This window comes from Variovorax sp. F042 (assembly GCF_057814215.1).
The window spans coordinates 223393-268691 of sequence record NZ_JBVASX010000008.1 but is presented as its reverse complement, the minus strand read 5'-3'; the positions used below and the strand labels follow the sequence as shown (position 1 = coordinate 268691).

The window sequence follows — 45299 nt, the reverse complement described above, 5'->3', positions numbered from 1 at the left end:
GCCGCACCCACCAGCGCCACATCGCCCACTGCCAGCTCAGGCTGGGCAGTCAATGCCTCCAGCACCGCCACGTAGTGCCCCGCCATCCGCTCGATCGTCTCCCGATCGAACAGCTCCGCCGCGTAGACCAGCCCCAGCGTCAACCGGCCATCGGGTGTCTCGCGGGCTTCCAGCACGAGTTCGAATTGCGCAGTTCCGTCTGGCAGCGCATGGTGCGCAACCTCCAGCCCCGGCAGCTGCGCCAACGCCCGATAGTCTTCGACAAGATGGTTGAACATCACCTGGAACAGCGGGCTCTGGCTCAGGCTGCGCTGCGGCTGCAGTGCTTCGACCAATTGCTCGAAGGGCAGGTCTTGATGCGTCTGCGCGCCCAGCACCGCTTCTTTCGCCTGCGCCACGACATCCGACAGCCGCATGCGCCCACCGATCCGGTTGCGCAACACCAGCGTATTGACGAAGAAGCCGATGATGTTTTCCGCCTCGACACGGCTGCGGTTTGCCACCGGAGCGCCGACGCGGATGTCTTCCTGCCCGGTGTAGCGGTGCAGCAGCGCCTGGAAGCCGGCCAGCAGCACCATGAACAGCGTGGCGCCCTCGGTAGCCGCGGCCTGACGCAAGCCGACCAGCAGTGCCCCGGGCACTTCGACGCTGTGGCGTGCCGCGCGATAGCCGATCTGCGCCGTGCGCGGACGGTCGATCGGCAGCGCCAGCACAGGATGTTCTTCGCCGAGCTGCGCGCGCCACCAGGCCAGTTGCCGCTCGGCCTCACCCGCGGCGAGCCAGTTGCGCTGCCACGCCGCATGATCGACGTATTGGATACGCGGCGCGGTGCGGCGCGACGGGGCATCGCCCTTCAGCCGCGCGGCATAGCCGGCCGCCAGTTCATCGAGCAGCACCTGCATCGACGCGCCGTCGGAAATGATGTGATGCATCACCACCACCAGCAGGTGCGAGGTGTCCGACAGGCGGATCAACGCCACGCGCAGCAACGGCCCCTGCGTCAGGTCGAAGGGCGCGGCATACAGGCGCTGCGCTTCTTCTGCGGCACGTGCTTCGCGCTCGCTGGCCGCGAGGTGACGCAGATCGATCAGGTTCAGAAGCGGTGCCCACGACGGGCTGATCAGCTGCTCTGCCGTGCCGTCAGCGCCTGCCAGGAATACCGTGCGCAACGACTCGTGGCGCGCGGCGATGTCTTCGAACGCGGCATGCATCGCGGCGGCATCCAGCGTGCCCGACAGGCGCAGCGCGCCGCTCATGTGGTACGCCGTGCTCTGCGGCGCGAGCTTCCACAGGAACCATTGACGCTCCTGTGCGTGCGACAACGGCAAGGGCTGCAGCCGGCGCTCGGCAGACAGCGGCTCGATGGCCGCCGTGCCGGGCACGCGGCCCGGACGGTCCTTGCGGCTGCGCACGATGGCCGCGCAAGCGTTCAGCCGGGGCTGCTCGAAGAGGTCGCGCAGATCGAATTCGATGTTCCAGTGCCGGGCGATACGCGCGCATGCTTGAACCGCGGCCAGTGAATTGCCGCCTGAGGTGAAGAAATGCGCGTCGTGCGCCAACGCACGGTCTTCGGGCCACTTGAGCACTTCCTTCCAGATGGCCGAGACCGCTTCTCCGATTTCGTCGAGCACCGGCGCTTCCGCCGGAATCGAAGACCCGCTGCCGCCGTGCGTGAAGACGCCGTGTTCGTGGATCGCATAGGCATCGAGGCTGCGCGCCGCAAGCCCCGCGCGGCACGCCTGCCGCTGGAGCTTGCCGCTCGATGTCTTGGGCAGCGCGCCCGGGTTGAGCAGCACCACGGCGGACGGCGCCTCACCGAACACCTCGCTGACCGCCGCACCCAGTGCATCGACCAGCAGGTGCGGAGGCACGAGCTTCTGCATGCTGCGCGAAACTTCCGCTGCCACGCCAATGCCTTCACCATCCGGCCCCGACACCGCGAAGGCGGCGACTCGCCCCTTGCGCACGGCCTCGATCTCGGTTTCGACGGTGCGTTCGATGTCCTGCGGGTAGATGTTGTGCCCGCGAACGATGATCAGGTCCTTGATGCGGCCCGTCACGTAGAGCTGCCCGTCGTGCATGAAGCCGAGATCGCCGGTGCGCAGCCAGCGCTGCCCTTCGTGCATGGCGAAGGTCTCGCGGGTCTCGCGCTCCTTGCCCCAGTAGCCGGCGCAGATGCTCGGGCCGCTGGCCCAGATTTCGCCGACCCGGCCAGCGTCTAGCGCGGCCAGCGAATCGGGGTCGGTGATGCGCACGTCGTGGCCGTCCGGCGCGGCGCCGCAGCCGACCAGCATCGTGCCCTGCGCGCTTTCCACGCCCTCGCCCCTGGCCAGTGCATCGGCGGAGAAGGCGCGCGCGACCAGCCCGGCGCCGCGCTGTCCACCGGTGACGAACAGGGTCGCTTCCGCGAGGCCGTAGCAGGCATACACGGCGTCGGGGCCGAAGCCTGCGGGCGCGAATCGCTCGATGAATTCAGTTTCGGTGTCTGCGCGCACGGGCTCGGCGCCGGTGTAGGCGACGCGCCATGTCGAGAGGTCGAGCCCCGCGAGCCGCGCGCCCTTCACGCGGTCGAGGCAGAGGCGATAGGCAAAGTCGGGACCGCCGCTCAGGGTGGCACGATGGCGCGAGATCAGTTCGAGCCAGCGCACCGGGCTTTCGAGAAAGTAGCGCGGCGAGGTCAGCACCAGCGGAATGCCGCTGTAGAGCGGCTGCATGAGGCCGCCAATGAGGCCCATGTCGTGATAGAGCGGCGCCCACGACACGAACTTGTCCTCCGGCCCGATGCCCATGCCGTCACGGATGGCGCGCTCGTTGGCGATGAGGTTGCCGTGGGTCACGATCACGCCCTTGGGGGCGGAGGTCGAGCCCGAGGTGTATTGCAGGAACGCAGCATCGTCCACAGCGGGCGCGAACGGCATCCATGCATCGGCGAGCGCGGGACTCACCTCGTCGACGGCAATCATCTCGGCCTGCGCGAACGCATCGGCCGCGCCGTCCATCGCGGCACGCATCGCCGCCGAGGTCAGCACGCAGCGCGCCTGCGAGTCTTCCGCAATGCCCGTCAGCCGCGCGAGATGCTGCGGCCGCATGGATTCGGGCGGGAACACCGGCACCGCGATCACGCCGGCGTAGAAGCACGCCAGCATGCTCACCGCGTAATGGTCGTCGTTGTCCAGCATGACGAGGGCGCGCTCGCCCTTCGCAAACTGCTGCTGCAGGCAGGATGCCAGCGCGCGCACGCGCGACTCGAAAACGGCGTAGGTGACCGGCTTCTCGAAGTAGGCGCCATCCGCCTCGCCCACCACCGTGAGCCAGACGTCGTCCGGCCGGCTTTGCGCCAATGCCCGCAGGTGTTCCACGAAGTTTGCGGACACCGGGTGATGCCCCAGATTCACCGTCGTTGCTGCCGTGTCTGCCATCTCGCTCACTCCAGAAAATTAGTAGGGGCGCAGCCGGCACCGGGCCGGCTGCGTTCACTCATGCCGCGTCAAGTCGATGCCCATGCAATGAGCCTTGATGCCTGCCGGCCATGGCCTGCCCCAGACGGCGCGTCAGTGCAGCCAGGAAGGCCGCCTCGTGCTGACGGATGAAGAAGTGGCCGCCATCGAACCAGTCGAGCGTGAACGCGCCGCCGGCATGCGCCGACCAGGCCTCGATGCGCGCCGCGTCGATGTCGTCCTGTCGGCCCGCGAAGACATGCAGAGGCATTGGAAGAGGCGCATCGGCCGTGTACTCGAAGCTCTGGCACACGCGGTAGTCCGCGCCCAGCGTGTCGAGGGTGATGCGCATCAGCTCGGCGCTGGCGAAGACTTCTTCAGGGGTGCCGCCCTGCTTGCGCAGATCGGCGATCAACGCAGCGTCGTCGTGCGTGTCGGGGAGGCGGCTCGGGTCGCGCCGCGACGGCGCGGAACTGCCCGACGCGAAAAGCGCCAGCGGCAACGGCCGGCCGAGCGCGCGCAGACGTTGCACGACGCCATAGGCCAGCAATGCGCCCATGCTGTGCCCGAAGATCGCGAAGCTGCCGTGCATCGCGTTCGTCTGCTCGGCGCAGATCCGCGCGACCTGGGCATCGTAGGTTTCGACGAAGCGCTCGCCCATGCGCATGCCCCGGCCCGGCAATTCGACAGGCACGAGTTCGATCCAGCGCGGCAGCTGATGCCGCCAGCGCAAATACATCGTCGCGCTGGCGCCCGCGCAGGGCAGGCACAGCAGCGAAACCCTCGCCGACCCGGCCATCAGCTTGCGGCAGCTTCCGCGGCCATCCAGTCGCGCAGCGACTTGGGGCGCATGTCGGTCCAGTTCTTCTCGACGAAATCGAGCGCGGTCTTCTTGTCGCCCTTCACGCCATCGACAGCCTTCCAGCCGCTGGGCACGGCCTTCCAGTGCGGCCAGATGGAGTATTGGTCTTCCTGGTTGACCAGGACGATGAAGGTTTCGTCTTCGCGATCGAAGCAGCTGGTAGACATGGGCGGTCCTTGTGCGGTTGATGGAGGAAGCAGGCGGGCAAGCGGGCCGGTGGGTGGCCGATTGCTGGGCTTCTGATCAACATGACGATTCGGGACCGAATCTGTTCACCCCGGTGCGGGGTGCGGCCAAGGGGCGCGCTGGCGACGATCAGGCGTCGTCGTCGCTGGGTGCTGCGTCTTCGGGGGATGCCCGGTTCCGGGTTTTCTTCCACGCATCGACGTCGATGGTGGGTGGCACGAGGCCCGCGAGCAGCCAGAGCCGGGCCGCCTTGTCGTAGGCCTTGCGGTGGGCAGGGTCGGCAAGAAGCCATGCCACCATTTCGACACGTGAACCTTCGCCGAAATTCTCGCGGTCGTGCTCGCGCCGCACCCAGTCCCATGCGGTGCGCCAGATGAGGTCGTCTTGCTCTTGTGCCATGCGTGTACGGTTTTACCTTACACGAAGCGGCACGGGAGCTTCTCTGCATCAATCCTTGATCAGGTGGCGCATCGCGCCGATGGCTTCGTCCGCCTCGGCAATCAGGCGGTTCACGAGCCCGAGCGCGCAGCCCATCTGCGCCGCGATGTCGCGCTGCGTGAGGCCTTCGAGACGGTAGAGCTGGAAGGCCACGCGCGTCCTCGGGGACAGCGCCGACAGCGCCTTCTCGATCAGGCCGACAGCCTGCCGGTCGCGCATCACGCGGTCCGGCGACGCTGGTCCCGGGACATCGAGCGTCTCGACGTCCACGTCGAAGGTGCGGTAGGTGGCTTCGAGGGACTGGCGGCGGCAGTGGTCGAGTGCGAGGTTGCGCACCACCTGGCAGCAATAGCCCATGGGCTTGTCGACCTTGCGGTCGCAGGCGCCGTCGGCAATGCGGAGATAGGCGTCCTGCACGACATCGTCGGCAAGGTCCGTGGTGCGGACGATCCTGCGGGCCACGTGCAGAAGCTGGGCCCGGTTGGCGACGAAAACATCTCCCAGAGAAGATTCGGACGTGAGTGACAGCATTTTTTGAGCAACTCCAGATTGGGGCCAGGCGTCGAAATTCGGAACGGCGCGCGTCGGGCGCATTGGCGTGGCTGCGGCTCTCCGGCCACATATTTAAATAAGAATCATTAATATTTACAAAAGGCTGACAGCGCAAATTTGCGACTGTGTCCTTACCTCTATAGACGTTTGGATGCACCAAACAGAGACACCCGGACGACGTCTCGAAAGCCGCCGGCCGGGCGCATCTAAAATTCCGCCCCTTTGCCCCGTTCCGCTTCCCGCCCCTCATGAACATCGTCGTCAACGAAGAACTCAAAGCCTATATCGACCCACTGACGCCGGAGGAACACGAAGCGCTGGAACGCAGCATCCTGGCCGAGGGCTGCCGCGACGCCCTGGTGCTGTGGGGCGACGTGCTGGTGGACGGCCACAACCGCTACGGCATCTGCCAGAAACACGACCTGCCGTTCAAGACGGTGCAGAACACGCGCTTCAAGACCATCGAGGACGTGCATCTCTGGATGATCGACCAGCACCTTGGCCGGCGCAGCATTTCGGATTTCCTGCGCGGCGTGCTGGCGCTGCGGAAGAAGGACATCGTCGACAAGCAGCGCAGCCGCGTCGCTGCTGAGCCAGCCTCGGCGTCCGACGCCCCGTTCGACGTCGATCCCCCCGCCGACGGCTCGCCGGACGACAGTGCGTCAGCCCCCACCCTGCCGCCACCCGCGCCGTTGAGCAGCCGCGAAGCCATCGCCAAGGCTGCACGCCTGAGCAGCAGCCAGGTCGGAATGATCGAAAAGATCCAGAAGCAGGCCGCGCCGGAACTGGTGGCAGCCGTGAAGTCGGGCGTGATCTCGATCAACACCGCAGCTGCCGTGGCCACGCTGCCGGCCGAGGAGCAGGTCTCGGCCGCGAACGCCGGCAAGGACGAACTCAAGCAGGCCGCCAAGCGCGTGCGCGAATCGAAGAAGAAGCCGCGTGAGGAGTCCGCCGAAGCGCATTCGGACGACGCACAACAACAAGCCAGGCCGGATGCGGTACAGGCGCTGGAACAGCGCGTGGCCGAACTCACAGCCGAGAACGAGGCCCTGCGCAAACAAGTGGCCGAGCTGCAGGCCCGGCTCGGCCACTGAGCCCAGCAGCCTGCTACGGCTGGATTTCGCTGATCTTCGCGCCCGACAGCGAGACGCCGGCTTCCAGCCCCACGTTCGTCATCACGAAGCCCACCACGGGCTGGCGCAGCGTGTTGGTGTCGATGCTGCCGTTGGCCCCGATAGTCGCGAGCGCCACAGTGGCGTCAGCGCCCGCTGTCCAGCCCTTGCTGCTGCGGAACTTGTCCAGCGCCGCCTGCGTAGTGAACAGATAGATCACCGCCTTCGATTGCGCACCCGCCTGGAAGCCCACCGACCCGGCGGTGGTGCTGTAGTACGACTGCGTGCGCCCGTTCACGCGCAAGGCGCCCCGGCCGTATTCAGCGCCCACGCCCAAGCTGGCCCCCATCACGGCAGGAAACACCAGCACGCCGCTCGACTTGGCGACCAGCTCGCGTGAGCCTCTCACGGAGTCGTACAGCTTGGACAGCGAGGCATCGACCTGGGCGTCGATGGAAGTGCGCGAAGACGCGCTGCTGGACTGATCCTGCGGTCGCGTGGTGGTGCACCCGACAAAGGCCAGGCTGCACGCCGCCACGGCGGATGAAAGCGCCAGCATGCGGAAGTTCATGGTTTTCATGACGAAATCCTTTGCAAAGAACATGAGTCGGCGAAGAAATCTCTGCCTTCGACAGCAGATCTGCTCATGCTAAGTCTGCAAAACCGGCACAAATCGGGTTGGAGACATCGGCCTACGCAAGGTCACGGCATCGGCGAACGGTGGTGCGCCCGGGGCCGGCCTGGAGGCGGCCCAAACGCAATGTTCGTGCAATGCAGATTCATAGCATCGCAGCGACCCCACTTTGCGCACTCCCATGACATTCGACCTCGCAAGGCCGTCGCGCCACCCAGGCGCCGGTAGCACCCGCCGCCTTGAACTGCTGGACTCGCTACGCGGCTTCGCGCTGTTCGGCATGCCGCTGTTCAATCTGCGCAGTTCTTCACTGCTCGAATTCATCGTGACGTTGATCGCGCTGCTCGCCCTGCTCTTCGGCCTGGGCTTCGCGATGCAGGCGGTGCGGCCTGGGGAGAAGCCCAACTCCATACGCCTGCTCGTTCGGCGCATGCTGCAGGAGTCCGTCGCCCACCGGCGGCTCTGGGTTCGCCTGTTGAAGGTGGCGCTCGTCGTGAGCTTGGCCACGACCGCGCCGCTGATGTTGTGGGACTCCGGCGGCGCGGGTGTCAGGGTGATGCGCCTGCTGCACCAGATCGCGCTCAGCCTGTTCTGCATGGCGGCCTTCGTGCTGCTGTTCCAGCAGACCCGCTGGCGGCACTGGTTGCGCAAGCTCGCGCCCATGGGGTGCATGGCGCTGGCGAACTGGCTCGCGCAGGCACTGCTCGGGCTGGGCCTGTTCTACGCCCTCGGGCCGAGCTTCGGCTTCTTGTTGGGCATCGCCGTGCTGCAGGCGATGCTCAGTTGCTGGTGGCTGGCGCGTTGGTCGTCCCGGCAGGCAGGCCAGCTGAACGCGGCCCGCCCCCTTCGCCAGCAACCGCTCAGGGCAGAACCGTAATGCGGTTCGTCGCCGGTGGCGTCAGCGGGCTGTTCGCCTTGATGTAGGCCTCCAGGGCGTCTACGTCCTGATCGCCGCCGAGCGTGTCCGTGCCCTGGTTGAAGACGGTGAAGTTGTCGCCGCCGGTAGCCAGAAAGCTGTTCATCGTCACGCGGTAGCTCGTGCCGTCGGCCATCGCGGTTCCGTTGAGCGACAAGTTGCTGATGCGCGAGCCAGCGGGCGCCGAAGTGCTGTAGCTGTAGGTGAAGCCTGCGGAGGGCAGCAGCACCTTCGGCGCGGCCACGGTGTTGGAGCCGCTGTTGAACTGCTGCTCCAGCACGGCCTTGATCTGCGCGCCGGTCATGGTCTTCACCACCAGGCTGTTGCCGAAAGGCTGCACGGCGAAGATCTGGCCGTAGGTCACGCTGCCGTCGCCGGCGGGCGCGAGGTCGGCGCGCACGCCGCCCGGGTTCATGAAGGCGATCTGCGCGGCGCCCTTGCCGGCCGGGCTGGTCGCTGTCAGTTGTGCGTCGGCGATCAGGTTGCCCAGCACGCTTTCCTTCGATGTGGTCAGCGTGCGCGTGGCCGTTGCGGTGAGCGAGCCCACCACGCGCTGCACCAGCGGCCCGGCGATGGTGAGGTACTGGTTGATGAGCGCAGCCACTTCCTGGTTCTTGTCGAAGGTCGGGTACTGGTCAGTCAGCGCGACGGTGGTGGTGCCGCTGGTGTAGGCCTCGCCCTGCACGATCACGTTGTCGGCCGCCTTGGCCGTCACCTTGCGCGTGCGGGTGTCGATGGTCAGGTTGATGTCGGTCAGCAGCGTGCCGTACTGGCCGGCGCTGGTCAGCAGGAAGGGCTTGGCCGGGTTGGTCTTGCCGTAGTCGCACACGTACGAGCGGTGCGTGTGACCCGAGATCACGATGTCGACCGAGGTGTCGAGCTTGTTGAGGATCGGCAGGATGTCGCCGCTCAGGCCGGCGCAGCTCTTGTCGTTGTAGCCCACGGTAGTGGTGCCGCCTTCATGGATGACGACGACGATGGCGTCCGCGCCCTGCGCCTTCAGCTGCGGGATCAACGCGTTGGCGGTGTCGGCCTCGTCCTTGAAAGTCAGGCCCGCGACGCCGGCCGGCGTCACGATGTTCGGCGTGCCCTTCAGCGTCATGCCGATGAACGCCACCTTCACTGTGGCGCCGTCCTTCGTGAAGGTCTTCATGCCGGTGGCGGGGAACAGCGTGTTGCCGTCGCCCTTCACGGTGTTGGCCGCGAGAAAGCCGAAGTTGGCGCCCGGAAAGCTCTTGTTGACGCGGCAGGGTTCGAGCGCGGTGTTCTTCGCGCAGCCGCCGTTCTTCATGCGCAGCAGTTCGGTCTGGCCCTTGTCGAACTCGTGGTTGCCGACCGCGTTGAAGTCGATCTTCATCGCATTCACGGCTTCGATGGTCGACTCGTCGAGGAACAGCGCCGAGACCAGCGGCGAGGCGCCGATCATGTCGCCGGCCGATACCACCGCGTTGTTCGGGTTCTTGGCCTTCAGCGAAGCGATGGCCGAGGCCAGGTAGGCCGCGCCACCGGCGGGCACCGGCACCGTGCCGCCGCCCTTGGCAGGCGCATTGATCGACAGCTTCGGCGGCTCGAGGTTGCCGTGCAGGTCGTTGAAGGCGATGAGCTTCACGTCCATGGTGCCAGGCACGGCGGGCGACGCCGGCGGCGGGTTGGTTGCCGCGGGCGGTGGCACGAAAGGAATGAAATTGTTTGAGTTGTCGCTGCCGCCGCAGGCAGTCAGGGTGGCGGCCACCACGCCGGCAACGGCAAGGCGCTTGAACGATGGATGCATGGGAACCTCTCTCCTCTGTTTTGAATGCAGCGGATGCTGGGGACGGCACATGACGGTGCCGTGAAGGCCCCTTGAGCCCGCAAGGAGATCGCCCGCTCAGGGCAGGAGCACGAGACGCATCGCAACGCCAGGGCCGAAGGCGGCCTGCAGCAGCGCCTTTGCCTGCACGCTGCGCTCGTCAGTCAGCGATTGCACGGCGAGCCAGCCCTCGGTCGGCCGCCGCTGCAGGTGCCAGCCTTCCTGCCCAAGGAGGATGAGCCGGGCGAGCGATGCGGCATCGGCCACCGGCAACGCCGCGGGCGTGATGTCGAGCCAGTCGGTCACCTGATCGCTCTCGCCGCCCAGGCGCGCGGCTGCGCCCTCCGCCAGTGCGTGCTGCGTGGCGACGTCCTGCACCGCGCCCTGCAGCACGATGCCGCCGCCGTGCCAGCGGATTTCGAGCGATGGGGCTGCATCCGCCACGCGAGCCTGCGCATCGCTGCCGGCAGTCAGTCGCCACGCGACGGCTGCCGCCAGGATCGCCAGGCAGGCCACCGACACAGCAACAAGAATTCTGAAACGCTTCGTCATTCGAGGCGCGAGCGTGCCACGCCGCGCGTTACGCCGATGTGACGGGCGCCTCCGATGGACGTTCGCCTACACGCATCGCCGCAGCGCGATACCCCACGAGTCGCCATATCCGATACGCTTGAGGCCCGCCCCCGCATTCCCCAACATCCCGAGGAACGAAACCATGGCAGCGAACGCGAAAGTCACAGGAAATGTCGAATACCGGGCCGGCGACGGCCCCCTGATCCTCATTCCCCAAGGGCCGATAGAGGTCCAGTTGGCGCCCGACAGCGCCGTGCTGAGTTGGGGCGATGGCGGCAGCACGCAGACGACGGCGATTCCCATTGCCGAATACCAGCGCTATCTGAGCGAAGGTGTGATCGAACCCGACTGAAGCGGCGCATAAATGCGCCACCAAATAAAAAACGGCCCCTAGGGGCCGTTTTTGTTTCTGCATTCGCAGCTTCTTACTTCTTCTTGGCAGCCACGGCCTTCTTGGCGGGTGCTGCGGCCTTCTTCGCTGCTGCGGGCTTGGCAGCCACTGCCTTGCTGTCGGCCTTGCGCTTTGCAGCCTTCGGGTCCACGGCGGCCTTGAAGGCAGCGCCCGGCACGAACTTCGGCACCTTCTGTGCGGCGATCTTGATCTTGGTGCCGGCGCTGGGGTTGAAGCCCGAGCGTGCGGCGCGCGCCACTTGCTTGAAAGTGCCGAAGCCGACGATCTGGACGGGGTCACCCTTCTTCACTGCGGCGACGATCGAGCCGGTAACGGTCTCGAGAATGCGCGCGGCTTCTGCCTTGCTGACGTTGTGGGCGGTGACGATTTTTTCGACGAGTTCGATGCGGTTCAACTGAGTTCCTATTAGGTTTGATTTCGCCATGTTGCCTATGGCGGCGCAGCACGAATACAAGCTGCAAGCGGGGCGGAGTTTATTCGACTGCGAGAGCCCGGATGTAACGCGGTCGCTTCAGGCCTTCATCGATCAGTCTTCGACCAGGCCTTCAGCCCGCATCGCGGCGCGCACGGCGGGGCGTTTCGCAACCAGTTCCATGTAGTGGCCTATCGCCGGCCATGAGGAACAATCAAGTCCCGCATGACGGCCGAGGCGCAGGATCGGATAGAGGTACGCATCCGCGACAGTGAAGTGTTCGCCGAGGATGTACGGCCCCGGCTGCACCAGCGATGCGATGCGATCGAAGGCGCGTGTGTCCGCGATCAGGCTGTGCTTGTAGCTTGCCGGCACGTCGGGATCGAACATCGGCGCGAAGCCTTTGTGCAGTTCGGTGGCCACGAAGCTCAGGGCTTCGGCCAGGCGATAGCGGGCCATGGTGCCGGCAGCCGGCGCAAGCCGCGAGGCTGGCACGAGATCGGCAAGGTATTGCAGCACGGCGAGGCCTTCGGTAAGCACCGCGCCGTCGTCGAATTCGAGCGCGGGCACCTTGCCCATGGGGTTGATCGGCAGATAGCTCTGTCCGGTGGCGGGCAGCATCTTGGTCTCGAGGTCGACGCGGACCATCTCCGCGGTCAGACCAGCCTCGCGCAGCACGATGTGCGGGGACAATGAAGAAGCACCGGGGCTGTAGAAGAGTTTCATGATCGGCTCCTGTTGGTGGTCAGACGGGGTTGTGTTGACGTGATCGATGTGCACGCCACAAATGGTGGCCGCGAGGGGCTTCATGAAAAAGCGGGTTGAGGGCACAAGATTGATGAGCCGGACTCACGAGTTGCCAATCTCGGAGGCCGATGCGCGCGTGTTCGTGACCGTGGCCGATGCGGGCAGCTTCACCGCCGCAGCGGCACTGCACGCGATGACGCCATCGGCCGTGAGCAAGGCCATTGGCCGGCTCGAAAGCGATCTCGGCGTGCAGTTGTTGGCGCGCACGACGCGGGCCTTGCATCTGACCGAGGAAGGCATGGCGTTTCACGAGCGTTGTGCGCGGGCCTTCGACCTGCTGGCCGAAGCGGCGGAAGAAGCTGGCGCGGGCACGCGCGCGGTGGCCGGCACGGTGCGCGTGGGGTTGCCGCCGCTCTTCGGAACGTTTCTCGTGGCGCCGCTGCTACCAGCACTACTCGCGCGGCATCCGAAGCTGCGCATCGAGATCGTGTCGACCATGCGGCTGTCAGACATCTTCGACCTGGGACTGGATGTCGCGATCGCGGTGGGCGCCCTGCCCGACTCGAGCCTTGTGGCACGGCCGCTTGGATACGGTCAGTTCGTCACCGTTGCGGCACCTGCCTGTTTCAAAGAGATGTCGCGGCCATCACGGCCCGAAGAGCTTCTTGAGCATCGATGCATGGCCTACACGCGGCCAGATGGTCGCGAGGATCCGTGGAATTTCAAGACGTCGGAAGGCCCGCTGCAGATCGAGCCACGAGCCGCAGTGCGGTCGGACGACATGCACCACCTCGCGGCAATGGCGGTGGCCGGGTTGGGCATCGCGCACCTGCCGATGTTCGTTGTGGGCGAGCACCTCGCCAATGGCCGGCTCGAAAGATTGCTGCGAGACTTCGAGCCCGCGCCAAAGCTCGCATCACTGGTCTATCCCGCGAGCCGGGCGATGCCTCGGCGCGTGCGCGCCTTCATCGACTTCCTGCTGTCGAACGAGCAGCAACTCGCAGGCGTGACACGCCCCGAAGCAGCAAGATGAAGTAATTGCGTGGGGAGGCCAGAAAGTGAAAAGCCCTTGCAACTCATTGAGCTGCAAGGGCTTCTGACTGGCGGAGTGGACGACGCAGCGAGCAGATTGCGGCACCGGCCGTTTTCGGTCGCCGCGTCGTAAAGGTGAGCAGCGCAAGATCGCCAACGCACGGCATCGTGCGGCAGTCACCGCCAGTTGGTATGAGTCGCTCCTTGAGTTGCACTCTACCCATGACAAGAAAATCATCCGTTCTGACAAATGCACTCGTGCGCGATGCAATAGCAAAGCATCCGAAAGCCCCCACCCTCTATGGCGACGGAGGTGGCTTGTATCTCCAAGTGACGCCCAGCGGAGTGAAGTCCTGGATTTTCCGTTTCAGCCTCGACAAAAGAACACGTTCGATGGGCCTCGGACCTTTGCGTGCTTGGTCTCTTGAACAGGCTCGAAAGCGGGCGCGCGAACTCCGAGTTTTAGTCGACCGGGAGATCGATCCCATCGAAGCCCGAGACAACGAGCGACAGGCACGGCAGCAAGAAAGATTGGCGCTGCGACCCGCGAAACCGGCCAGGAAACCAACCGACTACGAGCGCAAAACGTTCCGCTGGTGCGCTGATACCTACCTGCAGCAACTCAAAGATGCTCACCGGAACGAGAAACACTCCCTGCAGTGGCGAAGCACACTAGAGCAGTATGCGCACCCAGTTATCGGGGATAAATCGGTCGAAGACATCACCTCCACTCACGTCTTACAGATCATCGAGCCGCTCTTCAAGCGGATTCCCACCACGGCTCAGCGGGTACAGCAGCGAATCGAGAAGATTCTTGCATGGTGCATTGTTCGCGGCCACCGAAAAAATCAAGAGAACCCGGCCAGATGGCGCTCACATCTGAGCGAGGCCATCCCCGCCGCACATCGCAAGGTGGTCCCCAAGCACCATAACGCGTTGCCATATCAACAAATGCCGGCGTTCATGGACCGAATTCAGCGGGACGGCACCGACGGCAGCGTTCTTCTGCAATTCATCATTCTCACCATGTGCCGCACAGGCGAGGCGCGTGGCGCCACTTGGGCCGAAATTTCGCCGGATCTCTCAACCTGGACAATCCCAGCCGGGCGCATGAAGGGCGGCGTCGAGCACCGTGTTCCTCTGTGTGCCGCGGCGCAATACATCCTGCGGCACCAGAGGGAAAGGAACGATCACATGCTCGCGCCCTCTTGTTTCGTCTTTCCTGGCCGCAAGGCTGGGCGCCCCATCTCGGACGCTGCTGCCATCGAATTTCTTAAGCGCATCGAACGCACGGATTGCACCCCTCACGGCATGCGTTCTTGCGCCAGGATGTGGGCGGCCGAGTGCACCGACTTTCCACGCGAGATTTGTGAACAGGCGCTCGCGCACAAATTAAGGGACCGGGTCGAAGCGGCCTACCAGCGTGGAGACTATTTTCACAAGCGACGAGCATTGATGGAGGCTTGGGAGAGGTACTGCCTTTCAACGCCCTCCCACGAAAACCACTCCCCTTCGTCCGATAGTTGACGCCGGCATTCTCATATGGCTAGACTTGCGGCAGAAATTTCCCTAGAGGGCGGAAATTTCTGGTGCTCAGCCAATATGCGCACCATCGTATGCAGAGCACTGCGCCTTAACCCGCTGGCATACGATTCCTCCGCACAGCTCACTATCGAGCACGCGCCGCCTGCCGAAAGGCAGATAAAGGCTCACCGGGCAAACGCGTAATAGCCCGATTGAGCAAACAGCTCCCGCTGGCGGTTTTGCGAGGTCTTTCCACGTTAGCTTTTGCTAACCGGAGAGGATCTTGCGAGCCTAAATACCTTGCAGCCCTACTGGTCCTCTCCCTCATTGGAGATTCCATGAAAAGGCTCATACGCAAGGCGGATGTCCGCGCCAAGCTCAATGTCGGCAACACAAAGCTGCACGACATGATTCGCTCCGGAGATTTTCCGGCGCCGATCAAGTTACCCACGCTATCAGGCAAGCCGGGACGTACCTCGTATTGGTCTGCCGACATCGTCGATGCCTGGATCGATGCGCAGATTCGCGCCGGCTATCAGAACGCCTTGAAGAATCGCGGAAACGATCCCTTCGGCCGCCCTAACAGCGGGGCGAGCAGTTAGTGCCATGGCGCGCTCTTCCCCCTCACAAAGAAACTGAGTAAAGCGAGTGAGGTGAGTTAGCGGCTGTATTTATTCATTTTTTACTTGCTTGAATCAAGCAACAAAAATAGCCACAGCACTCACTTCACTCATACCGCTATCGATCCCTGCCTGTACCAGGCATCACCGATGAAGGATTTTCCATGCTTACATGGGATGACGAAGTGACCTCGCAGATTCGCCGCGTGGTCGAGACCGCACACTACCCCGAGCTTCCGTTCACCATCATGCAGATGGCGCCTGATGAGGAGGGTGAGCTTGAGTGCAAGACCTACTACTGCACCTACTCTGAGCATGTCGCGCGCATGAAGGCCGACGGACTTGAGTTGTATGAGGCGTACTTTGCACTATGCACCAGCAACGACCAGAGCATGCGTGTCGGCAACCACACGGAGTCTTGGGCTGTCGCCGTAGATTTCGACCACGGCCTGCCGGACCTATGCCTCCCAGGTCAACCGCTGGCACCAACCATCGTCATTGCTACGTCGGGTGGACGCTACCACTGCATTTGGCAACTGACTGAGACGATTCCGGCGCATCGGATGGGACGATTGGCCAAGGTCATGGCGAAGCGGCTCGGCGGCGACATGGCCTTTGCCCGCGTGAATCAGATGGTCCGCTTGCCACGGTTCCGCAATCGCAAGTATGGGACGGTTGTACTCCTGCGGGAAGACTTGTGCAGTAGCGCCGAATACTCGCCAGACTTCCTCTGGAAAGCGTGCGACGGCGCGTTGTACGAGGCCGGCATTGCCATCAGCAGCCCGAAGGTCAACCACATACATCCGCATGTGCTGCGCGACAGCCCTGACATCACCCTCAAGCACACACGTGCCGCAGTGGACCATCTGAAGAGCCGCCGCTACGCCGAGAACTACGAGACTTGGTTCAAGGTCCTTGTAAACCTCGCGGCGCTGGGCCACGAGGGTCGCATGATCGCATTGGCGTTCTCAGAGGGCTCGCCGAAGTTCGACGCCGACGCCTTCGAGAAGAAGTGGGCGAGCGTCTGCAAGAGCGGCAACGGTGCGCTATCAACGCTGTTCGCCATGGCCCAAAAGGAAGGCTGGAAAAACCCGGGCTGGTCTGACTTAGATGGCGGGGAGCCAGCGCGTGCGATCACGGACCGCGAGTTTGGAGACCGCGTAGCTGCCGAAATGGCGGGTACCGTAGTCGCGCTGGACGGAGAACTGACTGCGCGCGGTGTGACGACGCAGTTCTACGAATGGGATGGCACCGTCAACCGGCCGCTTACGGCGCGCCAGAAGCGAGCGCGCGTTGCCGCAGCGGCTGCCGCCGTGATCAAACGCGGCCGCCAAACGGGCAATGAGGCCGCGTGGAAGGCGCACGAGAAGAAGCTGGGCAGCAACAAGCTGCTTGAGGAGGTTTGCGAGCACGTTTCGGAGGCACTGGTTCCCATGTCCGAGCCGCGAATCGTGAGCGGGGCACCGTACCTGCCGGTCGCCAACGGAGTCGTGAACCTGCTTACCCGTCAACTGGTGCCGGTCGACTACCGGGCCATTGCCAAAGTGTCCGCGCCAGTCACCTTCGATCCTGCAGCTACGGCCGAACGCTTCGTTCGCTTCCTCAACGAGGTGCTTGAGGAAGATCAAACCATGATCGCGTATGTAGTGCGGGTGCTTGGCTATGCGCTGATGGGCAATCCGGTGGAACAGGTCATGTTCATCTTGTTGGGCCCCAGCGAGAACGGCAAGTCCACACTCATGGAAGTCGTCCTCGGCATTCTTGGTCCGTTTGCCGGGCGGCTTCGCACCGAAACATTGATGCAGAAGTCGCACGTCAACGATGGAGCCAACCCTGCGCTCGCTAAGCTCAAAAGTTCACGCGTCCTCGTGATCGCCGAGCCAAATCGTACTCACAAGCTGGATACGAGTCTCGTGAAGCAGTTGACGGGAGAAAAGAAGATCTATGTCCGCGGTCTGTATTCCGGCGGCGAGGAGATCGCCATCGAGTGCTGCCTGTTCATGACCGCCAACTTCATGCCGTTCGCCGAGGCCCAGGACAAGGGCTTGTGGCGTCGTATCCGCGTCATTCCGTTCGACCGTACCTTTAGCCCGAACCAGATCAACCGGAATCTGACGGAGGAGTTGAAAGCTGAAGGCTCCGGCATCTTGAACTTGCTGCTGGGCGGACTCGCTGATTACGTCGCGCAACGAGGCTTGAATCCACCAGAGAAGGTCGTGCAAGCGGTGGACGCGTTGCAGCAAGAGGCCGACTCGTTCGAGGTGTTCTTGCAGGAGCGCTGCACCATCGACCACATGAAGAGCATCAAGCTGAAAGATCTGTGGGCGGCGTATCTGGACTGGGCGAAGCTGAACAGCAAGTTCCGCGTTCTGACCAAGACGGAAATGACGGCGCGCTTGGAAAATCGTTTTGAGCGCGGGAATGTCGGGAACCTGCCTACGTTCAGTGGCTTGACCCTTGCGACCGACTAATTCATCGCTTCAGCCCCTCCAAAAGGGCGGCTGGCGGCATGCCTGATGCGTCGAACTGATGTCATGGGCATGCCGCTCGTTGCCAATTTCGCACTGTAGCCGCGTGGCTATCAAGGAAGGAACTCGTCATGACTACGTTAGGCACATGGGGCAACGCGTTGGCCTGCCGCATCAACAGCGACATCGTCCGTTTGGCAGGCCTGCGTCCAGGTCAAGTTATGGAAATGCGGCTGAACGATGACGGTTCAATCCGTCTGTGGCCGGTTGGCAGGGCCGCCCAGACGCGAGCAAAGGCCTTTCACCACACGCAGGCCGTCGATGCGACCACCAAGGAGGAAACGAAATGGTGAAGCGAATGCTTGAATTGATGCTCCAGTCGCAACCGCCTGGTCGGCTCTGGATCATTGGGCAAACACGCTCACAGGCGGTGCAGGACGTGTTGAACCTAGCGCTCAGGACGCTGATGCTGTTCAGCCCCTTGGCTTGCCATTGACGGACTGGTGGCGGGCGTGGCTGGTTCGTCGATCATCTGCAACTGCCGGCCACATCGAGGGCACACACCTAATCGTGCGCTGGCGGTGGGGCTTCGGCTACAGTCGCCCAAAACCTGCCATCCGCGCCGGTTTGACACGGCCCCTGCAGCGGACTGGAACATGATGGCAACGTGCATTGAGGACAGCTCGCAAACATGAGTAATCTGGAAGCAGAGGCCGATCTTGCCGAATTGCTGACGATCAGCGAGCCTTTGGATGCAGACGTCGGCAAACTGCTGGGGAAATGTCAGCCCCGTTCGACGCGCGGCGTCATTGCCATGGCGTTGTGCAGAACGGCGTATGAGCATGCCCTAAGCCAGCGACTGCTATTGGAAGTCGGGCTGACGGGCACAGCTCTGGCGATCTGCCGACTCCAATTCGAGGCCGTAGTGCGCGCCGCCTGGACCACGCAGTGCGCAACGGATGAATGGCTTCAAAAGTTCGCAACGCCCGTCGACGGACCCGAGCATAAAGAGCCGGCATCGCAGGTGTCCATCGCAACCATGCTGAAGCACATTGACCAGCAGGTTCCACACGTTGCTGCCGAATTCTCGCGCCTGCTGAGCACGATAAAGGCAATGCATTCGTTTGTGCACAGCGGTTCGCAGGCGGTCGCGCACGCCCTGATGCCGTCATACCCCCCTGAGAACTTGATGGCTGTGGTTTGGAACCGGAACTTGCTGCAGTGGTACACAGCAAACGCTGCAGTCATAGCCGCTCAGGATCAGGGCCTCGTGCCTCGCACGCGCCTACTGCGGGAGAAGCACGGCACATGCATGCCGCCGACTTTATCCGGCTAGTCAAGGCACGAACGGTCAAGAGCCGCCCAGAGGCGCAATGAGGCCAGCAACGGTTGGGGGCGTAGCCACACTGCCGACGCTCGGCCCAGACGTTTCGCGATGGCGACTTCAGGCAAGATCACCACAGCACTTTGCGGCGCGCCCCCAACAACCATTCGACAATCAAGCCGACTAGCGTCGACGTCGAAATCTACTTGAGGCAAAAGCCAACATGAGTCATCTAACGGCCGAAGTGATGAAGGCATTCATGAAGGGCGTTCGTTCGGCGCCAGCACGAATCGCGCCTGAGCGAGGGGCAGAACTAGAGACAAGGATCTTCGAGAACGAAAAGTGGCAAATTCGAGCGGCCGAGGGTGAGGCACAGTTCTACGCCTTGCCAGGGGAGCAGAGGGAAATTGCAATCTCTACGGCAGGTCTGGCAAGCCTCTGGTGTTTAACTTACGCTGCCGTAAACATCATGGACATCGCGGGTCGCGCGCAACGCGCTGGTCGCGCCGACATCACGCTTGAATACCACGAGCGACGGATCGACGAGTATGTTCAATACGCCCGTTCGCTTTTTCATTCTGACAAACCATGGCCGGCCAACCTGCCCCTCCCGGATGCAGCAGCGCCGTATGACTCGTTGGAGGGCCGAGTAAACAATGCGTTCTATGGTGCCATCGCTTGGTTGTTACTTCATGAGGTCGCGCACTTGCATCTGGGCCATCAAAAGCAGTCGCCTCCAAGCATTCGCATCAAAGATGAGCACGCTGCGGATCAGTTCGCGACTGAGTGGGTTCTCAAAGATTCTGGCAATGGGCTGGCACTCGAATTCCGGCTGGTCGTTACGTCTGTCGCGGCAGCCTGGGTTGTCCTCGACGGAACGGTAAAGTCCAAAGGCCCCGATCACCCGGCGGCAATCACTAGATTCAATGAAATAACATCCTTGTTTCGCGCGGCAGGTAACCGTAGTGCGGGCTTAGAAAATGCTGCCTATGTGTTTCATTTGATCTTCGACCCCCATACGCCCCTCTCTAAGCAATTCGCAGATCCTTTGGCCTTGTTTGACGCTGTTGCTTCGCGGATGAACGAAATCTTTGAACGCTGATCCACAAGTGCGCACTTTTCTGCCTCCCCTTTCATCGTTGGGCTTGGGCGCAAAGCAGGCGAACCGTGCTACTGAGAGGCATTCGGGAGGTGTTGAAGGCGCTTACCGCGTTGAGCTCGTGGAGTAGGCGCTTGCAGTTTCGAGGCGGCGGGCCCGTACCTGCACTGTAGCCCAGCTCCGCCAGTCCTCTGAGCGCGCCATGCGAGAGTTTGATTAAGTATCGGGGCCTTCGGCAGGTTCGCGCCGATACTGAAAACGACATCTATATGAAAGGGGCGTGAGGGAGGCGGCCCGCGGAGAAGACGAGTCCTGCAAGCGCAACCACTGGGGGTCGTGCTGATGGATGCTGGTGGCGGGTGTGGCGGGTAGTCATCCCCCTCGAAGCCGAACGCAAGGAGCAGGCTTCTTGGCGCCACGTAGGGTATGTACTTACTCAAGAAAGGAGTCCCACTCCTAAAGTGCGTCAAGGAGCGAAGAGCATGGATGCCCCGATTACTTGGGTTATCAAGAGTTCTAAGTTGTGCAACCTGCGGTGCACGTATTGCTACGAGTTCGACAGTCTGGATGATCACTCCCGAATTCCGGAGAGCCAGTTTGTTGCAGCTTTCTCCAAGATATCGAATTTATCGGCGCACTTCGGTGCGAAGCCAAAGTTCTGTTGGCATGGCGGGGAGCCGCTCCTTCTCCCACCCGCATATTACGAGGCTGCATTTCGCGCACAACGTGAGGTGTTCACTCAAGAGTCCGTCTCCAACGTAATTCAAACAAACTTGACTGCCTTGGGGCCAAGGCAACTCGCGCTGCTTAAAAAATTCGACCATGTCTCCATTTCGTTGGACTTATTCGGAGCGCATCGAGTTACTAAGACTGGCCGAGATTCTCAAGACATTGTTCTCGAGAATTTAGCGCATTTATCCAATGAAGGTATTCGAGTAGGTGCGATCTCTGTTCTCACTAGAGAAAATATCGGACAGGTATCTCAGATGTTCAGATTCTTTAACGAGACGGGCATTAGTTTTCGAGTTCTCCCATACTATCGGGCTGCCAGCGGCGAGCAAAACGACTCTCATGCAGTCGACTACAACGCGTTGCTCGGCGCATATTGTGAACTGATGGATTTGTGGTTTTCGGAGGGGCGCGGAATCAGCGTCTTGCCAATTGACGAATTTGTTCGAGCAGCGGTGATTCATTTAAGCGGGGTTCCGGGCGCTCAGATGGCATATAACAAAAAACTCCGAGAGTATGTATATGTCGTTGATACAAATCTTGATGTTTATTCGGTTGCCGATACATACGAAGCATCCTACTGCCATGGAAATCTACTCACTGATTCAGTTGAACAGCTTTTGCATTCGCCTGGGCGCTTGAGAGCGATTCAAGGCGCAGAAGATCGAGTAGAAAGTGCTTGTAGCTCCTGTAAATATCTTGGGGCTTGCAGCAGTTGGCCTATTGCCGAAGCAACGGCTGTCGAGCGCGCGATGATCTCCGGGCAGTCACATTGTGTCGCTGCCGCGGCCATGATTGCACGCGCTGTCGAATGGATTTCGTCGGATCCCACACTCGCTCATCAGTTGTCTCCTCAGTGTGAGACTCACCATGTCTAATTTTCTTGATCTTCATGCGCGCCGACGCTTCCTAGCTATGTCTGCTGCGATTGCGGCAGTACCGAAATGCGCCTTCAGTCAAGAAGCAGGGGACTATGCCGTTAGCTCATTAATAATCAGAAATTTCCCAATTGCCACATTAGCAACATGCAATGATCTGCGGCTGACGATTCAGAAATTTGAATCTGAAATTAAACGCCTAAACGCCGATTTCACTGGAGTTGGCGCCGAGATTTTTCAGCGAATGCAGGCGGAAAAGAAAAATCTTCAAAACGCGATTGAAAGAGCCGAAGAAAATAAGAAGAATGCAAAGATAGATGCGGCGTTTGCCCAAGTAAATCTTGCGCTGAGTTTAGTTTTCGTTGGAATTGGGTGCGCTCTTGTGGCACCTGTTGCAATCGGCATTGTTGCTGGAACATCTGTTCTAGCTGGAACCGCATCTTTTGCATTTCAGGCCTATGCCAAATCGGGATCGGCAGCACCCTCATTCGTGCTGGGCTATGGCCGAGACCGCGCCATCATGTTTACCGAGTTGGCTGCCGCCAACGCCGGCAGTTCTGCCGGAAAGCTCCTTGCATCCACAATGAGCGCGGCAGCACTGCTTATCGGCTCCTATGAAGTGTATTCAGCAAACACCGATGCAAAATCAGCAGCCCAAGCCCTTGAGAATTGCATTGTTTCTCTGAAGGCAATTGACCAACGCCTAACTCAATTCGGAGCAAATAAGGCGATGTGGGCAAACGTATATCAGAAGCACCTTCAGGCAGCCCGTGACTCTTTGTTGGATTATGTCAAAAGTACGGAGAAAAATAACTGTTTAATTCGACTTCCTGGCCCAATAATTCACAAACCCTAGAGGAATTCCGATGGCGCTCAATCATCCCGTGATCTGGCTTGCAAGTGGCACGCTCGCAGGCGTGACCGCAACTGCTAACGCACAAAACCAGCAAAATTCTATTGACCCGAAACTGAAAGCCCCCGCCATTACGGCATTATCACAAGTCACTCAAGGGCAAATTAACGGCTGGGTGACAAAAGTGCAGACCATCAAGCCAAATTTTGCGCCATCCAACGATCCAGATTACAGTGAATTTTGGATAGAGATGCGCCCCGCAACACCAAACGACAAAGTGCTTCCAGCTTTCTCCAGTGTTGCACCATTTTCCGCGAAGCTCTTGCCAAATACGCTTGCAGCGGGCACTGTGCTTAAAAAAACATTGCAACCCAAAGACCTGTCAAATTATGTCAATAAAAAAATGTCAGGATTCGATCCAACCCTCGCGAACTGGTCCGAAGAGGCTTGGGGCGAAATCACTCCCACCTTTGCTGAGATAGCTGGGCCGGACGACGAATACATGAAAAAGGGGAAAATAGCCAATGGGAACCTGACTATTCGGGCTCTAGACAATGGAAAGCCCGTGCCGCCCGAGTATTACAAAGACATATTAAAAAATGTCAAAGCGGCGAGTCAAAGTAAATAGCTCCTAATTGACGCTTGTGGACGCTCTGCACATTGTCCGTAGATGGCTAGGCGGCGTAGGCAGCTTCAGTAGGTCGACAAGTGGGGAAAATCTTGCCGGCTTTGCCGTTTTTTTCGATGGTCAGCAAACAATCAACGCACCCATGTTGCAAACGGCGGAGGCTGTGAGGATGCAGGTAGCTGCGTCGCGCAAGCCGATCAGTCATTTAGCGATACGCCACACTTATAGCTACATTGCCATAGCAACATCGAGCCGAACTCAGGAGCCTGCTGACGACATCACGGCTTGCATCTGAACACCAAACTCAGAGAGTCCGGAGACGATGGACGCTCTTCTAAAATCAGTCCCCTGCCCCTCAACACAAAACAATCCATGCCAGAAGCAAAGAATATGAGTTACGCCGAGATCCAGAAACGGATCAACGACATGGATGTTGAACGTGCAGAGCTTGAAACAGTGCTTCAAGCCAAGCGTGGTGAGGAAATCAAGGTTCTCGCCGACGCCTACGCGAAGAAGCTTCAGGCGGGAGGGTTTTCGATCTCCGAGGGCATCAAGGCATTGGCACCATACGACACCGCAACGGCCAAGCGTTCGGGCACTGGACCGCGTCCGGCGCGCGAGGTCGAAACCGGCAAGACGTACAAGAATCCCGAAACCGGTGAGACATGGAAGGCCGGAGCAAAGGGCCGTGTTGTCGGGTGGCTTCAAGCTCAGATCAATTCAGGCAAGCGCGCTGCGTCCTTTGCAACAGAGGCATAGATTCCGGGACGGCACATCGACCGCCAGAGTAGCACCGTCCCAACGGGCGGCCAGCTCATTAAGCTTCGCAGTCACGGTGGGGCTTCGCGCCACCTGCGCTACTTGCACCCCCTGCTGCACCTCGGAGAGTCAAGCGCCAGCCGCCCTGGCCTTGACCGTAAGCTCATCGAGCGCTTTGGCCGATGCAGGCCAGACACCGACTCAACACCGAGAGGCGCCGGTGTCGGCAATGTCGCCGTCTTTCTATCAGTCTGCCGAGCGGGATGACGGTACCGACATCATGCGATGGTCCGCGAGTGGGTCGATGCGAAGCTGATTCGTGATGTCGCGCAAGCGGTACTCGCCTGATACCCCCGGCATGCGAAGGCTTCTTCGGCCTATTGAAAACCGAGCTGTTCTATCTTCGGAGCTGGCAGTCCATGAGCATCGAGCAGTTCATACAGGCCGTGGACTCCTACATCCGTTGGTCAACGAAAAGCGGATCAAGGTTTCGCTGGGCTCCCTCAGCCTCGGGGAAGTACCGACAGAGCCTTGGATTTTTTGCTTAAACAGTCCAAGATTTAGCCCGCCCCGTGAATCATGAACCTTCTGTGCGCGACCGGTCTTTCTCCAAGATGCTAGGGGTTTAAAGTAGGCCATTCTTTTTTAGAGCGTCCGTGGCATTTTTTATGTGGTCAAGGATCGCAAACCTGTCACCAATATTAATGGATTCTTCTGATTTCTTCGGTAGAAGTTTTTCAGCCTGCTCCGCCCGAAATTTTCTATGCTTTCTTTCGGCATCCAACCCCTCTACATCGCCATGCATCTTGATCATTTCCAAGGCGCACACGAGGAAGATAGTGTCCCTACTGTCTTCAACAAATGATTCAACCGTCGCATCCTCCTCATTGAGAAATGGCTTGAACCTTTTGAATATTTCCTTTTTTCTATTTGGTTTTAAGCCAGAAAGATAGTCTTTCAAGCTAGAGTCAACATTGGAGATGTTGTGAATGTAGTCGTTCCTTATCTCGGCAATGGTTAAGAAAAAGAACTTTTGATCTCTGTTAATTATTTTCAGATCGTGCGCCAACGCAATTCTTGTCGCTTGCGACAAGTTGCTGATCGAATCGAATATTTCAGGCTCATCTAACCGTTGGGTAAGAGTTTTTGTGAAAACGCCTTCAATCAACTGGGCAAGCTTAGATATGAAGCTCCAAGAATTTTCATCATCGTGTATGTCAACAATGAAGTCCTCGGCCACTTTCAATTGTTTGCTCAGACGGCCGAAGGAAATTTTCAATATCTTTTTTTGAAAGCTCATACGGATTTAATTTTCGATATATCAACAGGTTGCCTGTCGCGCGAGATGAGAAATACATTTCCTACCCATTTTGACGAATCGAAGATACTTGCGTTATCCGCGGTTTCATAAAATTCTAGAACCTGACAACAGCGATTTTTTGGAAGCCGACCTTGGCACGCACGGCACGCTATAGCAATCGTTCATGTAGCGATACGGTGCAGTTAGCACTACATGAAGCTATATCGACTTGAGCCATCTTTTAGCCCAGCAGATCATCGAGAAACTCAGAGGCCGGCTCGGTGCTCGTCACGAGCAATCTGTCGCGAGCCCGAGTACATGCAACGTAGAGCAGATTCCGCTCGGTGTTGTAGACCTCTTCGAGGTCAGCATCGTCGGCAACTGCCGCAATGCGCTCTTGCGAGGGTATGACTTCGTCGTCGCACGCCATCACCGCCACAGCACGAAACTCCAAACCCTTCGCGAGATGCATTGTGCAGACTGATGCTTGACCGCTCGTGGTTTCGACATGCTCGTCCAATACACCGAATGCGATGCCTGCAGCCTTGACCGCCGCAATAGCGCGATCCAACTGGGCGTCAGATCTGACGAAAATCCCCAGCTCGTGCGGCATCAAGCCATCTTTCAAGCCTGCGGAGAGCCAAGCTGTCACGGCTTGGCATTCTTCAGCCTCAGACTTGAACGAGTGAACCTCCGGTGCAGGCCCGTTGAAGACCGACACCGTTCCCCGCCGATCTTCCGTGTTGCCGTCCACGTCGGAGACATCAGGCCCAAGTAGCCGGTCGGCTTGCGCTCGAATCTGATGTGAGGTTCGATAGTTGATGTGCAGGGTGCGCGCCCGTCCACGCACGTCCACGCCCAAGGATTTCCATGAGAAGGGCTGTTGGAATATCCGCTGTCCAAGGTCGCCGGCGAAGAACAGGCTATTCGGGCGAACTTGGCCCTGACTAGCGCCGAGAGCCGCGAGGAACTTGAGCTGGGCAATACTGACGTCCTGTGCCTCATCGACCACCACAAAGTCGAAGGGTGGTTGCCGGAGCGTTGTCATCTTCTCAGCCAACCGGAAGAACATCTCGGCCGACGTGATCAGATCTCGCTGCCGCAAAGTCGATTGCACACGTTCAAAGACTGTCCACAGGATGCCGCGCTGCGCCTCCGATAGCCTGGTCTTCCGTCCCAACCGCTTGACGTCCCGATAGGACTCCCAAGTCTTGAGCTGCCAAGCATCGACAAGATCGATCCACTCGCCCAGCATGAACCGCTGACTGAATTTCAATCTCTGATCGGCTTTCATTGCCTCAAAAATGGCTTGACTAATGTCTGCCTGCCCCGCTAGCTTCGGCTTACCCCAATACGCTGCATACAGCCGCCTGCCAATGGCTTCCATGGAGTGGATTTCGAGCCTTTCGGCAAGTCTCGGCTGATTGCCGATCAGGTTTTGTAGCTTGGTCCCAAGTGCGCTCGCCAAGGTGTCGGAGAATGTGACCAGCAACACACGGCTATCTTCATTCTGGCGAGTCAGATGCGCTGCTCGGTGCAAGGCCACGATGGTTTTTCCCGTACCTGCTGACCCCGAAATTCGGGCCGGACCTGCGTAGTCGCGATCAATCCATTGCCGCTGCGCGGGGTGAAGGAAGACGGTCCACTTCTCCCATGGAAAGTCGAGGGCGTGCTCCAACTCTTCCACGTCCTTCATGACGCGGAATCGACGCAGCGCATCCGGGTGGTTGAACGGATCTGCGCCAAGCCGTGTTGTGGCCATGGGCGTCGGCACGCCGCCGGTTGCCAACTCCAGCAATGCTTCCGCCGCCTCAGCCGGAAGATGGTCTGCGAGGATCAGTAGGCTGTCTTCGTCCGCCGCTCGAACGTCGGCCAGCCACTCGGGTGGTACTCCATAACTAAGAAGGTCTTCGTCTGTGCGTCCCCAAAAGAGTCGTGGCTTATTCTGTAGGTCACGGTCTTTGGCATGAACAGCGGCATAGTCACCAACACCTTCTGGCGCTAACTTGGCCTCGGCAGCCCGCCGACCAGTGACCTCCTCTATGCGCTCGCGAATCTCAACCCACTGCGCCGCGCCCGTCTTGGGATGAACTTCGAGCTTCCGCCGCTCCGCCCACTTGTAAGCCTTGTCGTGATGGTCAACGTAGCAGAGTAGGAAGCTGGTCGCTGTCCTGTGCACGATGAGTCGAATGTCACTGTTGACCCGAACCGACCAAAAATTCTTGTCCTTCGACTGCTCGATCTTGTGCAAGCTCATGCTCGGATGAGCCGGATTCAACTGCAAGTCGAACGCAGTGGTCTTAACCGCCTTTTGCTCATCGCCCGTGAGTTTGGCAAGGCTGTCAGTGAAGGTGTCGGCGATGCGAAAGTCCATCGTGCTGATCTCGGTGTTCGATCAAACGTTCTCGGAGTGAACCCTTGAGGGCAGTGCTCTGGACGAAATCATGTGACCTTGAAGACCTTCATGACTTCATCACCCAGATGATTGATCACCTTGACAGCGATGCGCCCAGACTTCGGCTTGTCGAACGGCCGTGACGTATCACTGTTTAAGGTTGCCCAGGCTTCTTCGTTGATCTCGGCCTTCAGCGTGGTCTTGAGCGCCTTGTACGGGTCGTTGGCGCCGAGGAAGTAGGCGTGGCGCACGAAGAAGCTTTCTTCGTTGTAGTCGGTGTCGATGAACCAGCACGCAATGCCGTCTGCGCCGTCGCTGCGGACCTCGCCGGTGTTCGGGTGGAACACATCCACGCCGTTAACTTTAACGCGGACCTGCCCCTCGGCAGCCTCAGCCTCAAGGACGTCGATGTCCGGCTCGCCGAAAATCACGAATAGATTGCCCTTGCCCGTGTTCTTGAGGTCCTCGGCCATGTGCAAGTCAGCATTCATGCGCGCCTTCAGCACAGGGATGCGGCCAAGCTTCTCAAACTCGGACGAATGTGCGTCGTAGTTGAAAGCGCAGGCAATCAATACATCGAAGCCGGCATCGCCAGCTTCACGCGCAGCAGACACCAGGTCAGGGCGAGAAACCGTACCGAATTCGGGACCGATGAAGATGGCAGCACGCTTTTCGCCGGTACTGTCCTCGTACACACCTTCGCCGCAGACAAGATCGCCGGGCCACGGCACGAGTGACGAGAAGGTGATCTTGTCTTCTTTGTGGGCTTGCTGCACGCCGGCAGTTTTGAGGTTCTCAAGGATGATCTGAACGAAGTTGCGTGCCGCGTTGTACTCCGCCTGCTGCTCGGCGACCTTCGGGTCGTTGGGGTCCATCAACTCGCCGTTCTCATCGACGCCTAGCACGCGGTGTGGCGACAGACTTTCGACAGTGAACGGCCCTGCAACACGAACCTTCTTTTTGTCCTCGTAAGGTTTGTCGTAGAGATTTTCGAACTCGGCCTTGGCACTAATTGATGCGTCAATCTCTTGCTGCCGCGAAATGCGCTCTCGCCACCAACTCACGTGCGCCACCTTGGCGGAATTTGTCCATTTCGGATCGGACTCACGCGGAACCTCCCACTCGTGCCAATCTCTACTTACAGACTGATTGAGTTGCGCCCTGAGAGGCTCCAGAATTGCGTGGTATTTGTCGTATATGACGTCAATCTCGGTATTGTTGGCAATGGATTTGAATGTGATATGAGGCACCCTATCATAGACAAATCCTTGCCGAACGTTGCCGCGAACAGTTGCACTGGACGGTGCATTGCGTGACGCCTCCGCCTCCTTCAGTTGACCATCGCGACTATCGGCCAAGATGTAGTACGGATATCGGGCCCCCATGATTCGCGCCCGTGCCAATGCCAAGGCAACACGCGAAGTGTCAATAGTGATCCACCGGCGCCCCCATTGCTCGGCGACATACGCAGTAGTTCCAGAACCGCACGTACAGTCAAGCACCAGATCGCCAGGGTCTGTTGCCATCAAAAGACACCGCTGAACAATCTCGGTGTTCGTCTGAACAACATATACCGGCGAAGACTGGCCGAGAAAGCCTTCCCACAGATTTCCGATGGCGGTGACACTGCTTTCGTCCAAATATCGCAAATGTCGAAGTGAATTTCCTATAACGATGATGCGATCAGATTTCAGGGCTCGCTCCAGTTGCCCTTTTGTCGTGCCCCACCAGCGCTTGCCAGAATCGAATTGGCGTCCAACGAAGTCAACGGTAAATTTCGCGCCTGGTCCAGGCTTGCTCAACGAAACGTCTTGACCAAAGCGACTTCCAGCCGGGAAATCAGTTTGCCCGGGCTTCATCCGATACCGCTCGCCTGATGGTGTTATCACCCACGGGAAATTCTCATCGGCCGTCGCGTCTTTCAACGTGTACAACTGACGGTATTTAATTGCCTGCCCATCGCCCTTTCCGTACCAAAGGATGTAGTCGAGGCGAGCAGGCATACGACCTGACGCCGAAAGCCCAGTCGCGCCTTTTGTGAAGGCGATCATGGTGACATGGGCATCCTCGCCAAACACTTCATCCATTAGGGTGCGAACGCGATGAACGTTCTCGTCGCCAATTTGAACAAAGATTGATCCCGTGTCAGACAACAAATCCCGGGCGACTGTCAGTCGGTCACGGATATACGTCAGGTAGGAATGAATTCCATCGCGCCAAGTGTCTCGAAACGCCTTTACCTGTTCCGGCTCACGTGTAATGTGTTCGGAATTGCCGTCCTTGACGTCACGTGTAGTGGTGCTCCATTGAAAATTACTGTTGAACTTTATGCCGTAAGGCGGATCAAAATAGATGCATTGAACCTTGCCCCGAAGCCCTTCGCGCTCGGCCAATGACGCCATTACCGCAAGGCTGTCGCCTAGAATCATGCGATTGGCCCAATGTGCGTCATGTGCATAGAACTCGGTCTTTGCGTCGTCGCTTGGCAGACCGTTGAAGTCGGAAAACATATCAACCTGCGGCGCGTCGGAGCCCTTTGCGCGGTCGGTCTGGCGTTTGAGGTCGTCGATCAAGACCTTGGGGTGAACCTTCTCTTGGATGTAAAGCGGCGGCGCATGCACCACTAGGTCTGACCAATCCTGTTCATCCTTGCCGCGCCATACTAATTGCGGGTCCAGATCGCGATTGCGGCCCTGCCGCTCCCTCGGGTACGCGACGCGAACCGGACTCTGCTGCTCCTTCTTCATGACCGACTGGTACTCGGCCGTGGGAATATTCTTGCGCTTGGCGTCTTCGTGCTTGAGTGTCTCAACACTCAGCGGTGTATTTTTCTTAGTAGCCATAGTTCAAGCCTCCGGGGTAAGCGAGGCACCCGCGACTGGGTTAAAAAGGTTGCAGCTATAGTGGGCGACAGATCTGAGATCGCCAGTGGAGTGCTTGTGGGTTGTCTTGAAAGCCCACTTGACAGGAATATCAGCGCTCTTGCCTTGTTGCGCGGAGGGAAGGGATTTGTCCATATCATCCCTCAGCTTTTTCGCGATGCCGGCGATATCCTTTTTCTGCACGAACGACAACATGAGGCATTGGGCCTCTCTACCCGTCATATATCGTTCCATTAGTTGCGCCAAACCCTTCTTGTGGAGTTCGGGACCGTCGTAGACCTTCGCCTCACCAAGCGAGAACAGCTTTGGATGGCTGTGATCAAGGGAGACCGTCAGATCCACGTGCCCGTTGGAGTTAGCTTCCTGTATGACGGTCAGCCCCGGCATACGGAGGCCCATGGCCAGGGCAGCAACTAAACCAGTCTCGCCGAGAGCAGCAAAATTCTTGCTGTTCGTCTCCAAGCTATGGATTGCCTGTGCGAGCCAAGGGGCAAACGCATCATCGAACTCGGTCTCGGTCACCGCTGTCAACAGATCGACGGTCTCGGGGCAACGCTTCGCCAGAATTTCGCACAGCCGTTTCAGATTGCTATCACTCATTCAAGGCTCCCTTGATGCCTTGACCAAGCCAGCTCACTCGAACTTGAGACGCCCACTGATCCCAATCGGATTGAGTGCCATCGGGGCCGCCTTCTGCATCCCTCCGCTTCTGCATAGCATCACGCAAGGTTATGGGCGCTCCTGATTCGCCGTCCACCAATGTCATCTGAAAGTGGCCTTTGCCGTCTCCTCGAAGCGAGGCGAGTATTGCAATGACGTCAGCAGTATCGACGTTGTTCCGTGTCGCCACCCTCTCGATATCCGCCAGGTTCAATTCAGCACCCACTCGCGTTGCCGCGTTGCGCCAGAGGGAGTCCAGTACCGGCCGTACCCATGGAATCGCCGCAGCTTCCTCACGCAACGAGGCTTCCGAAGCCTCGATGAGGCTCGTGACATCGGGGGTTGCGAGTCCAGTGACCTGCTGAATCATTGCCTCGAACTCAGCGGACACCTTCTTCTCGAAGTCATGCTGCATCTGGTACACGTCGACGAATTCAACGAAGGCCCAACGACCATAGGCTCCCAGGTGGTTGACGCCAGGCACCCAGTAGGTATCCATGGTCAGCTTCTTGTCCTTGGCGTCTTCGCCCCTGTAGCCCTTGATCTCGACGATGAGATTCAGGAAGTCGTCAGGGCCATGGCCGTCGTCGACCTGGACGATGAAGTCCGGACGGTACTTGCGCGTCTCAGAGCCGTAGCGATACGGCACTTCAAAGCCAAGGTTGTGGTTCTTAACGTAGGACACCACGCGCGGATGCCGCTCGGCAACACGGCAGAACTCAGCTTCCCAGTCACTGTCGAGGATGACCCAGTTGACGTGGCACTTGGGCGGCGGGCCACTGGTCTCCCAACGCTCCGTCTTCGAGGTGTTGAAGTTGACGAAGCGGGAGGTACCGGTTGCGTTGTAGGGGTCAAGCACCGCCTTGATGGGGCGCATATTGGCTTGCTCGGCCTTGGTAATTGCAGCCGTGATGCGGTTGCAGGCCTCGTCCGCCAGCTCCTGATACATCAACTGCGCGGCGTAGGTATCACCCTTGCAGGTCAGGCAGGTGTCCAGCCATTCCTTGGTAATGCGCTTGAGCTGACCAAACAGGTGCAGCTTGGGCTCATCGCCAGGGTCGCGCCAGTGATTCATCAGCAGGCGCTTGGTGAGGTGCATTAGCAAGGTGGAGTGCCGCATGTCAGCCAAGTGTTCAAGGCTGAGGTCGACGGTCTCGCCAATGATGCCGGCGTTCTGTGTGACCGAGGGGCCTACCAAGTCGGGCGTCAGCACCATGTGGGAGTCGGCGGTGAATTCGGCCGTCAGCCGCTCTTCAGGCAGTTCGACCCGATAACCTTGTACCCGTGGGAACTGGATCTCCAAGGCTGCGCGATCTTGCAGGGCCCGCACCTGAACCGTCTCACGCGGCGGTTGAGGCTTCGAGATGACGGGCTTAGCCGTGAAATCAAACGGGATGCCCAGTACGTCGGCGTATTCGACGTTGAACAGACCGTCTTCGTTCAAGTCGTAGGACTGGCGGCGCAAGGCGCGGCCGATCACCTGTTCGCAAAGCAACTGTGTGCCGAAAGCTCGAACGCCCAACACATGGGTCACGGTGTTGGCGTCCCAGCCTTCGGTCAGCATGGACACGGAGACAACACAGCGAATTGAGTCGCCCAGGCGGCCAGACTTGCCGACCGTGTTCATGACCTCGCGAAGCAGGCGTGCGTCGTCAAAGTCCTTACCGGACCGAAGCTCGTCGGCCAGCACGCCGCCGCGCTCAAACACCTCTTGCTTGAACTGCTCGATCTCGGGGCCAGCGGCGGCACGAAAGCTGTCATCCAGGGCCTCGCCGGATTCCAACTGCTCGCTGTCGATCAACAGAGTGCGTGGGCGTCCGAACGGGTTGCCGTACTCATCGGTGTTCCGGAACAGCTCCAAGCGGCCGGGTACTGGCGTGAGACTTCCATCTTCGTTCTCACGGTTGAAGCCGGATATGAAGTCGTAGACCAGCTTGGACGTCGACGTGTTGTTACAGACGACGATAAAGCAGGGTGGCACCTTGATGCCGGCCGTCTGCCACAGCTCGAAGGTCTTCTGGTAGTGGCCATATAAGGCTTCCAGTGCCGTTTGCAACTCGACCGGCAGGCTCAGCGGGTCTAGCGCCTTTGCCGCCCCTCGCCCCTTCTTCGGCATGCGCGTGCGGATGTGTTCCCACAGGTTGCGGAACTTCGGCATATCGCCGCCGGGGATGTTGTCGGCCACGGGCACGCGGGGCAGCTTGACGATGCCGCACTCGATGGCGTCCATCAGCGAAAAGTCGCTCATGGTCCATGGGAACAGGGTGCCCTCGATGTAGCCGGAGCCAGCCAAGAAGAACGGCGTGGCGGACAGGTCGATTACCCTCGCAACGCCCAGCTTGCGGTTGACCGCCTCCAGGCCGGTGATCCACATGCGGGCGGCCTCGTTGTTCTCTTCAGCTTCCTTCTTCTCGTCGCCCTTGAGGGCGTCAGCCTCGGCGTTGGGCTTCTCGCGGTAGCAGTGGTGGGCCTCGTCGTTGATGACCAGTACGTTGGCCATGCCCATCAGGTCGGGCATGACCCGCTGGAGCATCTGACCTTCGGTCTCCAGGGTATTCAGTTCTTCACCGCCGCGACCCTGCAATAGTAGGCGACCGCCTTTGGACAACTCGATGCGCTCTCGAAGTTTGAAGGCGTGGTAGTTGGTGATGACGATCTTCGCGCGGTTCAGGTCGTCCAGCATGTCACTGGGGACCAGTTCGCGGCTGGCGTAATAGCTATCTGGGTCGTTCGGCTGCAGGACGCGCAAGCGATCCTTGATGGTCAGGCCGGGCGCGACCAGCAAGAAACCGCGGGTGAACTTCTTGCTGCCGGGCCGGCGCACCGCATTGACGGTCTGCCAAGCAATGATCATCGCCATCACCGTAGTCTTGCCCGCGCCGGTGGCTAGCTTGAGGGCCAGACGCATCAGTTCCGGGTTGGCGTCGTTGTTAGCGTTGGTCAAATGGTCAAGAAAGGTCTGACCAATCTTGCCGATCTGTGGCGCAACTTCGGTGAGCCAGATGACCGTTTCTGCTGCCTCAACCTGGCAGAAGAAGGGGCGAATGCTGCTAAACGGGTGATGCCGCCAGTGCTGCAGCAGCCGTGCCGTCTCGGGCGTGACGCGCCAGTCGACCGGATTTTTCAGGGCGCGCCACTTGTCGACCTCCTGCCGCACCGAGTTGATGATGGCGGTGTGGTCGTAGGCCTGTGCCTGGGTTGAGAGATCGTCGAACAGCAGATTGTCCTGCTTCACCCCCTTTTGCTTCTTGGCCTTTGGGATGGGCGTAATGAACTCGGCGGTACGCCGAGCTTCTACGATCTGCTGCGTCGGCTGCCCTGTAGTGTCAAGCTCCCAGTGCCGGCCAGGATACTCGTATGGAGAATTGAGAATTGGCTTCTCAAAAAACTGATTTGTCATTCACGGTCCGTTATTATTTCGCCCCTCCGACGAAATTCCCCAACACTTGCGCTGGCAGATTCTCCTGAATCTGTACGGACGGGATTATCGAGCCTTCTTTTAGGCTGCGGCAGCCAAACTCCTTAAGATATACACCAACGGTGGAGCAATCGCATCGAGGTTGCCCCGCCGCAGGCTCAGCGCCTGGCGTCGTCGAACTGGTCGGATGTGAGTTGCGAGGAGCCACGGAGAGAAGCGCCCTGACTGCCACTGAATGACGTAGGTCGCAACGCTGATTCCGGCAGCATCGGCGGAGCAGCCCGCGCACAGAGTGCGCTCCGCCAACAGCGCGTGCACCATCGGTAACCTATGTACCGTGACCGTCTGCCGCGCTCGTCGGCGCTTCGAACACAGCTTGCACCGGGCCTATCCCGAGCATGCCGGTCAAGCATCATCATCCATTCGGGCCTAGCGCGGTTTGTATCGCTGCTGACTTGGATGGCCAACGCGTGCTTCCAATCGAACAGATCATCGCCTCAATAGTCAGCGCGCTGCCGGGCGCTTCCCCGGCGAGCAGCTCAGCCCTAGCATTCGACAGCCGACCGGGCAGGTAAACGGATACCCGTTGGGGAGCATGAGAATCATCGTGTCCTGCGTTGTGTCGGATCGCCTCACAGCAGGCTTGGAATCTTGCGTTTCGTGATCGGCCTGATGTACTTGGCCAAGGTTACATCCGACTTGTGTCCGGTCTGCTCGCGTATCTGCCACGGTGCCATGCCGACCAGCGCAGCCTCGGTGCAGTAGCCGGCGCGCAGACTGTGACCGGAGACGGCCTTGGTCGCGGCAGCACCGTGCACGCGTTTCACGGAACGCTTGACGACCAGCGCGACGGACTGCGACGTCAAGCCTTTGGTGCCAACGAGATTGCCGTGCCGGCTGACCCATCGGAACACCGGGCCGCGGTCGATGCCCGAGAGCGTCAGCCATTCTTCAAGCGCCGCAACCGGGCACCGCTCGGCGTCCTTCGCGTGCGGAATCCACACGGTGCGGCCGACGCCTTCCTGGTCCGTTTTGGATCGAGGTAGCCTGACCTCCACGCCTCCATCGAACCGTGTGATATCGGCGCACTGGATCGCTGCCAGCTCGGAGCGCCGCAGCGCGCCCGCAAACCCGACCAACAGAAGCGCCCGGTCGCGCGCCGCCTTCAACGGCTTCTGCGGGTTGACCATCACCAGCATCTCCAGAAGGTCGGTTTTCACCAATGCCTTCACGCGGCGTTGGGCCACGCCGAAGGTGCGCCGGACGCCCTGCATGGTGCGCTTGACCAGACGGTCCATGACGGGCGACACGAGCCCTTGCTCTGTGTGCGCCTGGTGGAGTCCGATCAATCTTCGCTGGATCGTTGCGACTGCGTGTGTCCCCGCGAACGCCGCGACGTAGTTGGCTACCATCTGCGGTGTGGCTGGGATCTTGCCGCCGTGCAGGCAGAAGTGCTTCAGGTCTCCCGCATAGGCTCGCCGTGTCGCCGTCGATTGGGCCGCCGCGGTGAAGCCATCGACCGCCGAAGAGGTCGGCTCAAACGGCGTTTGCGGCGTAAGCCTGCGTGTGTCACGCGCCGCTGACACCGTCGGCGACCGTTTCAGCAGTGCCTTGCCGGTCATCAGTATTCCTCCGGAAACAACAAGCAGGTGCTGGCGCGTCGGCCTTCGTCATCCACCCCGTCGGTGATCGCCCAGATCACCACGTGGCTCACGACATAAACACTCAGCAGGCGCGCGCCGGATTGGACCGCCTGGGCGTTCGCCTTGGCATCCTCGGAATCAACGCTACCCCAGTCGCCATGCTGGTGACGCGAGAGCAATGCGGCGGGGTAGATCGCATTCGCTTCAAGGAATGCCAGAGCGGCGGGCGTGGCGACCACTTGTCCCAACTCGAAAAGCGGCCTACTGGCCTTGAGGGTCTGAATGTCTCGTGCGGGCGCGAGTACTCGGTTGATGGGCATGAGGCTCCTTGAGGTTGACGTTGAAGTTGGGTTGACGGAACCCGGAAACGACAAAGCACGCCGGCCGCACCTGATGGCGCGAGCGGCGTGCTCTGTGGGGGATGCCGTAGCGGACTACGGCAGTGATGGGACTGGCGTTGCTACATCAGTCGTTCTGCAAGTACTTCTGAAAGTGCGCGAGCCAGAGGTCGTAGCCGACGCGCTCCTTGTCGCGATGGCCGCTCATGTGGCCACGGAACTTGCAGGAGTCGCGCATTGCGGTGTAGCCCTCCGGCGTGCCAGGAAACTCCTGGCCGGTCGCATCGAGCACGAACTTTTCGCCGGTGCGGGTGTTGGCACACTTGCTGGTGTTTTCAGCACCAGCTCTTCGCAGACGCCATGGCCCGTCGAAGTCGTGATACTCGTCCGGGATGATCGTGATCTCCGCGTTGCCGCCCCGCGCGTTCATCCACGTGACCTGCCGCTCGCACTCTGAAGCCAGGGCGATGTCGTCCTTCTCTCCGTGGATGATCAGGAACGGCATCTTCTTGAACCTCTCTATCGTGTTCTTTTCGATGCAGGACGGATAAATGGCGACGACTGCATCGAAGTCGCGCAACTTGCCCGTTTGCTGCTTGACGATCTGCCCGATGTAGGGACGCACAACGTTGATCGCCGACGCCCCCGACATGCTTTCGCCCATGTAGCCGATCTTGGCGTTCGTCCATTCAGGCATAGCGCCCAACGTTGCCGCAGCCACCATCGCGTCAATAGACATATTGAAGCCATCCAACCCCTTGGTGCGGCCCGTGGAAAGATCGGCCGGCGTGCCGCTGGACTGCCCCCGAGCTGCAAAGCTGTCCAGCACCACAGCATTGATGTTGTGCTCCATCAGGAAGCGCGCGTAGTCACCGTGCCGCTTGTCCAGCCCGCCAGCGTTGCCACTCAGGATCACTAACGCCTTGCGGTTGCCATCCTTGGCACGGCCCACGTAGGTTGGAATCTGGATCGGCGCGCACTTGAAGCTGGGCGTTTGCCAGAAGCCCGAGCAGTTGTGGCCGGGGATGTATGACTGCTGAAGTCCGGAGGGATTGAAGGCGATGTCCTGCTGCGGGGCCTGCGCGTGCGAGGCGCCGGACACCGCGAGCAACAGAGACACAAGAAGCGGGATGGCGATCTTCTTCATGGGGGTCCTCTTTCGATGGGAGGGTGATATGGAGTCCGGCCGCGACGGAGCGGGCACGGTCGACGGGAGGCGATGTCGCATTGCCCGCTACTGACCCTTGAGCGCGAGGCGGAGTTGCAGCGCCAGCACCTGGAGGTTCTGCCGCGTGACCGCGAAGGTCTTGCCTTGCGCCGTGCCTTCCAGTGGCACCAGCAGCGTGGCGCCTTCGGCCATGTCCTGCCGACCGAGAACGACCTTCATGCCGGGTGTGCCCTTTACCTCAAAGCTGTCCTTGGACAGCAACCCCTTGGCGCTGAACCGAAACGGCACACCATTGCGCGCAGCGGTGCAGGCCATGCCGACCAGCGGCGCAGGGGTGGCCCACTCGATGAGGTACTGCGCCTTCAGCAAGTCCGCAGGGATGCCCGCTTGCTTGCCGTGCGCCGCGCACTCCCTGGCATCGACCTGTTGCCGGAGCGCGGTAAGTTGGTCCGCAGCGGCGTTCACCGCAGGCTCGCTGCTTGACTGGAAGCGGTTGGCCTTCTCCAGCGCCGACACGCTCTGATGGGTCTGCTGCTGCGGTGGTGCGGCCGCTAGATTGCGCACACCTGCGACGAACCCGGCCTGTGCCTGACGCTCCCGGGCGAGTTCATCGATGCTTTCCTTGAACAGGGTCGCGCTCGGGCCACTCACAAGCTGCTGAGCTTGAACGCAGGCGGCGTAGAACTTCGGCAACTCCAGTTGACTTCGCGGCGACAACGTCAGCAGATCGCGGGGCAGTTGGTTTGGTTCGGCACACGTGATGCTGAAAGGCGGCTCATCTGACGTGTCGCCGGCGCGCCGTCGCGTGTAGGCCCACGCCAGCACACCATCACGCTGGCCAATCTGCGCCGTGCCGCTTTGAGACGCTGCGGTCTGGGCGCTGGCTTGCCGGGCTTCCTGCGCCAACAGCCGGTCGCGTTGCTGCAGCGAGCCCTTGAGCAACTGGAACTGGCGCAGCGCATCCGCACGCTCGGCGTCCTTGAGAGATTGAGGGCCGGGGGCTGAGGCTTGGCATGCCTCATAGCGGCGAAGCGCCAGGTCGAGGAACTCGGGCTTCCAGTCGCGGGCGCGCACGCCGTAGATGAGTCTGTCCAGCCCGCCCGCACCCGCACCGTCTATCTCGGTCAGGAGCTCCAAGCGGACGGGGCAGTTGAACTGCGGCGCCGACTGAGCGGACACAGGCGACACCGACGCAGCAAGACCCATGGCAACGGCGGCAAAGGTGGCGGTGCGAAGCATCAAGGCAGGCCTCATGCGAACGCCAGCAGGAGGTCGAGGGCGACCAACACGCACCACGTGATGCCGTAGACCTTGCCGTGCCCGAAGACCTTGGCGCGGCTGAACAGGTAGTACGGGAGGACGGCCGGGTCGGCCAACCCGAGCTGCTTCACGGCGTAGCCCTGCTTCTGGAGCGACAGATAGTCGATGCGCAGGAACATCCATAGGAGGGCGATGCGCAGCAACAAGATCTGGATCACCGTGAGCCAGCCCCAGTTGTCAGGATTGCCCCAGAACAGCGCCATCAGGATCGCCATGATGATGACCGTGAAGAGCGGGCCGAGCGCTGCGAGCCAAGCGGTGCCGTTCTTGACCTGAGACAGTGCAGGCGCGGCGGGCATCGCGGGGATTGCGCCAGCCTCTGATTGGCCCGCCAAGATGAACGCCGCGGCTTTGAAGCTGCCGACGTTGGCGGCCATCAGGTCAATCGTGCTGCCATCGCGGAGCGCGAACACCAGCTTAGCGGCAAAGCCGTGCTTGCCTTCGGTCACGGAGGCGATGTCGGCTTTCTCGATAGTCTGGCCGGTCACCTCGATGACCAGCCGGTGGTCCGTGACGACGACCTCGGTCTCCTTCACGTTGATCTTGCTCTTGAGCAAGGTGCCGTCACCCTCGAACAGGACTGTCTCCCGCGGGCGTGGTTGGAACTTCATTGGGGTCTTCTCCGTTGTTGTCATGAGGGGGCGGCAGTTCGCTTCTAGCCTCCTCCAAAAGCTACGAAACTCGTAGTATTCAAATCATACAAAAACTACGAATCTCGTAACCTTCATTGTGTGAAGGCGGGATGTCGAAATCGAATCAGATTTGGGGAAACAGGCTGAAGCAGGCTCGCAATGCGGCCGGCCTGTCGCAAAAACAGCTTGGCATTGAGGCTGGCATCGACCCGTCCGTCGCGAGCACCCGAATCAACCGCTATGAGGTCGGCGTACATGAACCGGACTACCTCACTGCGTGCAATCTAGCCAAGGTGCTGAAGGTGTCCGCCGCGTTTCTGTACGCTGCGGAAGATGACGTAGCCGATCTTCTCTTCCGCTACGGTCACGCCAAGTCCAGCACTCGTTCTGCAGTCCGCAAGCTCTTGGCCGATATTCCAAGCGCTGAGGAGCTAGCTTTACGACATGCCTCAAGGTGATCGACTACTTCGCCTTTCCCTTGACCGCCGGCTTCAATACGATGGGTAGATGGTGGATGGGCGACTTCGGTGTGATGAGCCGCTGAATTTCTGTGGTCACAAAGTACCTGGGCTCAATCCACGACGCGGGGTCGCAGATGTAGTGAAAGGACGGGGTCTTCTCGGTTGCCCTCACGTGATGCCATAAGACCCAACGGCCAAACTGCGTTGCCGGGTTGTACTCGACCATGATGAACGCGACATCCGGTAGTGCATCGATGGTGGGACATTCCTTTTCTTCGGCGGTGAAACCGTACTCATGCAGGATGGCGATTAGCTGCGTTCCGTAAATCCAGGTGGGGCCGTGAAGAGGGAGGCCGTTTCGGTGAGCCGCTTTCGTGATCGTGTCCAGTGACTGGTTCGTGACCATCGCGATGCAACACAGACCGTCGTCAATTCGGATATTCGGCTGCATCTCGACCCGAGTGAAGGGCGACACGAAGCCGGCGGGAAGGCCCGTCTCGGCGGTCATGCCGCTCGCGGCAGTGGTCGCAGGCTTCGCGGCTTTGGTTGCGACGGCGGTCTTGGGTTTGGTTGTGGCCATGGGATGGATGCTCCTGGTGAGGTTGAAGGCGAGCGCCCAGTTAAACAGCGAAGCAAGTTCCCCACGCCGCAACGCTCCCTGCCAGCCAATGGCTGCGGAAAGAGTGCAAAGAGGAAAGGAAGAAGGTCTGCGAGATTGAGGCTCAGGGCCTCAGTTCGCATGCTGCACTGCTGTGTGCTCGGTCAAAGCCTGGCTTCGGCAAGCGAAAACAGCGCTTTGACAGCAGTAGCTTACTACGTAGCTTGATCAAGGGGTTGCCCACGAAACTTTGGCAGGCAGCGGCGGGCTGGCAGCAAAAAAAACGGCACCGAGCGGTTAGCGCGGTGCCGTGAGTTGACTTGTGAGCCAGAACCAACTAGCCTGAAAGGTTGTTGATTCATATCAAAAATGGCGGAGTGGACGGGACTCGAACCCGCGACCCCCGGCGTGACAGGCCGGTATTCTAACCAACTGAACTACCACTCCTGGTAGACAACGTTCGCTCGTTTGACGGAGCCAAGTGTTGCCACTTGTGCCTGCTTCACCGAAGTGAAACTGGCGACCCTACGGGGATTCGAACCCCGGTAGCCACCGTGAAAGGGTGGTGTCCTAGGCCTCTAGACGATAGGGTCAAAACCTTGGACGTGCTGCGATCAGCACTTCATACCTTCTCGACACTTTGATGGTGGAGGTAAACGGGATCGAACCGATGACCTCTTGCATGCCATGCAAGCGCTCTCCCAGCTGAGCTATACCCCCGTGTGGGTGTCGAGCCTCGAATTATAGCCCGATTTTTCAGGCCTTTTTCAATCGCTCGATAACTTTTTCGCGGGAAAAAATTTCGAGCACTGAATCGAGGGACGGTGTCTGCGATGTTCCCATCACAAGCACTCGTACTGGCATCGCTAACACCGGCATTTTCAATGCATGTGTCGCGAGAACTTCTTTGATGATAACTGCGATCGAGGCCTTATCCCAGGCAGCCGTCGTCAATTTTTCTGCGAGCGTTGCGATCGCTGGCTTCACTGCATCAGTGATGTGCTGCGCACGATCGGCATCGCTCACGTTGATGTCCGCATAGAACGCCGCAGCCCAGTCGGCCAATGCCACCGTGGTGTCGCAACGGTCCTTGAACAGCGCGCAGATCGCAGGCAAACGCTCGTCGGCCGCGATGCCTCGCTTTTGCAACTGTGCTGCAACAAGCGGTGCGAGTTCGTCGCCGCTCTTCGCCTTGATGTACTGCGCGTTGACCCATGCGAGCTTGGCTGCATCCCACTGCGCGGGGCTCTTCGACAGGTGCGAACCGTCGAACCAGCTCACCATCTGTTCGCGCGTGAAGAGCTCGTCGTCGCCGTGGCTCCAGCCGAGGCGCGCGAGGTAGTTGAGCATCGCCTCGGGCAGGTAGCCGTTGTCTTCGTAGGCAGTGACGCTCACAGCGCCGCGGCGCTTCGACAGCTTCTGCCCGTCGTCGCCGAGGATCACGGGCACATGGCCGAACTCGGGCAACGGTGCGCCGAGCGCACGGAAGATGTTGATCTGCCACGGCGTGTTGTTGATGTGCTCGTCGCCACGGAACACGTGCGTGATGTTCATGTCCCAGTCGTCGACCACCACCGCGAAGTTGTAGGTGGGCACACCGTCAGGCCGCAGGATGATGAGGTCGTCGATCTCGCGATTGTTGATAGTGATCTCGCCCTTGACGAGGTCGTTCCACGTCACGTCGCCTTCGGGCGGATTGCAGAAGCGCACAACAGGCGGCACGCCTTCGGGCACGGGCGGCAGCACCTTGCCCGGCTCGGGGCGCCAGCGGCGGTCGTACAGCGTCTTTTCGCCGCGTGCGCGTTGCGCCTCGCGCATCTCGTCGAGTTCGGCCGGCGTGCAGTAGCAGTGGTAGGCCGTGCCGGCCGCGAGCATCTGCACGATCACTTCGCGATACCGCTCCAGGCGCTGCATCTGGTAGATCGGGCCTTCGTCGTAGTCGAGGCCGAGCCAGTGCATCGACGCGAGGATCTGGTCGGTCGAATCCTGCGTGGAGCGGGCCACGTCGGTGTCTTCGATGCGCAGCACGAACTCGCCGCCGTGGTGGCGCGCATAGGCCCACGAGTAGAGCGCAGTGCGGGCCGTGCCCAGGTGAAGAAAGCCGGTGGGAGACGGTGCGATGCGGGTGCGAACTTTGCCGGTCATGAATCAATCAGGTTGTCAGGGTGCTCAGGCCGCGCTGCAGGTCGGCCGTGATGTCGTCGATGTACTCGAGGCCGACCGCGAGGCGGATCAGCCCCTGGCTGATGCCTGCGGCCTGGCGCTGCACTTCGGTGAGGCGCCCATGCGAGGTCGTACCGGGGTGCGTGATGATGGTCTTGGTGTCGCCAAGGTTGGTCGCGATGCTGACCACGCGCGTGCTGTTGATCACGTGGAAGGCATTGGCGCGCGCCGTCTCGGGGTCGTTGCCGACCACGTCGAAGGACACGACCGCCCCGCCCTTCCCCGCCTGCTGGCGCATCGCCAGTTCATGCTGCGGATGCGAAGCGAGCCCCGGGTAATAGACGCGTGCGATGCCCGGCTGCGCTTCGAGCCATTTCGCAACGGCCAGTGCGTTCGCACATTGCGCCTGCATGCGGATGCCCAGCGTTTCCATGCCCTTGAGCACGACCCACGCATTGAACGGCGACAGCGCCATGCCGGCGGTGCGCACCACGGGGCCGAACACGTCGACGATGAGCTTCGATGGCCCGCAGATCGCGCCAGCCATCACTCGGCCCTGGCCGTCGAGGTACTTGGTGCCCGAATGGATGATGAGATCGGCGCCCAGTTCGGTGGGGCGCTGCAGCGCCGGCGTGCAGAAGCAGTTGTCTACGGCCAGGAGCGCGCCCGCGCCGTGTGCAAGATCGGCGAGCGCCCGGATGTCGCACACCTCGGTCAGCGGATTCGTCGGGGTTTCGGCGAACAGCAGCTTGGTGTTGGGCTTCAGCGCCGCGCGCCATTCCGCCACGTCGGTCTGCGAGACGAAAGTGGTTTCCACACCGAACTTGGCGAACTCCTTGCCGAACAGGTTCAGCGTGGAGCCGAACACCGAGCGCGAGCAGATCACATGGTCGCCGGCCTTCAAGAGGCCCATGCACATCATGAGAATCGCGCCCATGCCCGTCGATGCGCCGATGGCGGCCTCGGTGCCTTCGAGCGCTGCAAGGCGCTGCTCGAAGCTCGCCACCGTCGGGTTGGACGTGCGCGAATAAGTGAAGCCCGCTTCGGTGCCCGCAAAGCGGCGCGCCGAGGTTTCGGCGTCGGGCTGCACGAAGCCGCTTGTCAGGAACAGCGCCTCGGAGTGCTCGCCGTGCTGGCTCGGCGCCAGCCCGGTGCGCAGCGCGAGCGTGTCGCGATGCAGTCCGGGCGGCAGGGTTCGTTCGTCGGTCACTTCTTTAGCTCTCACTCGCTGTGGTTGGGGAGTGCGAGACGCGAAGAGTCTTCTTCGGTCTCTTCGACGCGGGGACGGTTGCCGTTCATGCGCGAGATGGCGTCGGTGTCGATGTCGCCGGTCACGTACACACCGTCGAAGCACGAGGCGTCGAAGCCGTCGAGCTTGGGGTTGAGCGAGCCAATGGCGCGCTTCATGGCGTCGACGTCCTGGTAGATCAGCGCGTCGCAGCCGATCAGTTCGCGGATTTCTTCAATGGTGCGGTCATGCGCCACCAGCTCGTCCTTGGTCGGCATGTCGATGCCGTAGACGTTGGGGTAGCGCACCGGCGGCGCGGCGCTGGCCAGGTAGACCTTGCGGGCGCCGGCATCGCGCGCCATCTGCACGATTTCGCGGCTGGTGGTGCCGCGCACGATCGAGTCGTCGACCAGCAGCACGTTGCGGCCCTTGAACTCGCTGGCGATCACGTTGAGCTTCTGGCGCACCGACTTCTTGCGCACGCCCTGCCCCGGCATGATGAAAGTGCGGCCGACGTAGCGGTTCTTCACGAAGCCTTCGCGGTACGGCACGCCCAGCAGGTGCGCGAGCTGCGTGGCGCTCGGCCGGCTCGACTCCGGAATCGGGATGATCACGTCGATCTGGTTCGGCGGCACGGTCGACACCACGCGCTTGGCCAGCGTCTCGCCGAGGTTCAGACGCGCCTGGTAGACCGAGATGCCATCGAGCACCGAGTCCGGACGCGCGAGGTACACGAATTCGAAGATGCAGGGGTTCAGCGTCGGCGCTTCGGCGCACTGCATCGAATGCACGTTGCCTTCGAGGTCGATGAACACAGCCTCGCCCGGGTTGATGTTGCGCTCGAACACATGGCCCGAGCCTTCCAGCGCGACCGATTCGCTCGCCACCATCACTGTGCCGTCGGCGCTGCGGCCCATGCACAGCGGGCGAATGCCGTACGGGTCGCGGAAAGCGAGCAGGCCGTGGCCGGCAATCAGCGACACCACGGCGTACGAGCCGCGCAGGCGCTTGTGCATGTTCTTGACCGCGGCGAACACTTCGGCCGGATGCAGCGGCACGCCGCGCGAGGAGCGCTCGAGTTCGTGCGCCAGCACGTTGAGCAGCACTTC

General features: G+C 60.6%; 39 protein-coding genes, 3 tRNA genes and 1 pseudogene (1 of these 43 running past the window's edge). 16 read left to right on the top strand and 27 right to left on the bottom strand.

Annotated features, from left to right (window positions below; all coding sequences use genetic code 11):
• The 5 genes from ACZYSP_RS23990 to ACZYSP_RS23970 all read right to left on the bottom strand — a co-directional run.
• On the bottom strand, window positions 1-3419 hold a 3419-nt coding region (locus ACZYSP_RS23990), incomplete at its 3' end, for a condensation domain-containing protein (RefSeq protein ID WP_489016983.1).
• Between the two features lie 58 nt (window positions 3420-3477).
• On the bottom strand, window positions 3478-4236 hold the full coding sequence (locus ACZYSP_RS23985) for a thioesterase II family protein (RefSeq protein WP_489016981.1): 759 nt from the start codon (window positions 4234-4236) through the stop codon (window positions 3478-3480).
• The gene (locus ACZYSP_RS23980; protein WP_093051643.1) at window positions 4236-4466 is read right to left on the bottom strand and encodes an MbtH family protein; all 231 of its coding nucleotides are present in this window, start codon (window positions 4464-4466) and stop codon (window positions 4236-4238) included. The genes ACZYSP_RS23985 and ACZYSP_RS23980 overlap by 1 nt, the downstream gene beginning before the upstream one ends.
• A 148-nt stretch (window positions 4467-4614) precedes the next feature.
• Complete coding sequence (locus ACZYSP_RS23975; RefSeq protein WP_489016979.1) at window positions 4615-4884, bottom strand: DUF4880 domain-containing protein; 270 nt, start codon at window positions 4882-4884, stop codon at window positions 4615-4617.
• 48 nt (window positions 4885-4932) lie between these two features.
• Window positions 4933-5454 (bottom strand): sigma-70 family RNA polymerase sigma factor, encoded by a 522-nt coding sequence (locus ACZYSP_RS23970; protein WP_093051649.1) that lies wholly within the window; start codon window positions 5452-5454, stop codon window positions 4933-4935.
• Between the two features lie 269 nt (window positions 5455-5723).
• On the opposite strand from ACZYSP_RS23970, the gene ACZYSP_RS23965 reads away from it, so the two are divergent.
• Entirely contained in the window at window positions 5724-6569 is an 846-nt protein-coding gene (locus ACZYSP_RS23965) for a plasmid replication/partition related protein (RefSeq protein ID WP_489016977.1), read from the top strand.
• A 13-nt stretch (window positions 6570-6582) separates the two neighbouring features.
• Here ACZYSP_RS23965 and ACZYSP_RS23960 read toward each other — a convergent pair whose 3' ends face one another.
• The gene (locus tag ACZYSP_RS23960; RefSeq protein ID WP_093051892.1) at window positions 6583-7167 is read right to left on the bottom strand and encodes a BPSL1445 family SYLF domain-containing lipoprotein; all 585 of its coding nucleotides are present in this window, start codon (window positions 7165-7167) and stop codon (window positions 6583-6585) included.
• Between the two features lie 235 nt (window positions 7168-7402).
• Here ACZYSP_RS23960 and ACZYSP_RS23955 point away from each other — a divergent pair, with 235 nt between their 5' ends.
• Complete coding sequence (locus ACZYSP_RS23955) at window positions 7403-8098, top strand: DUF418 domain-containing protein (protein WP_489016975.1); 696 nt, start codon at window positions 7403-7405, stop codon at window positions 8096-8098.
• On the opposite strand, the gene ACZYSP_RS23950 is transcribed toward ACZYSP_RS23955, so the two are convergent.
• On the bottom strand, window positions 8082-9908 hold the full coding sequence (locus ACZYSP_RS23950; protein WP_489016973.1) for a bifunctional metallophosphatase/5'-nucleotidase: 1827 nt from the start codon (window positions 9906-9908) through the stop codon (window positions 8082-8084). The two genes, ACZYSP_RS23955 and ACZYSP_RS23950, sit on opposite strands and share 17 nt — an antisense overlap.
• 96 nt (window positions 9909-10004) lie before the next feature.
• Window positions 10005-10478, bottom strand: coding sequence for a hypothetical protein (locus ACZYSP_RS23945; RefSeq protein WP_489016971.1), 474 nt, complete (start codon window positions 10476-10478; stop codon window positions 10005-10007).
• 163 nt (window positions 10479-10641) lie between these two features.
• On the opposite strand from ACZYSP_RS23945, the gene ACZYSP_RS23940 reads away from it, so the two are divergent.
• The gene (locus ACZYSP_RS23940) at window positions 10642-10851 is read left to right on the top strand and encodes a hypothetical protein (RefSeq protein ID WP_093051663.1); all 210 of its coding nucleotides are present in this window, start codon (window positions 10642-10644) and stop codon (window positions 10849-10851) included.
• 73 nt (window positions 10852-10924) lie between these two features.
• Here the strand turns inward: ACZYSP_RS23940 and ACZYSP_RS23935 are convergent, their stop codons facing one another.
• Both ACZYSP_RS23935 and gstA read right to left on the bottom strand, forming a co-directional pair.
• The gene (locus ACZYSP_RS23935; protein ID WP_093051666.1) at window positions 10925-11305 is read right to left on the bottom strand and encodes an HU family DNA-binding protein; all 381 of its coding nucleotides are present in this window, start codon (window positions 11303-11305) and stop codon (window positions 10925-10927) included.
• Window positions 11306-11437: 132 nt separating this feature from the next.
• On the bottom strand, window positions 11438-12049 hold the full coding sequence (gene gstA, locus ACZYSP_RS23930) for a glutathione transferase GstA (RefSeq protein WP_489016969.1): 612 nt from the start codon (window positions 12047-12049) through the stop codon (window positions 11438-11440).
• A 112-nt stretch (window positions 12050-12161) separates the two neighbouring features.
• Here gstA and ACZYSP_RS23925 point away from each other — a divergent pair, with 112 nt between their 5' ends.
• The 12 genes and pseudogenes from ACZYSP_RS23925 to ACZYSP_RS23870 form a co-directional block, all read left to right on the top strand.
• Entirely contained in the window at window positions 12162-13103 is a 942-nt protein-coding gene (locus ACZYSP_RS23925; protein WP_489016967.1) for a LysR family transcriptional regulator, read from the top strand.
• Window positions 13104-13324: 221 nt separating this feature from the next.
• Entirely contained in the window at window positions 13325-14629 is a 1305-nt protein-coding gene (locus tag ACZYSP_RS23920) for a tyrosine-type recombinase/integrase (protein ID WP_489016965.1), read from the top strand.
• A gap of 335 nt (window positions 14630-14964) precedes the next feature.
• Window positions 14965-15228, top strand: a complete 264-nt coding sequence (locus ACZYSP_RS23915) for a helix-turn-helix transcriptional regulator (RefSeq protein WP_489016963.1) — start codon at window positions 14965-14967, stop codon at window positions 15226-15228.
• Window positions 15229-15410: 182 nt separating this feature from the next.
• Window positions 15411-17717, top strand: a complete 2307-nt coding sequence (locus tag ACZYSP_RS23910; protein WP_489016961.1) for a phage/plasmid primase, P4 family — start codon at window positions 15411-15413, stop codon at window positions 17715-17717.
• 128 nt (window positions 17718-17845) lie between these two features.
• The gene (locus ACZYSP_RS23905; RefSeq protein ID WP_489016959.1) at window positions 17846-18067 is read left to right on the top strand and encodes an AbrB/MazE/SpoVT family DNA-binding domain-containing protein; all 222 of its coding nucleotides are present in this window, start codon (window positions 17846-17848) and stop codon (window positions 18065-18067) included.
• A 338-nt stretch (window positions 18068-18405) separates the two neighbouring features.
• Window positions 18406-19050: a DUF6988 family protein gene (locus ACZYSP_RS23900; protein ID WP_489016957.1), complete on the top strand. Its 645-nt coding sequence runs from the start codon at window positions 18406-18408 to the stop codon at window positions 19048-19050.
• A gap of 211 nt (window positions 19051-19261) precedes the next feature.
• The gene (locus tag ACZYSP_RS23895) at window positions 19262-20140 is read left to right on the top strand and encodes a phage exclusion protein Lit family protein (protein ID WP_489016955.1); all 879 of its coding nucleotides are present in this window, start codon (window positions 19262-19264) and stop codon (window positions 20138-20140) included.
• 479 nt (window positions 20141-20619) lie between these two features.
• The gene (locus ACZYSP_RS23890) at window positions 20620-21744 is read left to right on the top strand and encodes a radical SAM protein (RefSeq protein ID WP_489016953.1); all 1125 of its coding nucleotides are present in this window, start codon (window positions 20620-20622) and stop codon (window positions 21742-21744) included.
• Window positions 21737-22600 (top strand): hypothetical protein, encoded by an 864-nt coding sequence (locus tag ACZYSP_RS23885; protein ID WP_489016951.1) that lies wholly within the window; start codon window positions 21737-21739, stop codon window positions 22598-22600. Before ACZYSP_RS23890 ends, ACZYSP_RS23885 begins: the two co-directional genes overlap by 8 nt.
• Window positions 22601-22610: 10 nt before the next feature.
• Entirely contained in the window at window positions 22611-23225 is a 615-nt protein-coding gene (locus ACZYSP_RS23880) for a hypothetical protein (protein ID WP_489016949.1), read from the top strand.
• Between the two features lie 285 nt (window positions 23226-23510).
• Window positions 23511-23984, top strand: a complete 474-nt coding sequence (locus tag ACZYSP_RS23875) for a hypothetical protein (protein WP_489016947.1) — start codon at window positions 23511-23513, stop codon at window positions 23982-23984.
• Window positions 23985-24306: 322 nt separating this feature from the next.
• Window positions 24307-24532: pseudogene (locus tag ACZYSP_RS23870) on the top strand (IS3 family transposase); the annotation flags it as partial.
• A 77-nt stretch (window positions 24533-24609) separates the two neighbouring features.
• Here the strand turns inward: ACZYSP_RS23870 and ACZYSP_RS23865 are convergent.
• The 10 genes from ACZYSP_RS23865 to ACZYSP_RS23820 all read right to left on the bottom strand — a co-directional run bounded on the left by ACZYSP_RS23865 (window position 24610) and on the right by ACZYSP_RS23820 (window position 39743).
• On the bottom strand, window positions 24610-25284 hold the full coding sequence (locus ACZYSP_RS23865; RefSeq protein WP_489016945.1) for a hypothetical protein: 675 nt from the start codon (window positions 25282-25284) through the stop codon (window positions 24610-24612).
• 241 nt (window positions 25285-25525) lie between these two features.
• Window positions 25526-27658: a UvrD-helicase domain-containing protein gene (locus ACZYSP_RS23860; protein WP_489016943.1), complete on the bottom strand. Its 2133-nt coding sequence runs from the start codon at window positions 27656-27658 to the stop codon at window positions 25526-25528.
• A 68-nt stretch (window positions 27659-27726) separates the two neighbouring features.
• A complete protein-coding gene (locus ACZYSP_RS23855; protein WP_489016941.1) occupies window positions 27727-30522 on the bottom strand; it encodes a site-specific DNA-methyltransferase in 2796 nt (931 codons plus the stop codon).
• 3 nt (window positions 30523-30525) lie between these two features.
• Complete coding sequence (locus ACZYSP_RS23850; protein WP_489016939.1) at window positions 30526-31161, bottom strand: hypothetical protein; 636 nt, start codon at window positions 31159-31161, stop codon at window positions 30526-30528.
• The gene (locus ACZYSP_RS23845; protein ID WP_489016937.1) at window positions 31154-34621 is read right to left on the bottom strand and encodes a BPTD_3080 family restriction endonuclease; all 3468 of its coding nucleotides are present in this window, start codon (window positions 34619-34621) and stop codon (window positions 31154-31156) included. The genes ACZYSP_RS23850 and ACZYSP_RS23845 overlap by 8 nt, the downstream gene beginning before the upstream one ends.
• Before the next feature lie 650 nt (window positions 34622-35271).
• Window positions 35272-36261 (bottom strand): site-specific integrase, encoded by a 990-nt coding sequence (locus tag ACZYSP_RS23840; RefSeq protein WP_489016935.1) that lies wholly within the window; start codon window positions 36259-36261, stop codon window positions 35272-35274.
• Window positions 36261-36602 carry a hypothetical protein gene (locus ACZYSP_RS23835; protein ID WP_489016934.1) on the bottom strand — a complete coding sequence of 114 codons (342 nt, stop codon included), beginning with the start codon at window positions 36600-36602 and terminating at the stop codon, window positions 36261-36263. The genes ACZYSP_RS23840 and ACZYSP_RS23835 overlap by 1 nt, the downstream gene beginning before the upstream one ends.
• Window positions 36603-36747: 145 nt before the next feature.
• Window positions 36748-37767 (bottom strand): dienelactone hydrolase family protein, encoded by a 1020-nt coding sequence (locus tag ACZYSP_RS23830; protein ID WP_489016932.1) that lies wholly within the window; start codon window positions 37765-37767, stop codon window positions 36748-36750.
• Window positions 37768-37854: 87 nt separating this feature from the next.
• A complete protein-coding gene (locus ACZYSP_RS23825; RefSeq protein WP_489016930.1) occupies window positions 37855-39030 on the bottom strand; it encodes a hypothetical protein in 1176 nt (391 codons plus the stop codon).
• An 8-nt stretch (window positions 39031-39038) separates the two neighbouring features.
• On the bottom strand, window positions 39039-39743 hold the full coding sequence (locus ACZYSP_RS23820; RefSeq protein ID WP_489016928.1) for a hypothetical protein: 705 nt from the start codon (window positions 39741-39743) through the stop codon (window positions 39039-39041).
• A 107-nt stretch (window positions 39744-39850) separates the two neighbouring features.
• Here ACZYSP_RS23820 and ACZYSP_RS23815 point away from each other — a divergent pair, with 107 nt between their 5' ends.
• Window positions 39851-40198, top strand: coding sequence for a helix-turn-helix domain-containing protein (locus ACZYSP_RS23815; protein ID WP_489016926.1), 348 nt, complete (start codon window positions 39851-39853; stop codon window positions 40196-40198).
• 4 nt (window positions 40199-40202) lie between these two features.
• Here ACZYSP_RS23815 and ACZYSP_RS23810 read toward each other — a convergent pair whose 3' ends face one another.
• The 7 genes from ACZYSP_RS23810 to purF all read right to left on the bottom strand — a co-directional run.
• Window positions 40203-40781 (bottom strand): hypothetical protein, encoded by a 579-nt coding sequence (locus tag ACZYSP_RS23810; protein ID WP_489016924.1) that lies wholly within the window; start codon window positions 40779-40781, stop codon window positions 40203-40205.
• A gap of 388 nt (window positions 40782-41169) precedes the next feature.
• Window positions 41170-41246: transfer RNA gene (locus ACZYSP_RS23805), tRNA-Asp, on the bottom strand.
• A 70-nt stretch (window positions 41247-41316) separates the two neighbouring features.
• Window positions 41317-41392 (bottom strand) — tRNA-Glu (locus ACZYSP_RS23800).
• A 51-nt stretch (window positions 41393-41443) separates the two neighbouring features.
• Window positions 41444-41519, bottom strand: a tRNA-Ala gene (locus ACZYSP_RS23795).
• Window positions 41520-41555: 36 nt separating this feature from the next.
• On the bottom strand, window positions 41556-42944 hold the full coding sequence (gene gltX / locus ACZYSP_RS23790; RefSeq protein WP_489016922.1) for a glutamate--tRNA ligase: 1389 nt from the start codon (window positions 42942-42944) through the stop codon (window positions 41556-41558).
• 7 nt (window positions 42945-42951) lie between these two features.
• Window positions 42952-44172, bottom strand: coding sequence for an O-succinylhomoserine sulfhydrylase (locus ACZYSP_RS23785; protein WP_093176888.1), 1221 nt, complete (start codon window positions 44170-44172; stop codon window positions 42952-42954).
• 11 nt (window positions 44173-44183) lie between these two features.
• On the bottom strand, window positions 44184-45299 hold the 3' portion of the coding sequence (gene purF, locus ACZYSP_RS23780; RefSeq protein WP_093051681.1) for an amidophosphoribosyltransferase. Its footprint extends 387 nt past the window's final position; 1116 of the gene's 1503 nt are visible here — the last part of the coding sequence; the start codon falls outside the window, past its right edge; the stop codon is at window positions 44184-44186.

What these genes read in the sequence shown, in the direction of transcription:
- ACZYSP_RS23970 (WP_093051649.1), bottom strand. Translation starts at nt 5,454, where the DNA reads ATGCTGTCACTCACGTCCGAATCTTCTCTGGGAGATGTTTTCGTCGCC.
- ACZYSP_RS23920 (WP_489016965.1), top strand. Translation starts at nt 13,325, where the DNA reads ATGACAAGAAAATCATCCGTTCTGACAAATGCACTCGTGCGCGATGCA.
- ACZYSP_RS23860 (WP_489016943.1), bottom strand. Translation starts at nt 27,658, where the DNA reads ATGGACTTTCGCATCGCCGACACCTTCACTGACAGCCTTGCCAAACTC.
- ACZYSP_RS23890 (WP_489016953.1), top strand. Translation starts at nt 20,620, where the DNA reads ATGGATGCCCCGATTACTTGGGTTATCAAGAGTTCTAAGTTGTGCAAC.
- ACZYSP_RS23960 (WP_093051892.1), bottom strand. Translation starts at nt 7,167, where the DNA reads ATGAAAACCATGAACTTCCGCATGCTGGCGCTTTCATCCGCCGTGGCG.
- ACZYSP_RS23865 (WP_489016945.1), bottom strand. Translation starts at nt 25,284, where the DNA reads ATGAGCTTTCAAAAAAAGATATTGAAAATTTCCTTCGGCCGTCTGAGC.
- ACZYSP_RS23830 (WP_489016932.1), bottom strand. Translation starts at nt 37,767, where the DNA reads ATGAAGAAGATCGCCATCCCGCTTCTTGTGTCTCTGTTGCTCGCGGTG.
- ACZYSP_RS23815 (WP_489016926.1), top strand. Translation starts at nt 39,851, where the DNA reads ATGTCGAAATCGAATCAGATTTGGGGAAACAGGCTGAAGCAGGCTCGC.
- ACZYSP_RS23810 (WP_489016924.1), bottom strand. Translation starts at nt 40,781, where the DNA reads ATGGCCACAACCAAACCCAAGACCGCCGTCGCAACCAAAGCCGCGAAG.
- ACZYSP_RS23965 (WP_489016977.1), top strand. Translation starts at nt 5,724, where the DNA reads ATGAACATCGTCGTCAACGAAGAACTCAAAGCCTATATCGACCCACTG.
- ACZYSP_RS23980 (WP_093051643.1), bottom strand. Translation starts at nt 4,466, where the DNA reads ATGTCTACCAGCTGCTTCGATCGCGAAGACGAAACCTTCATCGTCCTG.
- ACZYSP_RS23950 (WP_489016973.1), bottom strand. Translation starts at nt 9,908, where the DNA reads ATGCATCCATCGTTCAAGCGCCTTGCCGTTGCCGGCGTGGTGGCCGCC.
- ACZYSP_RS23840 (WP_489016935.1), bottom strand. Translation starts at nt 36,261, where the DNA reads ATGACCGGCAAGGCACTGCTGAAACGGTCGCCGACGGTGTCAGCGGCG.
- ACZYSP_RS23975 (WP_489016979.1), bottom strand. Translation starts at nt 4,884, where the DNA reads ATGGCACAAGAGCAAGACGACCTCATCTGGCGCACCGCATGGGACTGG.
- ACZYSP_RS23900 (WP_489016957.1), top strand. Translation starts at nt 18,406, where the DNA reads ATGAGTAATCTGGAAGCAGAGGCCGATCTTGCCGAATTGCTGACGATC.
- ACZYSP_RS23905 (WP_489016959.1), top strand. Translation starts at nt 17,846, where the DNA reads ATGACTACGTTAGGCACATGGGGCAACGCGTTGGCCTGCCGCATCAAC.
- ACZYSP_RS23955 (WP_489016975.1), top strand. Translation starts at nt 7,403, where the DNA reads ATGACATTCGACCTCGCAAGGCCGTCGCGCCACCCAGGCGCCGGTAGC.
- ACZYSP_RS23820 (WP_489016928.1), bottom strand. Translation starts at nt 39,743, where the DNA reads ATGACAACAACGGAGAAGACCCCAATGAAGTTCCAACCACGCCCGCGG.
- gstA (WP_489016969.1), bottom strand. Translation starts at nt 12,049, where the DNA reads ATGAAACTCTTCTACAGCCCCGGTGCTTCTTCATTGTCCCCGCACATC.
- ACZYSP_RS23945 (WP_489016971.1), bottom strand. Translation starts at nt 10,478, where the DNA reads ATGACGAAGCGTTTCAGAATTCTTGTTGCTGTGTCGGTGGCCTGCCTG.
- ACZYSP_RS23885 (WP_489016951.1), top strand. Translation starts at nt 21,737, where the DNA reads ATGTCTAATTTTCTTGATCTTCATGCGCGCCGACGCTTCCTAGCTATG.
- ACZYSP_RS23845 (WP_489016937.1), bottom strand. Translation starts at nt 34,621, where the DNA reads ATGACAAATCAGTTTTTTGAGAAGCCAATTCTCAATTCTCCATACGAG.
- ACZYSP_RS23915 (WP_489016963.1), top strand. Translation starts at nt 14,965, where the DNA reads ATGAAAAGGCTCATACGCAAGGCGGATGTCCGCGCCAAGCTCAATGTC.
- ACZYSP_RS23835 (WP_489016934.1), bottom strand. Translation starts at nt 36,602, where the DNA reads ATGCCCATCAACCGAGTACTCGCGCCCGCACGAGACATTCAGACCCTC.
- ACZYSP_RS23940 (WP_093051663.1), top strand. Translation starts at nt 10,642, where the DNA reads ATGGCAGCGAACGCGAAAGTCACAGGAAATGTCGAATACCGGGCCGGC.
- gltX (WP_489016922.1), bottom strand. Translation starts at nt 42,944, where the DNA reads ATGACCGGCAAAGTTCGCACCCGCATCGCACCGTCTCCCACCGGCTTT.
- ACZYSP_RS23880 (WP_489016949.1), top strand. Translation starts at nt 22,611, where the DNA reads ATGGCGCTCAATCATCCCGTGATCTGGCTTGCAAGTGGCACGCTCGCA.
- ACZYSP_RS23895 (WP_489016955.1), top strand. Translation starts at nt 19,262, where the DNA reads ATGAGTCATCTAACGGCCGAAGTGATGAAGGCATTCATGAAGGGCGTT.
- ACZYSP_RS23910 (WP_489016961.1), top strand. Translation starts at nt 15,411, where the DNA reads ATGCTTACATGGGATGACGAAGTGACCTCGCAGATTCGCCGCGTGGTC.
- ACZYSP_RS23855 (WP_489016941.1), bottom strand. Translation starts at nt 30,522, where the DNA reads ATGGCTACTAAGAAAAATACACCGCTGAGTGTTGAGACACTCAAGCAC.
- ACZYSP_RS23985 (WP_489016981.1), bottom strand. Translation starts at nt 4,236, where the DNA reads ATGGCCGGGTCGGCGAGGGTTTCGCTGCTGTGCCTGCCCTGCGCGGGC.
- ACZYSP_RS23925 (WP_489016967.1), top strand. Translation starts at nt 12,162, where the DNA reads ATGAGCCGGACTCACGAGTTGCCAATCTCGGAGGCCGATGCGCGCGTG.
- ACZYSP_RS23850 (WP_489016939.1), bottom strand. Translation starts at nt 31,161, where the DNA reads ATGAGTGATAGCAATCTGAAACGGCTGTGCGAAATTCTGGCGAAGCGT.